The following is a 40,549-nucleotide window of genomic DNA, read 5'->3' as shown; positions in this document are numbered from 1 at the left end:
GTTGGTGGTGATGTCGACGGTGGTGTACTCGATGCCCTTCTTCTCGAGCACCCGGTAGGTCATGGTGCACTGCACGCATGACGGTTTCGATTAGACGGTGAGCATCAGTCGTCCCACCGGTCGCCGCGGTGCGGGTCGTGCTCGTCGTTGACCGGGGACCAGGCGTGCAGCTCGGCCCACTTCTCGGCGGCGTCGGTGTGTCCGGTCTGGGTAAGGATTCTCAATCAGATTTGTCAAGCCAGCGGGGGTGGTCTGGCTCGTCTGTTCTTCCTTCTCTCCCAGCGTTTTTTTGCCTGGAAGGCACGTAGTGCCGAGCAGGGTCGGAGGCGGGAGCGCAACCCGGAGGGCGGCGGCGGAGAGGTTGTCGGCGCGATGTGAGGGAGCGCAGCGACCGCGTGCTGAGAACGTCGGAGGAGCCGGCCGCGCAGCGGCTTGCGTGGACGCCGGAGGCCTGTACGTTGCCGAAGGCTTCCAGGCAAAAACTGCGCGCAGCGCACAACACCGCGCCGACTGCAGGTCGGCGTCCATGTCGGTGCCCGCGTCCGAGATCGTCTGCGCACCAGGGGCGTGCTGCTCCATCGGGCCGCACGTGCTGCCTTTGTATGCAGTGCGTACCGCTGAGAAGCCGCATATCTCCGCGGAGTAGGCCGGTTCCGCCGCGCCACGGGTGCGAGCATGACCGTAGGAGGCCTGGATGCGTGACGCGGTGATGGTCGTCGAAGACGACGTCGAGATGGGCGAGCTCATCAAGCGGGGCCTCACCGGCGACGGCTACGACGTCGACCTGTTCTCGAACGGGGTCGACGCGCTCAATTCGGCGCGCGAAGCGGACTACTCCGCGGCGATCCTCGACGTGATGCTCCCGGGGATGAGTGGCTTCGAGATCTGCCGGCACCTGCGCGCGAGCGGTGCCACGCTCCCGGTGATCATGCTCACCGCCCGCGACGCCCTGCAGGACCGCGTGTTCGGCCTCGACGCGGGCGCCGACGACTACCTCGCGAAACCGTTCCACTTCGAGGAGCTCGCCGCCCGCCTCCGAGCGATGATCCGCAGAGAGCACCTCACGAACCGGGCACCGGTCGTGCTGGGAAATCTGCGCGTCGACCCCTACGCGCACGCCGCGACGGTCGACGGCGCCGTCCTGCCTCTGAGCCCCAAGGAGTTCGGCGTCCTCCGCGCGCTCGCGGCGCGCGCCGGGGACTTCGTGCCGCGGGAGGAGATCCTGCTCGAGGTGTGGGGGTCGGCGGAGTTCGTGGACCACAACATCGCGGAGCAGTACATCAGCTACCTCCGCCGCAAGCTGGCCGCGGGCGGGGCGTCGGTCGAGATCCTCACCCGACGGGGTGCGGGCTATCGCCTCGGGGTGACGCCGTGAGCTGGCGGTCCCTGTCGATCCGGGTGCGGATCACGGTGTCGAGCCTGCTGGTCGCGATGCTGTTCTTCGGGATCGTCGCGGTCGTCGTGCGCGAGCAGCTCGATCACATCCTCGATGCCTCCACGATCGAGCTGGTCCGCTCGGGAGCGTCGCAGGCGCTGATCGAGGAGAGCCGCGACACCGCCGAGGCCGTCGTCGGCGGCGTCAGCACGACGCTCCTGATCGCCCTCGCGATCCTGTTCGTCGCGTTCGCTGTGACGTCCTGGGTCCTGGTCGGCCTCGCGCTGCGCCCCGTCGGCAGGATGCGCGCGATCGCCGACCGGCTGCGCCAGGGACGCTCCACCGAGCTGCTCCCGGTCGGGCCCGCCCGCGACGAGCTCTCCGACCTCGCCTCGACCCTGAACGCGCTGATCGCGGACCTGCGGGAGTCGGCGGACCGGGAGCGGCGGCTCGTCGCCGACGCGAGCCACGAGCTGCGCACCCCGCTCGCCGCGCTGCGCACCCGGCTCGAGCTCGCTGAGCGGGTCCGCGACGATCCGGCGGCTCTCTACGCCGATGTCGTCGACGCGCGCCGCTCGATCGACCGCCTGCAGTCCCTGACGGACGGGCTGCTGATCCTGTCGAGGATCGACGCGGGCATCGCTACCGGCGACGCCTCCTCGGCGGCTCTGCGGGAGGAGGTAGCCGACAGCGTCGACCGCGCCCGGATGCTCGCCCGCGAGCGGGACCTCGCGATCGACTTCGTCGCCCCCGCCTCGATCGTCGCCGCCCGGTACCCGATCTCCCCGACCGATTTCGGCCGGATCCTGGACAACCTGCTCGCGAACGCCGTCACTGCGACGCCCGACGGCGGCAGCGTCAGCGCGACCCTCGTCGAGCGCGCCGAAGAGATCGTCCTCTCCGTCGACGACGACGGCCCGGGCGTTCCTGACGCGTTCCTCGCGGTCGCGACCGACCGTTTCACCCGCCCGGATGCCGCCCGCTCCCGCGACGGCGGCGCCGGCCTCGGGCTCGCGATCGTCGCCGGTCTCAGCCGCGCCGCCGGCGGCGAGCTCCGACTCCGCAACCTCGCCCCCCACGGCCTCGGTGTCGACGTCCGCATCCCCGCGACGCAGCCCCACCCGACCTCTCGCAAGGAGAACCGATGATCGACCCCCAATCCCTCCTCGACGGCGCCGGCCCCTGGGCGATCGCCCTGGTCTGCCTGATCGCCTTCGTCGAGACGGGCCTGCTGATCGGGTTCTTCCTCCCCGGTGACACCCTCCTCTTCTTCACCGGTGTCTTCGTCGCGACCGGCGTGATCTCCCTGCCGGTGCCGCTGGTGATCCTGATGGTCGCCGCCGCCGCGTTCCTCGGCGACCAGCTCGGGTTCGTCATCGGCCGCGCGAGCGGGCCGCGGATCTTCGAGCGCAAGGACAGCGGGCTCTTCAGCCGCTCGAGCGTCGCCCGCACCCAGTCGTTCTTCGACCGGTTCGGCGGCTGGGCGGTCACCATCGCCCGCTTCGTGCCGGTCGTGCGCACCTTCGCCCCCGTCGCCGCCGGCGTCGGGAAGATGCACTACGGCCACTTCGTCGGCTTCAACGCCCTCGGCGCCGCCGTCTGGTCCACCGGCGTGATCCTCCTCGGCTTCTTCCTCGGGCAGATCCCCGGCGTCGCGGACTTCGTGGGGAAGTACATCGACATCGTCCTCGTCGGCATCGTCGTTCTCAGCCTCGCCGGCATCGCCCTCACCTACTGGCGGCAGAAGAACCGCGCCGGACGCGACGCCTGAGCCCAGCGCTCAGGGGGTCGCCGTGACGGCCGCGCGCGGTCGGCGGAGCGCGATCACCGCGACCAGCAGCAGGAACACCGCGAGGGCCGCGAGCGTGACCGGGCCGGTGCCCAGGCCCAGGCCCTTCCGGTCGACCGGATCCGCGAGCCAGTCGCAGACCGAGGCGCCGAGCGGTCGCGTGACGACGTAGGCGGCCCAGAACGCGAGGACCGCGTTCCGCCCCGTGAACCGGTGCGCGAGCGCCGGCACCGCGATGACCGCCGCGAACAGGACCGCGGACGGCAGGTAGCCGAACCCGAGCGTCGACGCGGTCAGATCGCCCGCGGCCGTGCCGAGCGCGAAGGTCCCGGAGACGGCGAGCCAGTAGAACGCGGCCCGGCGCGGCGTCGTGATCGAGTGGATCGACAGCGTCCGCTCCACCCGCCACCACACGACGAAGACCGCCGCGAGAGCCAGCGCGAACCCGAGAGTGGAGACGAGATACGGGACCCCGGCGACCACGTGCAGCACGTCGGCGGCCATCGTGCCGAAGACACTCACCATCAGCACGGCCAGCCAGTACACCCACGGGATGTACCGGCGGACCGCGAACTGCAGCCCGAGGGCCGCGAGGAACGCGAGCCCGGTCGCGCCGACCACGATCACCGGGTCGAACGCGGTCGCGAGGAAGTCCGACGCCGTCTCGCCCATCCCCGTCGTCAGCACCTTGAGGATCCAGAACAGCGCCGTCGCCTCGGGCACCGTCGAGGCGGCGTACCGGCCGGCGACGAGATGTGAGCGGATCCGAGGGAGCGGAGGGCGGCGCTGATCGGTGAGGTGCATCATGCCGCCATGCTCGGGCAGCCTGCGGTACCCGGGGCTGGGGGCTTCGCCGGGTCCGTTGAACAAGCGCACAGCGACCCGCTCACCGGCAGCGCTGCCCGCTGCCTTCCGCCGTCATCTGGTCGGACGGTGCCCGGAGAAGCGCCGCCAACGGAACGACGGTGATGCAGCACGTTCGGTGTGCAGCCTGACCGCGAGCGGCGCCCAGACGATCAACGCCACCCCGGCGCCCAGGAGCAGCCCGCCGACGGTGTCGGAGATCCAGTGCGCACCGAGGTAGGTGCGGCTGAGCATCATCGCCACCGTGTAAAGGGCTCCGGCGATGCGGACCCACCACAGCGGGAAGACGATCGCGAGGACCATCGCGGTCGTGGCGGCGTTCGCGCTGTGGCCGGAGGGGAACGAGCCGAAGTCGGCGTTCACGAGGATCTCCAGCGGCCGCGGACGACCGACAGCGTTCTTGAGGATCTGCACCAGCAGCCCGCTCAGCGGCGCGGCGATCGCGAAGTACGTCGCCGCCCACCGACCCCGCCAGACCAGCAGCCCCACGAACACGACGAGCGGAATCACGATCGTGCCGACGATCCCGCCGCCGAGGCTGTTCATCACCAGCGACGGCACCAACCAGAACGTCGACCGGTGCTCGATGATCTCGTTCATCCAGGCGGTGTCGAACCCGAACGGCTTGTCGTGCTCCCGGTAGAAGATCAGCGCGGCCAGAAGTCCCGTGAGCAGCACCGCGAGGCCCGCCGAGATCAGCGGCCAGCGTCGCGCCGCCCGATAGGCGATCGCACCATCGGCCAGGGGTCCGCTGTTCGGCATCAGTTCCGTCCTCCTCGCTCGGCGCGCAGCACGCCGGAGGAGTCCACGCTACGAATGCGCGGGCTCCGGGTGCGGAGGATTCCCCCGCATCCGTTGTGAAAGCACAGAACCTGAGCCCATCGGCTCGGTACCGACCTGGTCGAACCGCGGAGCTTCGGGTCGTTGTGAGCAAACACAACGCAGCACGGCGCATCCCGAGCCGCCGCCCACGTCCCGGCTGGGACTCTGCGGGCATGGACATCTCAACGACGGCAGCACCGTCCCGCAGCCGGCGGCTGCTCAGCAAGGTCCCCGAGGTCACGATCTGGTTCTGGATAATCAAGATCCTCTGCACCACGGTCGGTGAGAGCTTCGCCGACTGGATCAACATGGTCCTCGGCGTCGGCCTCATCGCGACGGCTGTGATCTTCATCATCGTCACCGCGGTCGTGCTCGCCGTGCAGATGCGGCTGCGACGCTACGTGCCCGCCGCGTACTGGCTGACTGTCGTGGTGATGAGCGTCACCGGCACCCTGCTCACCGACATCCTCACCGACCAGCTCGGAGTGCCTCTCTGGGCCAGCTCCCTCGTCTTCTCGCTGCTGCTCGTGATCGTGTTCGGCGTCTGGTATTCGAAGGAGCGCACCCTCTCGATCCACAGCATCGACACCACCCCGCGGGAGGCGTTCTATTGGGTCACCGTCCTGGTCACCTTCGCGCTCGGCACCGCCCTCGGCGACTGGACTCTCGAGCTCACCGGCTGGGGCCCTGGCGTCTCGATCCTCCTGCCCCTCACGCTGCTCGCGATCGTCACCGGCCTCTGGCGCTACGGCGCGAACCCGGTCCTCGCGTTCTGGATCGCCTACATCCTCACCCGCCCCCTCGGCGCCAATATCGGCGACTGGCTCGGCCTGTCCCCCGACGAGCAGGGCCTCGGGCTCGGCACCTTCTTCACCAGCATCATCTTCCTGCTCGCGATCCTCGCCACCGTCGTCTACCTCTCCCTCAGCAAGGCCGATGTCGACAAGGGCGCATCCGAGCACTACACCACGCCAGTCGCCCGCGAACGCCGTTCACTCGTCGCCTTCGCGGTCCTCGCCGTCGCCGTCGTCGGGCTGCTCGCCTTCACCAACAGCCAGCCGCACACCAGTCCGGCACCGGAAGGCGCAGCCCCGGCCTGCGATGCGTCGGGAACGCTGTCCGCAGCTGACGCGAAGGCATCCGTTCAGACCGACTTCCCCTCCGCCGACGTGCAGAACTTCCAGACGATCACCGCCGACACCCTCGCCCTCGTCACCAGCGGCGATCAGGCCGGCGCGAAAGCCCGCGCCACCGACCTTGAGACCGCCTGGGACGACGCGGAGCCCGCACTGAGCGCCGCGAACTGCCAGACGTGGACCTACGTCGACCAGCAGATCGACCCCGTTCTCTCCTCCGTCCGCGCCGGCAGCCCCGACCCGGTTGTCGAGAAGACGAGCATCCAGGACCTGCTGACCACTCTCGCCGAACGCTGACATGAGGCGTCAAGGTCTTCTTTTGCGACCCGAATCTGGCCTCCTCCGACCAATTGATCACTGCCGCCCTGCCCTGCCGCCGCCGCATCGGCATCAGCGCGACTCAACACATCGATCGGAACCGGTCGGTGACAAATCGGTCCGCTACTGAACCCATGCTCGAGCTCGTAGACGCACTCCGAGCACACGGGGCTGCCGACCAGGCCGGCGTCCGCGAGGTGCTCCACCCAGGGGTGCGAGCACTCACCACAGACCTCAGCGAGCAGAACCCGGAACCGGGCGCGGCGCGAACGGCGAGCGTCAGCTCGCCGGCGCCACTGCGAGAGGCCGACCATCACGTGAGCGTAGCGAGCGCGCCACCAAGCAATCGCGCGCTTCGCCTCATCCGCATCGCCTCTGGCGTCCCGTTTGGGGATTCCCATACGGACGGTAACTAAGGATCTATCCGGCGGTGATCAGCTCGCCGGGCGCACCGAGAGACGCGAGGTCGACATCGCCCTGTGACGTCAGGAGCTCTCCGCTGATCCCGTCGTAGACGGCGGTGAAGACGTCCACCCGATGGAGGTCGAAGCCATAGGGCACGTCTGTTCTCTCCGCGGGCGCGTGCACGGTCAGCGCCCAGACCGGCTCGTCCTGTGCGACCCAGTAGTGGTCCGCGAGAGCGGGGTCATAAGCGGCGAGCTCCTCGTACGTGGTTCCGACCGCGTAGATCGGGTACTGCTTCTTCTCCTCCGCACTGAGCGTCGAGAGCTGGACTCCGGTGCCGTTAGCCAGGTCGAGCGCCGGGTTCGTCAGCTGCTGGACGTCGATGATCGGCCCCTCAGAGGCGGCGGTGGCGATGGGGGTGCCCGGTGGGCCCTCCGTCGGGACGGTGGGTGTCAGGGACTCCGTCATCTCTGTTGGTTCGGCAGGCGTCTCGGTGGAGATGGGGGTCGTGCTGGCGGTGGCGTCGATGGTGACGGGGCCGGAGCGGATGCGCATCGTCGTGGAGGTCTGGGTGAGGCTGACGTCCTCGGCGCCCAGCACGTCCATGAGCCACTGCTCTCGTTCGTCGGCGGCGTCGAGGCAGCCGACGTACGTCGTCGCGGGGCCTCCGGTGACCACCCATACGGAGGTCTGCAGGCCGGCGGACTGGAGGTCGTAGGTGAGCGTGTTGCAGGGACCGTCGACGCTGAGCTGCGACCGGCCGTCGGTGCCGGTGATGCGAAGGCTGACGGGGTGATCGAGCAGCCATCCGCCTGATCCTTGATCGCCGATGACAGCGGTGGTCTCGTAGACGGGCTTGGTCGCGTCTTCGGCGCTGAGCAGTTCACCCGGCAGCTGCGCCGTCGACGGCGACCCGGGGCTGCTGGCGCTCGTCGCGCATCCACTGGCGAGGAGCGCCGCGGAGAGGCAGAGGGTACTGAGGGCGAGGGTTCTCGTGCGTCTGAAGGTCACTGGTCGACTCCGGTCCGGGTCGTGGGCGGGTTGGTGCAGTCGACTGTGGTGGTCAGTCCCGTGAAGATGTCGATTCGGCCGCCCTCCTGGCACACCTGGGTTCCTGCGAGGGAGAACAAGGCGGCGTCCGTTCCGTCTCCGTTGGTGCCCGCGAGCGCAGCGCACGCCGCGGCGAGCGACGCAGTGAAGTGTTCTGCGGGTGTCTGGATCTCGCCCGACAGGGCAACGCCCTGCCCGTCCGGTTCCCAGCAGGTGACGGGCGCTGCGACCGGAGTGCCGCGCTCGGTCGTCACCGCCGTGAGGACTGCCGCGCTGAGGACGGCGCCGGCGATGCCGGCGAGCGTCACCGCCGCGGCCTGGCGAAGACGTCGGCGGCGGCGGATGCGGTGCGCGAGGCGTGCGCTGATGCGCTCGAGCTGCTCATCGCTCAAGTCACGACTGTCCATGGTCCTCTGTCCGTTCCGTCAGGGCTCTCGTCACCGATGCCCGTGCCCGCGAGAGGCGATTGCGGACCGTCCCGCGGGACAGGCCGAGGGAACGCGCGGCATCGCTGTAGCTGAGGTCGTCCTCGATGCACGCCGTCCAGATCGCGCGGTCCGTCGCGCTCATCTGCTCGACCAGACGTCGCACGTCCAGCAGCCGGTCGCTCGCCTCCGCGTCGACGCCGCGAGAGGCGGTGTCGTCGGAAAGGGGCAGGTGGCGTCGGCGCTGCTCGCGGCGATTGGTCGAGAAGCTGAGGTTGCGTACCGTGACCAGCAGCCAGGGCAGCACCGACTCCCCCACGATGCGCACGCTCGAGCGGCGCTTCCAGAGCAGGAAGAAGCTCTCCTGCACGACGTCCTCCGCATGGCCGGCGTCCGTGAGGAAGCTTCCCGCGGCGCGGTAGACCGCGCGGCCGTGCATCCGGAAGAGAACGTCCAGCGCCGACGGGTCACCGCCGCGAAGACGATCCACCAGCGTCGCCTCAGCAGCACCGACCACCCGACATCACCCCCTCAGTAGTGAATGCCCTCAGAGCACGGTTTCGTCTCAGGCGTCATTAACGAACTTTGTCGGTTCGACAGTGCCTCTGTGACCTATCCCCTACCGGACGCCCGCCAGATCATCATCCGCGCGCGACGGTCGGCCTGGCATCGCGCCGCCGTGATCATCGCTCGGGAGTCGAGGGACGGCCTTAAGGCATGTGGGAGGCGATGGCCGCGAGGGCGAAGCCGACGAGTGCGGTCGGCAACGCCAGGATGCACCAGACGATTTCCCACCCGTGGTGAGCATGGGCCCCGCTTGTCGCGCGAATGACGGTGAGGACCCAGACGCTGATAGCGCTGGTGAGGGCGACGATGCCAGCCGCGAGGAGGAAGGCTTTCCCTGCTGCGGCCTCCTCGTCGGTGGGCATCGATCCCATGCCGATTCCTCTCTCGCTGATGGAGAGGTAGGTCAGCACGACGGGCGCGACGATCATCCCGAGGACGGCGATCGCGGCGATCACCGGACTCAGGGGTCCCTTCCGAGCGACGTCAACCACGCAGTGCACACTATCCGCGCGTCGCTAAGCCCCCGCCTGCGAGCGGGCCGCTCGTCGTCCGGCATGGAGACGCCCTGCCGGACGCCCGCTGGACCATCCCCATACGGGACGCGCACAAGGCGCTCGGGTTCGCGAGACTGAACTGATGTCGGGGTTGCTGGTCATCGATCTCGTGTCGCGCGTGATCAGAGCCCGCCGCGGCCGAGCCGCGACGCACGAGAGGTGACGCGCCCGACGTCGGGAACCAGCACGCCTCATGATCCACGGCGACGGAGGACAGGACATCAACCGGCCGATCTGCGGCGTCGGCTCAGTGCCCAGACGAGCGCGCCCGCGAGGAGCACCGCGCAGGTCAGCCCGGCGACGTGCAGGACGAGCGAGAGCGTCCCGTTCTCGGGGAGCAGGAAGCCGTAGGGCACCCACCCGTCGGTCGCTCCGCGGACGAGCACGACGACGACCCAGACGATCGGGTAGGGCAGGACCACCCACAGTCGGCGCCAGGAGAGCGGTCCGCGGTCGTTGACGACGATCCAGTCGAGGAGGACGAGGGCGGGGAGCGTCACGTGCAGGACGGCGCTGACCCAGGGCGGGGCCGTGCCGGTACCGGGGACGAGGGTGTTGTAGATCACGGCGACGACGATCGAGTAGGCCGTCGCCGCGCCGCGGACGTAGCTCAGCGACACCGGCGTCGGACGGCGGGCGAGCGCGACCGATCCGGCGACGATGAGCACCGCGCTCGCGAAGAGGCTGGTCTGGTTCGTGAAGTAGCCGAAGTAGTCGAACGGATTCGGGTCGCCGGCCACGATGCTCAGCGCGTAGGTGTGGAGGATCACCGCGACCGCGGCTGCACCGACGGCGATGCGCGCTACACCCACGAATGGGCGGGTCGGTGCCGGGGAACTCATCGGGTCAGCCTAGGAGCCGTCGGGCTTCCTGATGACCCGCAGCAGACACTCCTTTTCGGAACGGCGCTGAGTCGCTCAGGCCGAGAGGCGACCACCAGGAAAGTGGTGACGTCGCTCAGCCTGATCCGGTGGGGACGTTCTCGAAAGTGCGCAGCACGGTCGCGATCGCGGCATGCCTAGTGGTCATGACGGGATGCACGGCGCAGCCTGCACCACCGACTCCGCCACCGGCGACGAACACCGAAGACGGCTCCACCTCTCCACTGACCGGCGATCTAGGCGTGGCGACCTTCACCGGGAACGACGGGACCACCGGCGCCGTCCAGTTGAGCGCGGCGGACGGCCGACTGGCCCTGACATCCGACGAGCTCGTCATCCCCGCCGCGTCCTCCGGTCCCGACGATTCGGCATGACGGCCGACGACCTGTTCTACCTCAACCCGTTCCGGTTCCCCTCGGACGAGATCCTCCGCGTCGGTGAGGACCTGAATCTCACCGTTGCCGCCCGATGACCGCGAGCCACTCGGTCGCCCTCGACGGAGGAGCGTGATGGTCGCCGTATCGGCCGCGGCGCTCTTCCTGCCCCAGCTGCGAATGCTGCCGCGGCCCGTCATCGACCAGGAGCACCCGTGTTTCTAGCGTTCCTCGCTGGCGCCCCGGCCGTCATCGGAATCCTGTGGCTCGTCAACCTCTCAGGCGATGGGTCCCAAGAGAAGGTGCGGCGGGACACCTGCATCGGCGCTCTCGTCGTCAGCCTGCTGTTCATCGTCGGAGCCGTCGTCGACTGGTTCGTGCCGGTGGAGAAGAGCAACGATGCTCAGGGATCGTTCGGCGGTTCCGCCTTCGCCGTCGCTGCGCTGGTCGTCAGCGGCATCCTCGGCCTCCTCCTCACCTTCATCCTCTGGCTCACGATGCCAAGAGGGACAAGGTTGGAGCGCGACTGATGTCCGGCGCTGCTCGCACGACGATTTGATCGACAGGCGTTCACACCACTGACCCCGCGGAGACACTTCGACAAGGCGATGAGAATCGCGCCCTGCGTAGGCTGAGCGACAGTTCGACGGACGGAGCAGCGCACACCATGACATACACGAACGCGATCGGCCGGCTATCCGTCAAGGCCGCTGCGACCGGGCTCGTTCTGGCCCTGGCCGGGTGCACGGCACCCCTCGATGGAACCGCCGTCGCCAGCCCCTCGGCGACGTCCGCCGCTCCCAGCCTTCCTACGAACATCCCCACGGATGACTCTGATGCAACGGACGCTCCCGCCGCCCAGTCGCTTCTGGAGCAGCTGCCCATCCGCACGTCACTCGAGAGCGTGTCCAACGATGCGAGCGGCGATCTCCTGATCGAGGAGCGAGAGGACGGGACAGTGTGGCTGTCCTTCAGCGGGCTGAACCTGACCGGAGCAGTGGAACCGCGAGTCCTTCTCACGAGCGCTCCCCTCGAGGACAACGACGGCGAGTTGAGGTTCCCTGCGGACGTCGGAAGCGAGGTCGGCTCGCTGACAGCGGATGCTGATCAGGAATTGCAGATCATCGATCCCGACACGATCGGCAGCATCGAGAGCGTCCTCATCCTGGGTGTCGGTGATCCCGGCACCCGCCAGCTCGCAGCCGCTCGAGTGCCGCCCTCCAGCACGGAACAGTGACGCCGCTGCGCCGCGAACGGGCATCGCCCGGCATCGCTGCCAGCACCCGCGTCGCCCCAGGAGCATCACGAGCGCCCCGACTCGTCGTGGAACGCGCACGAGCTCTCATGGTGTTCTCCGCGTGAATCACCGGTCATCGATTCGTAAGGAACGCGATCCGCGCACTCCGGTTGCGATGCTCGCTGTGGCCGCCGTCGGCGTGCATCTAGTTCCCGGCTTCCTACTCGTCCACGCGTTCCACATCGGGCTCTTCGGAATCGACATCGGAGCAGGAGCCGCCTACCCGAGCAGTCACGACGTTCCCCGAGCCCGCTTTGAAGCAGACCTGGACCACGTTCTTCGCTGGCCGAGTGAACGCACGCGAAGCGTGGGCCGGCTCGTCGGCGCACTCCGGCAGCCTTTTCGAGAGGAACGCCTGACACGCTGAACGTCCGCACCCGGTAGACCATCCCCTACTGGGACGGCGACTCGCCGCGCGATGGCGTCCCGACGTCATCGCGGCCGACGCCGGAGTCGGGGACAGTCAGCGTGTCGGAAGCGAGTTCGATGGCTTGCTCGCGGGTGAGGTGCTGCGGGAAGTTCACATGAGCGAACCGGCCCGTGGGATCGTCCGAAGAGGACGGCATCGAGACACTGCTTCCCTGGAGGAACGTCACGATCGCGTCCTGGGTGGGGTCGGTGGTGACTCGGCCCAGCCTGTCGCGCAGTTCGAGGAGCACCTTCTGGCCTGGCACCGACACCTCGAGGACGACCTGTTTCGACCGACCGGTCTCGATCCTCCGTGCCGTGGTGAACGACGCGAAGGGCGTGACCCGCGAGCGCACGCGAACCGTCTCGGCTGACAGGTCGGCGTACGGTGCAGGTTGGCGAATCGCGTGCACGACGAGCGGCAGAACGTTCAACACGACGAGCGCACCGACGAGTACCGCCAAGCGAGCAGCAAGGTGAACGGCGTCCGGGTCCAGTGCGTCGAAGATGACGTTGCCGCCGATGATCGCAACGACAGTGACTCCGATGAGAACACGCTCCGTCGGCGCTCCTGCGCGACTGAACCAGTTCCATTGAGTGAGTCGCACCTCGTACGCCGAGCGTCCACCTCTGAACCCTGCCGCCATCGCTCACCCCTTCCGTTTCGTTCAGCCTGTCCTACGGCCTGCGGTACTGGCCACTGGACGCTCAACCCCGACCGACGATCCTCAATCGAGACGGCGTTCTCTTGCCATGAAGCTCGAAGGGCCTCGTGACTCGCACCGACGAGCAGGTGCGAGAAGGTCACTCCTGAGCACTGACGAGGAGCGGTGGAACCACACGGGGCTGATTCGAGTGTTCACCATCACCGCGTGCGCCTCTCTCGCCGCCGCCATCGCGTTCATGATCCTCGAGCTCACGACGGACCTCGACGCCGCGACGGGCGCGTTCATCTTCCTGACGCTGTTTGTCCTGAATGTCGGGCTGATTCTCGCCCGGCGACGACAGGAGGTTGCAACGGACACACCGGTCGTTCCCTTCTGAAGCGCACTGCTCCGTATGGGGATCCTTCAGCGGAACGATCAGGCGTTCGGTGCGGGTGCGAGTGTTGCGCTTCCGGAGACGACCATCCAGCGCCCGGCGATTCGTCGCCATGCGCGGACGTAGTGAAGCCGAGCCTCGATCCGTGTGCCGTGGTCGATCACAACGACGTCTACGACGGACGTGGTCTGGGCGCCGCCGGCAGAGGCCAGCGTGCTGCGACTGATTTCATCGATCGACTCGAACTTCGTTGTGCCCGACGAATGTGCTCCGAGATCTTCGTCCCGGCTGATGATCGAGCCTTCGGGTGTCGTGAAGATCAGCTCGGGTGCGAGCAGTCGACCAAGCGCATCGACGTCACTTGCGCGCATCGCGTCCAGCAATCGATCCTCGGCAGCATCGACGGTTTCGTGGAGCATGGACGGGAACGACATCCGGAAAGAGTATCTCTGCTCGTTGCGCGGCCTGCGTCCGTAGGGGGATCGGGTGCCGGGACCCTCTTCTCTCAGGCAGGCGTGTCGGAGCTCGATACTGATGTCATGGCATCACCGCTCGTCTCCGACGTCGCTCACTCCGGTCTCACCGTGGCCGACCTCGACGACGCGCTGGTGCTGTGGTGCTCCGGTCTCGGGTTCGTGCTCGAGCGCACCTTCACGCTCGACGTCGACGTCACGGCGGCGACCACCGGCGTCCGTGGAGCCGTGATCCGCGCAGCGACGGTGACCCTCGGCCCCCACCGGGTGGAGCTGCTGCAGTACGACCCGCCCCGACAGCTCGAGTCCGCCGGCTCGCCCGCACAGGTCGGCACGGTGCACATCGCGCTCACGGTCTCGGACCTCGATCGTGTCCTCGAGCTCTGCGCTGGACACGGCTGGAGACCGGTGGGGACACCTCACCGGATGACCGGTGGCGCCCGAGCCGGCACGCGCATCATCTACCTCGAAGGTGCCCTCGGTGGATTCCTCGAACTGATCGCGCCCCCGCAGCTCCCGTAGTCCGCGTCGGCCGATCGCGTCGAGGGCCCGATCTCTCAGCCCGCCAACCTCGCCATCCACTCCTCCACCGCGTCGGGCGTGCGCGGCATCGCCGCCGAGAGCAGGATCGACGACGTCTCCGTGACCACGAGGTCGTCCTCGATCCGGATGCCCAGCCCCCGCAGCTCGGCGGGGACCGTCAGGTCGCCCCGCTGGAAGTAGAGGCCCGGTTCCACGGTGAGCGTGTGGCCGGCCGCGAGCACTCCGCCGAGGTACGTCTCGTGCGGAGCGTGGTTGCAGTCGTGCACGTCCATCCCGAGCATGTGCCCGGCGCGGGAGATGCTCCACCGGCGGTGGTACGACGCGGACGGGGCCATGGCCTCGTCGACCGAGCAGCGGATCAGGCCGAGGTCGATCAGCCCCTCGGTGAGGGCTCTCCCGCACGCGTCCTGGTAGTCCTGGAAGCGCACTCCCGCGCGCAGGGAGTCGATGCCGGCCTGCTGCGCGCGCAGCACGATCGAGTACACGTCCCGCTGCAGCGGAGTGAACTCTCCGCTGACCGGGAAGGTGCGGGTGATGTCGGCGGCGTAGAGCGAGGGCAGCTCCACTCCCATGTCCATCAGGACGAGGTCGCCGTCGGCGAGGGGCCCGGTGTTCCGCGTGTAGTGCAGGGTCGTGGCGTGCGCTCCCGAGGCGACGACCGATCCGTAGGCCGGCCCCTGTCCCTCGACCAGGGCGCGGCGGGCGAAGGTGCCCTCGAGGTAGCGCTCGCCGCGGGGCATCGCGCGGGCGACCGGCCACGCCTCGAGGCAGTCGTCGAATCCCCGCGCCGTGCCGTCGACGGCGAGCTGCAGCCGTCCGATCTCCCAGTCGTTCTTGATCAGGCGCAGCTCGTCGAGCGTCGCCTTGAGCACGAGGTGCGGTCCGAGCTCCGGCCCGCAGATGCTCCGCACCAGCTCGTCGACGCTCTCGTCGAGGGTGGGCAGCACGCGGATGCGCCGGGCCCGCCGCGCGGCCCGCTCCACGTCGCGCGTGAAGTCGGCCAGCGGCCGGGTCTCGACGCCCAGCGCCGCCTGCGTCTCGGCGAGCGACGGCCGCGGCCCGACCCAGAGGTCGCCGAGGGCGTCGTTCTGCCAGAACTCGTCGCCGTCGCGGCCGGAGGGAGCCCGCAGGTACAGGATCGAGCCGGCCTCCCCTCCCGTCGTGTCGACGACGAGCACGCTCTCGGCGACTCCGTTGCCCGTCAGCCACACGTGGTCGGTACCCGGGCGGAAGCGGTGGTCGCTGTCGTTCGAGCGCACCCGCGGCAGGCCGGCGGGGATGATCAGCAGCTCGGCGGGCAGCGCCTGCGCCAGTCGCGACCGGCGCTCCGCGGTGTAGGCGAGCACCGGGTCGTCGGGGTCGATCACCGGCTCCGGATCGGCCCAGCCGGCGGTCATGAACGCGCCGTCCCCGGGGAGCGGGCTGCGGTTCACGGCCCTCGGCATGCTCCAGAGAGCGGACTCCTCGGCCCGGGCCTCCTCCACCGCGCTCACGCGCCCGTCCGCTCCAGCGCGTCGGGCAGCTCCTCGAGCCAGGCCGCCCGGTCGGAGTCGAGCGGGGCCAGCGGCAGCCGCCCCAGCCCGTCCGGCAGCGGGATCGCCGCGAGCAGCGCCCGCGTGTACGGGTGCAGCGGGCTCTGCCACACCGTCTCGGTGTCCCCCGACTCCACGACCCGGCCGCGGTACATCACGAGCACCCGGTCGGCGATGCGCCGGACCACCGAGAGGTCGTGCGAGATGAACAGCATGCCCGCGCCGGCCTCGACGCTGAGCGAGCGCATCAGCGCGGCGACGCTCGTCTGGGTCGAGGCGTCGAGGGCCGAGATCGGCTCGTCGGCCACGAGCATCCGCGGCCGCGCCGCGAGGGCCCGCGCGATGGCGATGCGCTGCTTCTGGCCGCCGGAGAACTCGTGCGGGAACCGGCTCGCCATCGCCGGGTCGAGCCCGACGCGGCGCAGCCAGTCGGCCGGATCCGAGCCCTCGGCGCCCCGGGCGAGCGCCGCCCGGACGCCGTCGCCGATCTGCTCGCCGATGCGGCGACGGGGGTTGAGCGAGGAGTTCGGGTCCTGGAAGACCATCTGCACGCCGGTCATCGCCGGACTGCGCCGACGGAGTCCGAGCGCGGGCACGTCGACGCCGTTCAGGCGAACATCGCCGCCGCGGCGCTTCTCGATGCCGACCACCGCGCGCGCGAGGCTCGACTTTCCGCAGCCGCTCTCGCCGACCAGCGCCACGACCTCGCCGGCCGCCACCCGGAAGCCGACCCCGTCGACGGCACGCAACGGCGGTCGCCGCCCGTACTCGACCACGATGCCATCGGCCTCGAGAACCACTCCCGCGCTCATCGCGCACCCCTCTCGACGTCGCCTGCCGTGGCCGCGCCCGGATCGTCCGCGGCGGCGGCCCTCTCGTGCCCCTCGACGAGCTCGGCGACCAGCTCCTCCGGGCTCTCCTCGAAGCTCGAGCCGGGCAGAGCCGCGAGCAGCGCCCGCGTGTACTCGTCCTCGGGTGCGGTGAACAGCCGCTCGCGCGGAGCCGACTCCACGACGAGCCCCCGGCGCATCACCGTCACCTCGTCGGCCACGGCGCTCATCACGCCGAGGTCGTGGGTGACGAGCAGGATGCTCAGCCCGCCGTCGTCGACCAGCTCCCGCAGCAGCTGCAGCACTCCGGCCTGCACGGTCACGTCGAGCGCGGTCGTCGGCTCGTCGGCCAGCAGCACGGAGGGCTCGCACGCGAGCGCCACCGCGATCACGATGCGCTGCCGCTGACCACCGGAGAACTGGTGGGGGTAGCGCCCGAGGGAGGCCCGGGCGTCCGGCACCCGCACCCGCTCGAGCAGGGCCTCGGCCCTGGACCGCGCGGCCTCCTTGCCGAGACCGAGGTGGTGGCGCAGGTGGTCGGTGAGCTGGCGGCCCACGGTGAGCTGCGGGTGCAGGCTCGTCGACGGGTCCTGGAAGACCATGGCGACCCGGCGTCCGCGCACCGCGCCGAGCACCTGCCGGGACGCGCCGACGAGCTCCGTCGTGCCGTCGCCGGTGTCGTCGGCGAGGCGGATGCTCCCGCTGGCCGTCATCGATCCGGGCAGCAGTCCGAGCACCGCCAGGGCGGTCATGGTCTTGCCCGAGCCGGACTCGCCGGCGAGACCGTGGATGCCGCCGCGGCGCAGCGCCAGATCGATGCCGTCCACGACGGCGTGGCTGCGGGTGCGGATGCGCAGCCCGCTGATGGTCAGTGCGTCGCTCACAGCGTGGCGCCTCCTCCGCGGATCGTCTGCGACCGCGGGTCCAGGGCGTCGCGCAGGGCGTCGCCGACGAAGTTGAACGCGATGACGACGGTGAGGATGGCCAGGCCCGGGAAGACCCCGATCCACCACGCATCGAAATTCTGGATGGCGTCCGACACCATCGAGCCCCACTCGGCGGTCGGCGGCTTCGCGCCGAGCCCGAGGAACGACAGGCCCGACAGCAGGAGGATGGCCGTGCCGATGTCGAGGCTCGCGAGGACGAGCACCGGGCCGACGATGTTGGGCGCGATGTCGCGGACGAGGGAGCGCAGCGGCGAGAAGCCGAGCAGCTGGCCGGACACGACGTAGTTCGACGAGCGGAGGCCGAGGACAAGACCGCGGGTCAGCCGGGCGTAGGACGGCCACGACACGATCAGCGCCGCGAGCACCGCGTTCAGGAGCGACGCTCCGAGCGCGGCCGCGATCACCATCGCCAGGATGACCGTGGGGAACGCCATCACGAGATCGGTGATGCGCATCGCGACCTCGTCGACCGCACGGCCGAAGAATCCGGCGACGGATCCGACGATCGCGCCGATCAGCACCGACATCACGACGAGCAGCAGGGCGAGCGGGATCGTGACCCGGGCCCCCCAGATCACCCGCGAGAACACGTCCCGGCCGAGCGCGTCGGTCCCCATCAGCGTGCCCTCGCCGGGCGCCTGGAGGAGGGGCAGGTCCTGCGCGAGCGGATCGTGCGGGGCGATGACGGGGGCGAGCACGGCGATGAGGATCCAGAGCACGCCGACGGCGGCGCCGAGGAGTCCGAGCGGCGCCGACCAGCGACCCAGGCGCAGGCGGGGGCGGCGCAGGCGGAGGCCGGGGGCGGCGACCGGGTCGAGCACTCCGGCACCGACGCCGTCGCGCGGACCGGCAGGAGCGCCGTCGCGCGGGTCGGACCGGGTGGTTCGCGGATCCGTCACGAGGCCAGCCTCACTCTCGGGTCGAGCACGCCGTACAGCAGGTCGACGATCAGGTTCACGAGCAGGTACATCACGCCGATGAGCAGGCCGACGCCCATGATGCCGCGCAGGTCGAGGTGCGACGCGGCCTGGTAGGCGTAGGAGCCGATCCCGGGCCAGCCGAAGACCGCCTCGACGAGCACGGTGCCGCTGAGCAGGCTGCCGAAGGCGAGGCCCACGACGGTGAGGATCGGGATGCTCGCCCCGCGCAGCACGTAGGAGAAGGTGACCGCGCGGTTCGGCAGCCCCTTCGCGCGGGCGGCCCGCACGTAGTCCTGGTCGAGGATCTCGAGCACCGCGGTGCGCACGAACCGGGTCAGCAGGCCCACCGTGTAGAGCGTCAGGACGAGGACGGGGAGGAAGAGGTGCGACGCCGCGTCGAGGAAGGTGTCGAGCTGGCCGGCGAGCAGGGCGTCGACCGTGTAGAGGCCCGTCACCGTCGGCGGCGTGGTGAAGTCGCTGCTCAGCCGGCCGGATCCCGGCGCGATCCGGAGCTGGAAGTAGAGGACGTAGTAGAGGACCAGCGCGAGCCAGAAGGTCGGCACGCTGAGGCCGGCCAGCGACACGACGCGCAGAACGTGGTCGGAGGCCCTGCCGCGCCGGTAGGCGGCGACGGTGCCGAACAGCACGCCGACGATCACGCTGAGCACGATGGCGCCGAAGGCGATCTCGAGGGTGGCCGGCAGCGCCTTCGCCAGGTCGGCGACCACCGGGTTGTGCGTGGTGGTGGAGACGCCGAGGTCGCCGTGCAGCAGGTTGCCGAGGTAGGTGAAGTACTGCACGACGAGGGGCTGGTCGAGACCGTACTGGGCGCGGAACTGCGCGACGATCTCCGGATCCTCCGCAGCGCGCTGGCCGAGGGCGGCCGCCACGGGGTCGCCCGGCACGAGGTTGGTCAGGATGAAGGTGACGAGGGTCACGCCCACCACCAGCAGCAGCGAGGTGAGCACGCGGCGCAGCGCGTAGCGGAGGAACGGGTGGGCCGCCCGGCCCCCGCGCTGACGCGGGGTCCGGACGGCCGTCGTGGTGGTGGACACGGGCTACTGCGCGGCGAGGGCCGCGATGTCGATGGTCCACACCGCGTTGTAGACGACACCCGAGACGTCCTTCGCCGCGGCGATGTTGTTGCCGGGCTGGAGCAGCGGGATGAAGGGGCCGTCGGCGTTCAGCGCGGTCTGCAGCTCCTCGAAGCGCGACTGGCGCTCGTCGTCGCTGCCGCCGGTGGCCGCGGCGTCGGCCAGCGCCGAGATCGCGGGGGCCGCACCGTCGGTCCAGCCGGAGCGGAGGCCCACGACGTCGCCCGGGGTGAAGACGAGGTAGTCGCTCGGGTCCGGGTAGTCCGGGCCCCAGTACCAGAGGCCCATGGTCTCGGTGCCGTTGCGGTAGGCGTCGAGCTCGGTGGCGACGGGGGCCGGGGCGAGCTCGACGGTGATGCCGGCGTCCTTCAGCTGCGACTGGATGCGCTGCGCGATGGTCGGGAAGTCGATGCCGTTCAGGCTGATGTCGCTCGGGAAGTTGAGCGTCACGGACTCGCCGGCGTAGCCGCTCTTCGCGAGGTCCGCCTTCGCGGCGTCGAGGTCCTGGGTGAGCGCGCCGCTCTCGGGCAGGGCGCCGAGCAGCATGCTCGGGATGACGCCGGACGCCTGGGCGGTGCCGTTGCCGGCGATCGAGACGAGGTCGTCGTAGTCGACGGCCTCCTTCACGGCCTTCACGAAGTCGGGGTTCGACGTGATCGCCGAGACGCTCGGGTTCTGGTTGAGCAGCAGGAAGATCACGTTCGCCGACGGGTCGCTGGTCACCGCGACCGAGTCGCCGAGCGCCTCCGCCTGAGTGCCCGAGAGGTCCAGCGCCACATCGGCGCTGCCGCCCTCGACGTTGATCTTCTGGGTCGCGCCCTCGACGTTCTGGATGACCACGCGGCCGTAGCCCGGGGCGTCGCCGTCGTAGTTCTCGTTCGCGGTCAGCACGACCTGCGAGGCGAGGTCGAGCGTGTCGAGCACGTACGGGCCGGAGCCGGCGGAGGTGGTGTTGAGGAACGTCTCGGCGGTGTCGGTCTCGTCGGTGGTGCCGCCGTTCTCCTTCACGACCTTCGAGTTCAGGATGCCGAGCGCCGGGTTCGCCAGGATCGCCGGCAGGGCGGGCGTGGGGTTCTCGGTGGTCAGCACCACCGTCGTGTCGTCCTTCTTCGTGACGGTGACGCCGTCGAGGAGGAACGAGGGGTTGCCCTTGAGGCCGATCACGCGCTGCAGCGAGAACACCACGTCGTCGGCGGTCATCGCGGTGCCGTCCGAGAAGGTGTGCTCGCCGTTCAGGGTGAGGGTGAAGGTCTTCGCGTCGTCGGACTGCTCGAGGCTCGCGAGGCCGTCGACGACCTGCGAGACGTCGCCGCCCTCGAAGGTGAGGAGGGTCTCGTAGAGCGCCTTGTCGACCATCTGGCCGGTCGGCTCGTACATGCGGCCCGGGTCGGCGGTCTTCAGGTCGAACGCCTTGTTGATGGTGAGCGTCGCGCTGCTGCCGTCGGCGGTGTCGACGCGGCCCGAGGAGCAGCCCGCCACCAGAAGGGCGAGGGAGACCGCCGCAGCGGCGATCACCACTCGCGTCGGGGCGGAGCGCGGGGTGCGGGTGGAGCGGACAACCATGGAGGCCTCCTGGCGAGGGTTCGGCTGGACGTGTTGCGAAACGATGGCACATCGCGACGCACTCCGTTTCCAGAGGGCCGCTATCGTGGACGAACTGCCGCCCGCAGCGACGAAGGAGTGGATTATGTCGATCACCGATCCGGCCGCCGGTGCGGTCGCTGGACAAAGCGCGGGCGGGCTCGACGACCTCAATCTGCGCATCCTCGCCGTCCTGCGCGAGAACGGGCGCATCTCGATGTCCGCCCTGGCCGAGCGGGTGAACGTCTCGCGGGCGAGCGTCTACAACCGGGTCGAGCAGCTGACCGCATCCGGCGTCATCACCGGATTCTCGGCCCTGGTCGATCCGGGAAAGGTGGGGCTCGACGTCTGCGCCCTGGTGTTCGTGACGGTGCATCCGCAGTCGTGGCACCGGTTCCGCGAGGGCATCCTCCAGATGCCCGACGTGGAGTACTGCTGCATCACGACCGGCGAGCACGACGCGATGCTCCTGGTCCGCTCGCTCGACATCGGCGGCGTGCACGACTTCGTCACCGGCGTGGTCGCGGCCCGGCCCGAGGTGAAGTCGGTGGTCTCGGTCGTCGTGCTCGACGAGGTGGTGCGCAAGGCCTATCTGCTGCCCTCCGACATCCCCGACCGCTCCGGATCGACGAACCGGCTCGGCATGACGCGGTTCACCACCGCGGGGAACGGCCGCGACGCGGCGCGCTGAGCGTCAGACCTCGACGCAGATGCTGACGTGGTCGTCGCCGTCGATCTCGAACTCCTCGACGAGCCGCAGCAGGCCCTCGCCGTCGAGCTCGACGCGGCTGCCGCCGGTGCCGCTGACCACGGTCCCGCCGTCGAGCAGCTGGTGCACGAACGAGACCTGCAGCGCGTCGCCGGTGCGCGTGCCCACGAACCGGCCGAAGGTCACGGTGTCGCCGACGTAGTCGCCCCAGACCACTCCGTCGCGCTCGGAGTAGTGGAATCGCGACGGCGACCCGGGGTCGACCGCGCTGTTGGTCGAGGAGGTCATCACGAACTCGCGGCCGTCGAGACTGGGGGCGGTGGTGGCGTCGTTCACGTCATGGAGTATGCCGGAGAGGTCGAGGTGTCCTGGCCGCGGGCCGATTTCGTCTCATCCTTCGGGTGGCGAACCCGTGGAACTGGACGAAAGTGTCGTCACGGCGTCCCTCCACGGTTCATTCGTCTGCGGTCGCGGACCGACCGACGTCGCTCGGATCGCGCCGAAGGCCCTCCGGCGTGGAGCGGGCGACTCCACGGACAGGACGTCGTCCGGTGTCTGCGAGGCGTCCGGACCTCCCCGGCCGCCTCGATGCTCCAGCGATTCGTCCGCGATCGGATTCTTTCCCGTACTCTCAAAACCCGTACGGGGAATGAATCGGGGCTCATTCGCATCCGATTCGAATTCAGCATCTTGGGGGCGCAATGGATCCGCAGCAATCGGTGAACAGTGATCGCGCCGTGTGCGCCAACGCGAGGAGCGACGGATGACGGGATCGAGCACGGCAGGGGCCGTCGTGAAGCGCCCCGAGTCGCGAGAGTGGATCGACTTCGCCAAGGGCGTCGCGATCAGTCTCGTCGTGCTCTACCACTCGTCGTTGTTCCTGGGATTCTTCGGCCTCGAGGGGTACGTCCCGAAGCTCCGCACTGTGCTGCTCTACTTCCCCATGCCCGTGTTCTTCTTCATCGCGGGCCTCACGGCCGCCCGGATGCTGACGTGGACGTTCGCCGAGCTGTGGCGCCGCCGGGTCCTCGCGCTGGTGTACCTCTATCTGCTGTGGTCGTTCATCCGAGTCGTCTTCTACCTCATCGTCCCGTTCTCACGGTCGGAGGCCACCTCACCGACGGACCCGCTCAACGTGCTGGTGCTCCCCATCCTGCCGTCGAGCAGCTACTGGTTCATCTGGGCTCTCGCGATCTTCAGCATCCTCGCCTGGGCGATCCGCAAGGTGCCCCGGTGGATCCAGCTCTCTGTGGCCGGGCTGCTGTCCGTCGCGTCCACGACCACGGGCCTGCTGGACACCGACAACATCGGCTGGGACCGGGTGCTCCAGAACTTCATCTTCTTCCTCGTGGCGATGTTCATCCCCCGCACGTTCTACCGCTTCGCCGCCCGCGTGAAGGTCTGGCAGGCGCTCGCGCTCGCAGTGTCCTACATCGGCATCATCGCGGTGATCGTCGCCTTCGACGCCAACCGCATTCCGGGCGTCATCCTGATCGCCAGTTCGGTCGCGATCGTCCTGGGCATCGCCGGCTCCCAGTACCTCGTCAAGGTCCGCGCACTGAAGATCTTCGTCACCATGGGGCAGCAGAGCTTCCAGATCTATCTCCTGCACCTCTTCGTGATCGCTGTCGTCGTCGCGTTCGTCCCCCTGCTCGGCGAGACGAATGTCCCGACCGGCCCGGCGACGGTCTTCCCGTTCGCCCTGACGGTGTTCTCCCTCTGGGCGTCGCTGTTCCTCTTCCAGTCGCTGCGGCGCTTCTCCTGGTTGTGGGTGAGCCCGTTCAGCACCGGCAAGTCCCAGAAGAAGCGCCTCGCCGCCAAGGAGGCGAGATCGGCCGCGGTCCAGCCCACCGCGGTCGAGTCCGCAGCTCCTGTCGCCCCGGCCGATGAGCCCGCTGACGCGGGGACTGCGGGCAGACCGGAGAAGGACTGACCGGCGAGCACCTCCCGGGCGACTCCCCGGGCGACCCTTCTGCAGGCCCGAGTCGTCTCGGGCGCTGGTGAGTCCGCCTCAGACCGGGCCGGCCCGCGCTGCTCGGTCTCGGGTGAGCCGAGGGAGCAGTCGGACGAGGACGACCATGCCGACGAGTTCCACGAGGGTCTGCGTGACGACGACGACGGGCGCGAGCGACAGCGGTGCCGGGAGCGCGAGTGCGAGGGGCAGCACGACGAGCGAGTTGCGGGTCGCGCCGCTGAACACGAGGGCGCGCGTCGCGGGCACGTCGAGTCGGAAGACGCGTCCACCACCCAGCCCCAGAGCGGTCATGACCACGAGGAATCCCGCGTAGAGCGGGACGAGAACGAGAAGCCGGCCGGCCGAGGCGCCCACGGCGCCGGACTGGGAGGCGACGACGGTGAAGAGCGTGGCCGTCATGAGCGGCACCATGAGCCCGAGCATCGTGGACTCGACGATCCGGCCGGACACGTGTCGGCGCGCCAGGGCCTGCACCAGCCCGGCCGCGGACAGCGGCACCACGATCAGCAGCAGGAACGCCCGCGCGAACGGACCGGCGTCGACCACCGCCACCCCCGCAGGACCGATGAAGAGCACCAGATACACGGGGAGGAGGAGGATCTGCGCGAGCATCAGCAGCGGTGCGGCGGCGAGCAGCCGCTCGGACGCCCCTCCGGCGAGCCCGGCGAACACGATCACGTAGTCGATGCACGGCGTCAGGAGCACCAGGAGGACCCCGAACAGCAGCACCGGAGTGTCGGCGACGAATCGGGACAGCCCGTAGGCGACGAGCGGCACGACGACGAAGTTCAGCACCCCGACCGCGGCGAGGAAGCGGCCGTCGCGCAGAGACCGTCCGATCGCGGCGAACGGGACACCGAGGAACGTGGCGAACAGCAGCAGCGCGAGCACCGGTTCGATCGCGACCTCGAGGTGGTGCGCGGCGGGCAGCAGCAGTCCGAGAGCGGCGCCGGCGGCGATCGCGGCGAGGTAGAGCGGGATCTGGCGGTGCTCGAGCCAGGCGACGAGCGCTCTCACGACAGCAGGCCGGCGAGAAGGAGGGGCACGGGTGCAACGGTAGAGGCTCGCCGCCCGGCTCACCGCCGTGGCCGAGACCACCCGCGAACTGCCGGCGCTGACCTGATCGCGCGTCGAGCGGAAGCACCGCCGCACAGTGAGTCCGCTGACGACCGCGACCTGGCGCGCCCGGGCGGATGATGGTCGGGTGAACCGCACCGATCGTCTGTACGGGCTCGTCGAGGAGCTGCGGGCGGTCTCGCCCCGGCCGCGGAGCGCGCGCCGTCTCGCCGAGCGGTTCGAGGTGTCGGTGCGGACCATCGAGCGGGACCTGTCCGCGCTGCAGCAGGCGGGTCTGCCGATCTGGGCGGAGCCCGGCCGCACGGGCGGCTACGTCATCGACGCGTCCGCGACCCTCGGGCCGGCCGGATTCACGGTGGAGGAGGCCGTCGCCGTGCTGATCGGCCTCAGCGCGCTGCAGCGCAGTCCGTTCCGGCAGGCAGCAAGGACCGCTGCCCGGAAGACGCTCGCGGTCCTGCCGGACGACGTGTCCGCCCGCGCCGGGGCGCGGTCGCCTCCCGGGTGCACTTCCTCGAGAGCGAGGAGGAGGCGGTCGTCCCGGCGGAGTTCGCGACGGCCCTCCGAGCGGATCGTGTCGTCCGGCTCCGCTACCGCGACAGCAGCGGTGCGGAGTCGGTCCGCGACGTCGAACCGCTGGGCTCGATCGGGAAGGAGGAGCACTGGTACCTGATCGCGTGGTGCCGGCTGCGCGAGGGGGTCCGGGCGTTCCGCGGCGACCGGATGCTGTCGGTCGAGGTGACCGACGAGCGGCCTCCGCAGCGCACCCTCCGAGCCGAGGACCTCGCGCTCCAGTACGGACGACTGCGGTCCGTCGTCGACGACTGACCCGCTCCGGGGACGGCCGCCGCGGACCTCGCGGAGTCCCGGACGATCTTCGGAAACACCGACAGGACGGTGTCGCGACGACCGGCGAGCCTGGTGCCATCACCTCATCCCGGCCCTGAAGGAGCCCCATGTCGTTCACCTCCCTCCGCATCGTCACCGACGACCTCGACGGCCTCGTCGCCTTCTACGAGCAGGTCGTCGGCCGACCGGCCGAGCGCCCGGCGCCGGTCTTCGCGCAGTTCACGGGAGCGGGTGCGACCCTCGCGATCGCCCGCACCTCGACGGTCGCGATGCTCGGCGGCGCCGTCATCCCCGCGTCGAACCGCTCCGCGCTGCTCGAGTTCGAGGTGCCCGACGTCGACCGCGCCTTCGCCGAGCTCGCACCCCGGAGCGAGGACGTGGTGCTCCCGCCGAGCACCATGCCGTGGGGCAACCGCTCCGCCCTCGTCCGCGACCCGGACGGGAACGTCGTCAATCTGTTCAGCAGGCCCGCCGGCTGATCGGGCGCGTTCCGTCGGCCGCGCCCGCTGGGCCCTGCCCGAGTGGCGGCCCGACGACCGGAGTGGGTCGCGACGCGTTTCAGAGAGCCGTTCCCCGCCGGGACGGCGTCATGACGCGCTGCCGGGCGCTGCGAGCTCGCCCGTGAGGTACTGCGCTCGACCGAAGCCGAAGGACCAGTCCGCCGCGGTGTTCTCGACGAAGCCGACGACGAGGTCGGCGCCGTCGACGCCGATCTCCTCCAGCGCGGCGGCGAGTGCGGCGAAGAACGTCTGCTTCTCGTCCGTGGTGCGCCCGGTCTGAGTGAAGATCTGGATGACCACGACCTGCTCGGACCTCTCGATGCCGAGACCGACGTCGAGGGCGGTGAGCCGGCCGGGCTTGTGCTCGGTGACGATCTGGAAGCGGTCGCGCTCCGGGAGGCCGTAGACCTCGACGAGGGTGCGCATCAGCGCGTCGCCGAGTGCGGTGATCTGCTGGTCGGAGCGGCCCTCGATCAGGTCGATGCGGATGAGCGGCATGGTGATTCCTTCGGGTCCGGGGAGGTCGTCGCACCGTAGCGTGCGGCCTGCGCCGACCTCTGCCCCTCCCCTGCGTCTCCTCTCAGCCGGGCGGCGTCGGAAGGATCGGGCAGCCTCTCCTTGCTGGCGCGTCAGCGGGGCTGGTGCTTGCATGGCCCTCATGTCGACCCCGTCCGCGCCTCCGCCCTCCTCGCCCCGCGCGGAACCTCACGACGGTGCGATCTCGGGGCGGCTGAACTGGTTGCGGGCGGGCGTGCTCGGCGCGAACGACGGAATCGTCTCGGTCGCCGCTCTCGTCGTGGGCGTCGCCGGCGCCACGACCGCCACGGCACCGATCCTGACGGCGGGCGTCGCAGGGGTCGTCGGCGGTGCGATCTCGATGGCACTGGGCGAGTACGTGTCGGTGAGCAGCCAGAGCGACAGTCAGCGTGCACTGATCGAGAAGGAGCGCGTCGAGCTGGCAGAGGATCCCGCCGGGGAGCTCGAGGAGCTCGCCTCTCTCTACCAGGCGCGGGGCCTGACCCCGGAGACCGCGCATCGGGTCGCCCGCGAGCTGAGCGAGAACGACGCTCTGACCGCGCATCTGGAAGTGGAACTGGGCCTGAGCGAGGAGGCGGTCGCCAGTCCGCTCGCCGCCGCCGGCGCCTCGGCACTGTCGTTCCTCCTCGGCGCCGCGCTGCCGCTGCTGGCGATCCTGCTCCCTTCGCCGGAACAGAGGGTTCCGGTGACCTTCGCTGTGGTGCTGATCGCCCTCGTCGCGACGGGGTTCATCAGCGCCCGGGTCGGCGGCAGCCGGGCTCTGCGGCCGATGATCCGCATCGTCGTCGGCGGCGCTCTGGCGCTCGCTGCCACGTTCCTGATCGGGTCGCTGCTCGGCACGTCCGGCGCGATCTGATGCCCCGGATCCTCGTCGTCGAGGACGACCCGCAGATGGGTGCCCTCGTCGAGCGGGGGCTGCAGGAGGACGGCTACGACGTGCATCTGGTCGACAACGGTGTCGATGCGCTGATCGCCTTCACGGCGGGAGACGTCGACGTCGCCGTCGTCGACGTCATGCTGCCGGGGATGACCGGGTTCGAGGTCTGCCGTCGGCTGCGCGAATCGGGCAGCGCCGTCCCGGTGGTGCTGATCACGGCGCGGGACGCCGTCGAGGACCGGATCTTCGGGCTGGACTCGGGCGCCGACGACTACGTCACGAAGCCGTTCCACTTCGGCGAATTGAGCGCGCGGATCCGCGCGCAGATCCGCCGCCGGACCAGCGGCCCACAGCCTGTGGTGCAGATCGGAGCGCTGCGCCTGGACGCCCTGGCGGTGCGGGCGACCGTCCGCGACCGCCCTTTCGCGCTGAGCGTGAAGGAGTTCACCCTGCTGCGCTTCTTCGCCCTGCGGCCGGACGAGGTGCTGACCCGGACGGGGATCCTCACCGAGGTGTGGGGGTCGTCGGAGACGTTCGAGCCGACTCTCGTGGACCAGTACGTCAGCTACCTCCGCAAGAAGCTCGCGCTCGCCGATACGGGCCTTCGGATCACGACGGTCCGCGGCGCGGGGTACCGGCTGGAGCGCGCCGAGTGAGGCTGCTGCGCTCCCTCTCGATCCGCTCCCGGATCACTCTCGGCAGCCTCCTCGTCGCGCTGATCGGGGTCGGTGCGACCACCCTCGTACTGCACGCGCAGTTCCGCAGCATCGTGGTCGCCTCCGAGGTGACCCTCGCCGAGGGCGACCTCGCCCCGTACCTCGCCGATCTGCGATCGGAGCCGACCGAGACCCCTGACCCGCCGGCCGAGGGGATCCTGATCTTCGCGCGCGCTCCCGGCGGTGCGGTCCCCGTCGACACGATGCCGCACGACGTCCACGAGGTCCTGGACCGCAGCAGCGGCAACGACGGCGCCTCGACGGTCGTCACCGACGAGGACGTGCGGTTCACCGTCGTCTCGCGGACCCTCGACACCGGCGCGGGCACGTGGGAGCTCTGGGCGGCGCGCAGCGGCGCCGGCAGCGACCTCACCGTCGCGGCCCTCGACCGGACGCTGCTCTTCAGCGCCGCAGCCCTCGTGATCCTGTCCGCTCTCGCCGCATGGCTGCTCACCGGCGTCGCCCTGCGTCCGGTCGAGCGGATGCGCCGCACCGCCGCCTCGCTCGGCGATCGTGACGGAGGCGAGCTCCCCGTCGGCTCGGCGACTGATGAGCTGTCGGACCTGGCGGAGACGCTGAACGCCTTCCTCGCCCGGACGCGGGACACGGCGGATCGGGAACGGCAGATGGTGTCCGCGGCCAGCCACGAGATCCGCACGCCACTGGCCGTCGTCATCACCCAGCTCGAACTCGCGCACCGGCACTTCGGCGACGCGGACGCCCTCGAGACGGAGATCCGCGCCGCCGAGGGGTCCCTCGCTCGCCTGTCCCGGCTGGCGACGAACCTCCTGGAGCTCTCCCGCCTGGACGCCGCCCCGCCGGTCGCGGCGCGCGCGACGGCGCGCGAGCTGGAGACCGAGTTGATGGACTCCGTCGACCGGCTGAGGACGATCGCCGGAGGCGCCGGCCCCGAGATCGAGCTCGACACCGCGATCGAGCGGGCCGATGCGCCCTACCCGCTCTCGGCGAGCGCGTTCTCGCGGATCCTCGACAATCTCGGCGCGAACGCGATCGCTGCGACGCCGCCGGGAGGACTCATCACCCTCCGTCTGCGCCAGCACGACTCCGGCCTCGAGCTGCACGTCGAGGACACCGGGCACGGCGTGCCGGAGGAGTTCGTGCCGCACGCCTTCGAGCGCTTCTCCCGGCCCGACGAGGCGCGCACCAGCCGCGACGGCGGCAGCGGGCTCGGGCTCGCCCTCGTGGCGGCGCTCGTCGACATCGCGGACGGCTCGGTCGCCCTCGAGAACCGCAGCTCCGGCGGAGTCGCGGTGACGATGGTGCTGCCCGAGCGGTGACAGCCGGGCCCTCGACGACCGATCGCAGGAGGCCACCGGCTCCGACGACTGATCGCTCCGGCGAGCGAGCGCACGCACTGACTCCGCCCGGTCGGCGCCTCGCAGCTCGGCGGTGAAGCGGGGAGTGGGCTCCGAGGACGGGCGAGCGATCGTTCGAGGGCTCACACGAACGCGTCGATCCGGCGGAGCGCGCGGGACAGGCGCGTAGCGTCACGAGGACAGCACCCCTCGACCGAAGGCGCCCCCGATGAACGACTGGCAGATCAACGGCCTCCCTCTCCACCCGCTCCTCGTGCACGCCGTCGTGGTCCTGCTCCCCCTCGCCGCACTGATGCTCGTCCTCGGCAGCGTCTGGCCCGCCGCCCGCCGCAGGTTCGGGATATTCACCCCGATCATCGCCCTGGCCGCGCTGATCGCCGTCCCGCTCACCACGCAGGCCGGCGAAGCCCTCGAACGCCGGACGGAGCCGTCCGCGATCCTCGAGCTGCACACGGAGCTCGGCGATCACCTGCTCCCCTGGGCCGCCGGCTTGTTCGTCATCGCCCTGGTGCAGTGGCTCTGGTTCCGCCGCACGCGACGGAGCGATGACCACGCCACCACCCGCCGCCCTGTCGTCGGGATCGTGCTTGCCGTCGCAGCGATCGCCGTCTCCGTCGGAGCCACCATCGACGTCGTCCGCATCGGCGACTCCGGGGCGCAGGCCGTCTGGTCCGACTCCACCACCGGCACCGACCAGGCACCCGCGCCCAGCGGCGACAGCGACGACTGAGTCCCCGACGGATCAGCGCTCATGCCCCTGCGACGGAGGACGCGCCTCCTCCAGCCCGCCCCGCCCGCTGGATGCGCGCCCGCACCAGCCGCTGCAGCAGCGCGGGGTAGAGCTGAACGGCGATCGTCGACCCGAGCAGCCAGGCCGCGCCGCCCGTCGCACCCGTGACTGTCGCGGCGAGGGCGAGCGCGACTCCGACGGCCGTGCACGCGACGTGCACCGCCTCGGAGCGGCGGGTGTGCTGATCGAGAGCGGCCAGCCCCGCGCGCGTGCCGTCGAAGCCGCGCTCGCGGGTGACGAGGCGGTTCCACCCGACGACGTCGAGCAGCCGACCGAAGACGCCGACCCCGAGCGCTCGCAGCAGCGCCGGCTCGCGGCGACCCACGTCGAACCAGGACTGCTCGAGCGGACGGGTGCGCGCACCGAAGGTCAGTGCCGCCCAGCCGGTGAGGACCATCTGCGCGACCGCGGCGAAGACCGGGCGCGAGGGTCCGATCGCGTGCCAGGCGGCGGCGAGGAGGGCTGCCGCGACGGCGGTGAGGACGAGGGTCCGGACCACTCCCGCTCCCTCCTGCCCGTGCTGCGGTGTCGGACCCGACCACCGGCGCACGCCTCCTATGATGACCGCTGCCGGGCAGTCGCCGTCAGGCCGGTACCGAGAGGGTCGCCGTGAAGACCGGCCCCCGGCGGGCCGGGTGAACGACGTCGAGACGGTGACGGTCCCGCCTGCCCGGGCGAGGATCGCCCGGGTGATCGCGAGGCCCAGACCGGCACCGCCGTCGTCACGGGCTCACGCCGGGCTGGGTCGACTCGCGCCTCACCAGGTCCGTAGGCAGGGTGATGGCAGCCGGGCGCTCCCCCTCGATCGCCTGCAGGAGGAGGCGGACCATCTCCGCGCTGATCCGCTCGAAGGGCTGCCGCATGGTCGTCAGCGGCGGGTCCGTCGTGAGGGCGACGGCCGAATCGTCGAATCCGCCGACGGCGACGTCCTCCGGCACACGCTTGCCGAGCCGGGCGAGTGCGTCGATAGCGCCTGCTGCCATGCGGTCGTTGGCGGCGAAGACGGCGTCGATGTCGGGATGCGCGGCGAGAAGCGCCTCCATCGCAGTGGCCCCACCGGCCCGGCCGTAGTCGCCGAACTCCACCGCCTCCGCACCGCCCACCTCCGCGCGGTAGCCCGCGAGCCGCGCGATCCCTCCCGTAGTGTCGGGCGGTCCGGCGATCGTGGCGATGCGCGAGCGTCCGAGGCTCCGCAGATGAGCGACCATCTCCCGCGCTCCCTCCTCGTCGTCGGCGGCGACGTAGCCCATGCGCTTCTCGTAGCCGACCGGCACGCCGCAGGCGATGGCCGGCACTGAGGATCTCTGGATGTCCGTGAGCAGCCGTGCGCCGACGTGGGCGGAGATGAGCAGGACCCCGTCGACGTGGCCCGCGTCGATGTAGGCGAGGGCTCGCCTCTGCTCGTGCTCCGTCCCCGCGAGGATGAGGACGAGGGCGACGTCGTGCTCCGCGAGTGCGGCTGAGGCGCCTCGGAGCAGAGTGGCGAAGTTCGGATCCTCGAAGAGCGAGCGCGCGTCCTCCGTGAGGAGGAAGGCCACCGTGTCGGTGCGGCTGCGGGACAGGCTCCGGGCGTGGGGATTGGCGCGGTAGCCGGTCTTCGTGATCGCCGCCTCCACTCGCGCGTGCGCTTCGGGGCTGACCCATCTTCCGCCGTTCAGCACGCGCGAGACCGTCCCGCGCGAGACACCGGCCTCGACAGCGACGTCCTGAATCGTGGGGCGTGAGGGCGTCCCGCCTCTTCCGCGCGAAGGCATCCGCGTCACTTCACCGCCCCGGCCGCCAGGTCGACCCGCCAGAACCGCTGCAGGACGAGGAACATCACGATCAGCGGCAGGATCGAGAGGAGTGCCCCGGTGATGACCAGCGTGTAGAGCGCCGGCGCGGAGGCGCCCTGGTTGAGCAGCCCGTTCAGGCCGACCGTGAGCGGGAAGAGCGAGTCGTCGCCGAGCATGATGTACGGCAGCATGAAGTTGTTCCAGATCGCGACGAACTGGAAGAGGAAGATCGTCACCAGCCCCGGCAGGAGCATCGGAACGGCGATCCGGGTGAAGATCCCCATCTCCCGGGCGCCGTCGGTCCGGGCGGCCTCGATGACCTCCGTCGGCACGGCGGCCGCGGCGTAGATCCGCGCGAGGTAGATGCCGTAGGGGCTGATGATCTGCGGCAGCAGCACTCCCCAGAACGAGTTGGTCAGCCCCACCTCGGCCAGCAGGAAGTACTGAGGGATCGCGAGGATCACGCCGGGGACGAGGACGCCCATCAGCAGGACGGCGAAGACGCCCTTCCTGCCGGGGAAGTCGAACTTCGCGAGCACGTATCCCGACAGTGCCGATACCCAGGTAGAGGCCACTGCACCGACGCCCGCGTAGAGCGCGGTGTTCAGCATCCAGCGCCAGAACAGACCTCCCCGGTACTGCGCGAGAGCGACCACGTTGTCGATCAGATGCGAGCCGGGCGCGAGCGTGAAGGTGGAGAAGAGCTCGCCGCCGCTCTTCGTGGACGCCGTCACCACCCACAGCACGGGGAAGAGGCAGTAGACGGCGCCGATCAGCAGGATCGTCGTCGCGATCCAGCCCGGACGTCCGCGATCGGGGTCGCGGCGTGCGGTCCTGGACCGTGTCCGCCCGACGGTGCGGGCGGGGGGCCGCTGAAGGATGCCGGGCACGGATCAGTCCTCCTGTCCGAAGGCTCGCTTCTGCACGACCCGGAGGAAGAGGAAGGAGACGGCGAAACTGGCGAGCGCGATCACGACGGAGGTCGCGGCGGCGGAGTGGATGTCGTCGCGGGTGAACGCGTCCCGGTAGACGAGCATCAGCGGGGACCAGGAGGTCGAGAGGCTGTTGGTCAGCGGTCGCAGCGTCGTCGGCTCTGCGAACACCTGCAGAGTTGCGACCATCGAGAAGAGCGCCGTCATCACCAGAGCGGGGGTGACGATCGGGATCTTGATGCGCAGCGCGATCTGCAGATCGCTCGCCCCGTCGATCCGTGCCGCCTCGTAGACGTCGGAGGGAATGGCCTGGAGGGCGGTGTGGATGACGATCATGTTGAATCCGACGCCGCCCCAGAGCGCGATGTTCGCGATCCCGAAGACGACGGCGCCGGAGGACAGGATGTCGGGGGCTTCCCCGCCCAGCCGCTCAATCACGTACGCGAAAGGCGAGACGGCCGGCAGGTAGAGGAATCCCCAGAGCAGCGAGGAGATGACGGCCGGTACGGCGTAAGGCAGGAAGATCGAGACCCTCGAGAACGAGACCGCACGGGCCCGCCTCGCGTCGAGGAGGAGAGCGAAGAGGAGCGCGAGACCGAGCATGCACGGGATGAGGACGAGCCCGTAGAGGAGCACCCGTCCGACGCTGGCCCCGAACTCCGGATCGCTGAGCGACACGAGGTAGTTCTCGATGCCGGCGAAGACCTGCTTCCGGCCGCCGGAACCCAGGCCGAGCCCAACGGCCTGCTTCTTCTGGAAGCTGAGCATGACGGTGTAGAGGATCGGCGCGGCCATGAAGGCGGCGAAGAGCACGATCGCCGGTGCGAGCATCGCATAGGGAGCGAGTACTCGGGCGCGGAAGCCGGTGCCGAGTCGACCTCTCCTCGGCGGCGCGGTCGGGAGAGTCAGGGGTGGGGGAGCCATGCCGAGTCCTTCGGAACGAGAGCGGTCGGGAAGCGGCGCCGGATCCTCGCCGCCGGGAGGCGCGCGGCCCGATGGTGGACGCGGGCCGCGCACCGGTCACTCCACGGAGAAGCCGCTCTTCACGAGGTCGTCGGAGGTGATCCGCTGCATCTCGGCCACGGCGTCGACGAAGGCGGACCGCGTCCTCGCGGCGGCGGCCTTCGCGAACTCGTCGTTGTACGCGCTGAAGGCGACGTTCACGTTCGGCCCGTAGGTGAACGGAGCGACCGACTCGGAGGCGGCGGCGGCGATGTCGGAGAAGTCCCCCTGGGTGCTGAAGAAGTCGGGCGGGCTGCTGAGCGCTGCTCTCGCCGCCTCGGTCGCCGCCGGGTAGACGCCCGCGACCTCGGCGAGTGCCGCGACCGCCACCGGATCCGTGTTCAGCCAGGTCGCGAACTCGGCAGCGGCCGCGGTCTTCTTCGTCTGACTGGTGACTGCCGTGGTGCTTCCTCCCCAGTTCCCGCTGGAGGGGTTCGCGGCGTCCCACTGCGGCAGAGCTGCGGCGATCCACGCGCCTTTCGTGTCGGGGGCGTTGCCGCTGAGCACGCCGGGTGCCCAGACGGCGCTGATCCAGCCGACCTGCGAACCGTCGTTCAACCCTGCGTTCCACTCCGGCGTGTACATCGGCGTGTTGCCGATCGCCCCGGATTCGACGAGCTCTCCCCAGTAGGCCGCGACCTTCTCGGTCGGTCCGGCGTCGATGTCGACGCCCCAGCTCCGGTCGTCCGTCGACCACCAGGAGGCTCCGGCCTGCTGCGCGAGGCCGGCGAACCAGCCCGCGTCGTTGGAGGAGAAGGTGCCCAGGTGTCGGGCCGGGTCGGAGGCGTGGACGGCCTCCGCGGCCGCGGCGTACTCCTCCCACGTCGTCGGGACGCCGAGGCCGAGGCTCTCGAGGATGTCCGCGCGATAGTAGGCCATCATCGGCCCCGAGTCCTGGGGGATCGCGTAGACGGCGTCACCTCCGAGCGTGACGGCCGACCAGGTGCCGTCGGAGAAGCTGCCCTCCAGATCGACGGCGCCTTCGTCGGAGATGTCGGCCAGAGCATCCGCCGCGACGAGGGTGGGGATCTTCTGGTACTCGGCCTGAACCAGATCGGGGGCTCCGCTGCCCGCCTTGACGGCGGTGAGCAGCTTGGTGATGGCGGGGTCGCCGCCGTCCTGCTTGCTGACGGTGACCTGGATCTCCGGGTGGTCCTCGTTCCAGATGTCGACGACCTGATCGAGGTTCGGCGCCCAGGCCCAATACGTCAGCTCGACAGGGCCCGAGGCTCCGTCGTCGAAGCCGGTGGAGCAACCGGTGAGCAGGAGCGCTCCGGTGACAGCGGCGGCGGCGCCGAGGGAGCGGATCCTGCGGAACGGGATGTGCATTCGTCCTCCTTGAAGAAGCTGGTTCGTCGATCCCCGGCGCCTCCGCTCGGGAGGAGGACGGCGGCGTGCCCTGTGAGCGGTTACAGTTAGCCATACGTGTATGGTCTTGTCAACAGTGGCGCAGCCACCCGCACCAGGGCACGACACTGGGACCGCGCACAGCCGAAGGAGACAGCTCGCATGACCACCGCTACCGGCGACACCCCCTCCGCCTTCCGCTACCGGCTCCCCGGAGCCGACGGGCGTCCGCTCCCCCGGGCTCCGTGGATCCCGGGGCGGCCGGGGCTGCGTTACGGAGGCGACTACAACCCCGAGCAGTGGCCGCGGGAGGTCTGGGCGGAGGACGTCGCCCTGATGCGCGAGGCGGGCGTCGACCTCGTCAGCGTCGGGATCTTCTCCTGGGCACTGCTCGAGCCGCAGGAGGGCCGGTACGACTTCGGGTTCCTCGACGAGCTGCTCGATCTGCTGCACGGCGCCGGGATCGATGTCGACCTCGCGACGCCGACGACCGTCCCGCCCGCCTGGTTCTGGAAGGCGTACCCGGACTCCCACCCTGTCACCCGGGAGGGCGTCACCCTGGGCCGGGGCTCGCGCGGCATGGTCAGCCCGAGCTCGCCCGAGTACCGGGCGGCGGCCGTCGCCGTCACGGAGCAGCTCGCGCAGCGCTACGCCGCGCATCCCGCGGTGGTCCTCTGGCACGTGCACAACGAGTACGGCGCTCCGGTCAGCGAGGACTACTCCGACTACTCTGTCGCGGCCTTCCGCGCCTGGCTGCAGGCGAAGTACGCGACGCTCGGCGCTCTGAACGCGGCGTGGGGCACGCTCTTCTGGGGCCAGGTGTACGGGGAGTGGGACGAGATCGACGCGCCACGGGTCGCGGCCACCGTCGTGAACCAGACGCAGCGGCTCGATTTCGCCCGCTTCACCTCGGACGCGCTCCTCGCCTGCTTCACGGCGGAGCGCGACGCGATCAAGCGCTACTCGGACAAGCCGGTCACCACGAACTTCATGGCCACCAACTGCCCCTCGATCGACTACTGGAGATGGAGCAGCGAGGTCGACCTGGTCTCGAACGACCACTACCTGGCCGCAGAGCGCCACGACAACCACGTGCTGCTGGCGATGGACGCCGACCTCACGCGATCTTTCGCCGGAGGGCGTCCGTGGATCCTCATGGAGCACTCGACGTCGGCGGTGAACTGGCAGCCGCGCAACATCGCGAAACGCCCCGGTGAGCTCGCACGCAACGCCGCGAGCCATCTCGCGCGCGGGGCCGACGCGGTCCTCTTCTTCCAGTTCCGGGCCTCCCGGTACGGAGCCGAGAAGTTCCACTCCGCGATGCTCCCCCACGCCGGGGCGCGGACGCGGGTCTGGAAGGAGGTCGTCGAGTTCGGCGCCGACCTCGACCGCCTCTCAGCGGTCCTCGGCTCCGTCGTCCGGACTCGCGTCGCGATCCTGTGGGACATCGAGTCCTTCTGGGCGCACGATCTGGAGTGGCGGCCCTCGGTCGAGCTCGATCACCGCGAGCGGATCGAGGCCTTCTACTCCGCGCTCTGGAAGCGCGGTGTCACGGTCGACTTCGCCCACCCCCACTCCGATCTCAGCGGCTACGGCCTCGTCCTCGCCCCCTCGCTCTACCTGATGGACCGGACGTCGTCCTCGAACGTGACCGAGTACGTCCGCGCCGGCGGCACGTTCGCCGCCTCCTACTTCTCAGGGATCGTCGACGAGAACGACGCCGTGCACGAGGGCGGCTTCCCCGGCGCCCTCCGCGAGGTCCTCGGCCTCTCGATCCCCGAGTTCCTGCCGCTCCGCGACGGCGAGGTCGTCGAGCTCGACTCCGGAGCGCGAGGAAGCGGCTGGACCGACGACATCGCCCTCGAGGGCGCGGTCGAGAGAGCGCGGTACGCCACCGGACCAGCTGCCGGAGGACCGGCGATCACCCGCAACGTGGTCGGCGACGGATCGGCCTGGTACCTCTCCACGCGGCTCCGGGGCGACGACCTCGCGGACTTCGTCGACACCCTGCTCACGGACGCCGGCATCACTCCACCCGCCGAGACAGTGGAAGGGCTCGAAGTCGTCGTCCGCCACGGTGACGTCGCGGACTTCACCTTCCTCATCAACCATGCCGAGACGGACGCGGCGGTCGCGAGCCCCGGCACGCTCGAGCTCATCACCGGCAGCACCGTGGACGGGACCGTGGTCGTTCCGGGGAAGGGCGTCCGGGTCGTGCGGCGGGACCACTGAGGATCGACCACCTGCTTCACTCCGAGGTCGAGACCTCGCGGGAACCGCGGGTGCCGCGAAGGTACTCGAAGGTGCGCAGGGATTCAAGGGGACGGCCGTCCGCAGCGAACAGGGCCTGGTTGTCCCAGGCCGATCCGCCGTGACTCCCGCCGACGTGGACCGGGTCGTAGCCCGCGGCGCGGCTCGTCGCCCATCCCGCGCCGAAGCGCTCCCAGAGCGACCGGTTCGCGGCGAGAGCCGATGGAGGACCGACGGGCAGCCAGGCCGGCTCCCAGTAGAAGACGCCGATGCCCGTCGATCCGACATCGCGCACTGCTGCGACGACATCCCGGAGAGCCGTCGCCTGGCCCTGCACACTGATCGGGTACCGGCTCGAAGAGGGAGCAGTGGCGATGACGTTCGGATGCCCGTCGCCGTCCGTCAGGGTGTACGGCCACGAGGTCTCGGCGACCATCACCTTCTTGCCGTAGGTCCGTGAGACCTGGGCCAGCACCTCGGTGAGGTTCGCGGTCGAGCCGTGCCAGTACGGATAGTAGGAGCTCGCGAAGACGTCGTAGTCGACTCCGAAGCGGTGGAGCCCCGCGGCGATCGCCGAGTACCGCCCGACGGATTCCGGGTTCGTGAAGTGCAGAGCGACAAGAGCATGCGGCAGCACTTCCCGCACGGCGGAAGCACCCGCTGCGAAGAGTGCTGCGAGGGAGGCGTCCATCGATGTGGCGTCGCGGGAGTAGCCGGCCATCCCGGTGTTCGTCTCGTTTCCGACCTGAACGACGCGCACGTCGACGCCGGCGTCCTCGAACCTCCGCAGCGCGCTGACCGTGAAGCCTCGCACGGCTGCTGCCGTCGCCTCCGGCGTCGAGCCGGCCCACGACTTCGGAGCCAGCTGACGACCGGGGTCCGCCCAGAAGTCGGAGTAGTGGAAGTCGACCAGCACTCCCAGTCCAGCAGCCGTGGCGCGTCTGCCGACCTCGACGGCTCGCCCGACGTCGACGTTCCCGCCGCCGTAGCCTCGGCCGCGGTCATCGAACGGATCGTTCCACACCCTGACCCGGACCGCCGTGACGCCCGCATCAGCGAGGACGGCGAAGAGATCCGCCGGAGAGCCGCTCCTCTCGCGGAAGACGACCCCGCTCTCCTCGAGGGAGAGGACGGAGGAGACGTCGACACCGCTGAGGAATCCCGTGGACATGCCGTCGACGCGGCTCACGACGACCGGGACACTCGTCGAGGCGGCAGGAGCGACTGGGGCCGGTGCGACCGTCCCGACGGTCAGGCAGGCGATCACAGCGGTGATCGAGAGGTGGAACGTTCTGCTTCGTCGCATGGTCAACCCTTCCGAGCGGTCCGTCACGGAGGAGGAGCCCCGCCGCCGCGGTCACGATCGCCGACCATAGGTTCGAGCGGCCGAGGGAACAACAGCCTTCTCCGTACAGGCGCGGCTTCCACCAGAACTGGCGCGGACGCGGAGCCGTGACGACCCTTCCCAAAGGGCTTCACGACGATGAGCCGCTCCCCGCTCGCGCGCCGCAGTCTCACCCGGGCGCCCCGCACCGGGCATCCGCCGCCTTCTCGACGGCGCTTCCTTGACACCGCCGCCGGCCGGTCATCATCATGCAGTCACGACCGGCGGCGGCGTGCCACCGGCGACCCGACAGGAACGGTGCACCGATGCCCACCACGATCTTCGTCAACCTGGCCGTCGCCGATCTCGCCCGGGCGAGAGCCTTCTACGAATCGCTCGGCTACTCGATCGACGAGGGCTTCAGCGACGAGAACGCCGTCAGCGTGGTGATCAGCGACACGATCACCGCGATGCTGCTCACGCGGGAGTTCTTCGCGGAGTTCACCAGCAAGCCGATCATCGACGCCACCACCTCGACCGAGGTGCAGCTCGCCCTCAGCGCCGACAGCAGGGAGGAGGTCGACACGCTCCACGGGAAGGCCCTCGCCGCGGGGGCGACCCCGGCCGGCGAGCAGGACCACGGATTCATGTACTCCAAGAGCTTCGACGACCTCGACGGCCACCACTGGGACTTCGTCTGGATGGACCCGGCGGCGGCAGCGGGCGGCGCACCGGAGCTGTCCGTCGAGGAGATCCGAGCGAACACGACGCACAGCTGAGTCACGACCCGCGGACTCCGAGCGGTCGACGTCCACGACCCGCGACGGCGCGCCCGCGCAGTCACACTCCGTCACGATCCGACGCGCACTCCCCTCGGCCTGACAGGCTCCCGGCATCCGCCTTCCGGGCGTCTGGACAGGAGCACACCGTGACGATCACTGCACCGGCGACCACCGCGACCACTGCTGCGGCGAGCGCCGCGACCTCGACCCCGGCGCCCGAAGACCGTGCCTCCGCGGCGGCCGGCTTCTCCACGCGCCAGGTGCACGCCGGTGCCGCGCCCGACGGCGCCCACGGAGCGCGCGTCACGCCCGTGCACCTCAGCGCCGGCTTCGTGTTCGACAGCTTCGAGCACGCCCGCGAGCGGTTCGCCGGCGAGGACGAGGGCTACCTCTACACCCGCAACGGGAACCCGACCACCGAGGAGGTCGAGCGTCGGCTCGCCGATCTCGAGCCGACCGAAGTTCTGCACCAGCAGCCCCCGGTTGCCCTCGTACAAGCGGCGCGACGAGAGCACCCGGTCGCCGGCCTGCAGGATCCCCAGGAGAG

General features: G+C 70.1%; 44 protein-coding genes and 2 pseudogenes. 21 read left to right on the top strand and 25 right to left on the bottom strand.

Annotated elements, in window-relative coordinates; genetic code table 11:
- A pseudogene (locus C5C74_RS11090) lies at positions 1 to 78 on the bottom strand (glutaredoxin domain-containing protein); the annotation flags it as partial.
- A gap of 616 nt (positions 79 to 694) precedes the next feature.
- Between C5C74_RS11090 and C5C74_RS11085 the strand changes: the two are divergent.
- From C5C74_RS11085 to C5C74_RS11075, 3 genes are read left to right on the top strand one after another with little or no spacing between them, the layout of a single operon-like run.
- On the top strand, positions 695 to 1,375 hold the full coding sequence (locus C5C74_RS11085) for a response regulator transcription factor (protein WP_104351548.1): 681 nt from the start codon (positions 695 to 697) through the stop codon (positions 1,373 to 1,375).
- Positions 1,372 to 2,523, top strand: a complete 1,152-nt coding sequence (locus C5C74_RS11080; protein ID WP_258059421.1) for a HAMP domain-containing sensor histidine kinase — start codon at positions 1,372 to 1,374, stop codon at positions 2,521 to 2,523. The genes C5C74_RS11085 and C5C74_RS11080 overlap by 4 nt, the downstream gene beginning before the upstream one ends.
- Positions 2,520 to 3,146, top strand: a complete 627-nt coding sequence (locus C5C74_RS11075) for a DedA family protein (protein ID WP_104226507.1) — start codon at positions 2,520 to 2,522, stop codon at positions 3,144 to 3,146. The genes C5C74_RS11080 and C5C74_RS11075 overlap by 4 nt, the downstream gene beginning before the upstream one ends.
- A 9-nt stretch (positions 3,147 to 3,155) precedes the next feature.
- On the opposite strand, the gene C5C74_RS11070 is transcribed toward C5C74_RS11075, so the two are convergent.
- Together C5C74_RS11070 and C5C74_RS11065 are read right to left on the bottom strand one after the other, a co-directional pair.
- Positions 3,156 to 3,971: a hypothetical protein gene (locus tag C5C74_RS11070; RefSeq protein ID WP_104226508.1), complete on the bottom strand. Its 816-nt coding sequence runs from the start codon at positions 3,969 to 3,971 to the stop codon at positions 3,156 to 3,158.
- Positions 3,972 to 4,082: 111 nt separating this feature from the next.
- Complete coding sequence (locus C5C74_RS11065; RefSeq protein ID WP_181127762.1) at positions 4,083 to 4,790, bottom strand: phosphatase PAP2 family protein; 708 nt, start codon at positions 4,788 to 4,790, stop codon at positions 4,083 to 4,085.
- A gap of 233 nt (positions 4,791 to 5,023) precedes the next feature.
- Between C5C74_RS11065 and C5C74_RS11060 the strand changes: the two genes are divergently transcribed.
- On the top strand, positions 5,024 to 6,283 hold the full coding sequence (locus C5C74_RS11060) for a hypothetical protein (RefSeq protein WP_104351547.1): 1,260 nt from the start codon (positions 5,024 to 5,026) through the stop codon (positions 6,281 to 6,283).
- 441 nt (positions 6,284 to 6,724) lie between these two features.
- Here the strand turns inward: C5C74_RS11060 and C5C74_RS11055 are convergent, their stop codons facing one another.
- From C5C74_RS11055 to C5C74_RS11035, 5 genes are all read right to left on the bottom strand, one after another.
- Positions 6,725 to 7,720: a hypothetical protein gene (locus C5C74_RS11055; RefSeq protein ID WP_104226510.1), complete on the bottom strand. Its 996-nt coding sequence runs from the start codon at positions 7,718 to 7,720 to the stop codon at positions 6,725 to 6,727.
- Complete coding sequence (locus tag C5C74_RS11050; RefSeq protein WP_146083062.1) at positions 7,717 to 8,151, bottom strand: hypothetical protein; 435 nt, start codon at positions 8,149 to 8,151, stop codon at positions 7,717 to 7,719. The genes C5C74_RS11055 and C5C74_RS11050 overlap by 4 nt, the downstream gene beginning before the upstream one ends.
- A gap of 1 nt (position 8,152) precedes the next feature.
- Complete coding sequence (locus tag C5C74_RS11045) at positions 8,153 to 8,674, bottom strand: RNA polymerase sigma factor (protein ID WP_146083061.1); 522 nt, start codon at positions 8,672 to 8,674, stop codon at positions 8,153 to 8,155.
- Between the two features lie 220 nt (positions 8,675 to 8,894).
- Positions 8,895 to 9,206 carry a hypothetical protein gene (locus tag C5C74_RS11040; RefSeq protein ID WP_104282726.1) on the bottom strand — a complete coding sequence of 104 codons (312 nt, stop codon included), beginning with the start codon at positions 9,204 to 9,206 and terminating at the stop codon, positions 8,895 to 8,897.
- Between the two features lie 320 nt (positions 9,207 to 9,526).
- Positions 9,527 to 10,147, bottom strand: coding sequence for a Pr6Pr family membrane protein (locus tag C5C74_RS11035; RefSeq protein WP_104351544.1), 621 nt, complete (start codon positions 10,145 to 10,147; stop codon positions 9,527 to 9,529).
- 128 nt (positions 10,148 to 10,275) lie between these two features.
- Here C5C74_RS11035 and C5C74_RS17455 point away from each other — a divergent pair, with 128 nt between their 5' ends.
- The 3 genes from C5C74_RS17455 to C5C74_RS11020 all read left to right on the top strand — a co-directional run bounded on the left by C5C74_RS17455 (position 10,276) and on the right by C5C74_RS11020 (position 11,797).
- Positions 10,276 to 10,560 (top strand): hypothetical protein, encoded by a 285-nt coding sequence (locus C5C74_RS17455; RefSeq protein ID WP_181134692.1) that lies wholly within the window; start codon positions 10,276 to 10,278, stop codon positions 10,558 to 10,560.
- Between the two features lie 215 nt (positions 10,561 to 10,775).
- On the top strand, positions 10,776 to 11,090 hold the full coding sequence (locus C5C74_RS11025) for a hypothetical protein (RefSeq protein ID WP_104351543.1): 315 nt from the start codon (positions 10,776 to 10,778) through the stop codon (positions 11,088 to 11,090).
- Positions 11,091 to 11,227: 137 nt separating this feature from the next.
- Positions 11,228 to 11,797, top strand: a complete 570-nt coding sequence (locus C5C74_RS11020) for a hypothetical protein (RefSeq protein WP_104351542.1) — start codon at positions 11,228 to 11,230, stop codon at positions 11,795 to 11,797.
- A gap of 452 nt (positions 11,798 to 12,249) precedes the next feature.
- Here the strand turns inward: C5C74_RS11020 and C5C74_RS11015 are convergent, their stop codons facing one another.
- Complete coding sequence (locus tag C5C74_RS11015) at positions 12,250 to 12,912, bottom strand: hypothetical protein (RefSeq protein WP_104351541.1); 663 nt, start codon at positions 12,910 to 12,912, stop codon at positions 12,250 to 12,252.
- A gap of 208 nt (positions 12,913 to 13,120) precedes the next feature.
- On the opposite strand from C5C74_RS11015, the gene C5C74_RS11010 reads away from it, so the two are divergent.
- Positions 13,121 to 13,309: a hypothetical protein gene (locus C5C74_RS11010; RefSeq protein ID WP_104351540.1), complete on the top strand. Its 189-nt coding sequence runs from the start codon at positions 13,121 to 13,123 to the stop codon at positions 13,307 to 13,309.
- Positions 13,310 to 13,347: 38 nt separating this feature from the next.
- On the opposite strand, the gene C5C74_RS11005 is transcribed toward C5C74_RS11010, so the two are convergent.
- A complete protein-coding gene (locus tag C5C74_RS11005; RefSeq protein WP_104233967.1) occupies positions 13,348 to 13,740 on the bottom strand; it encodes a nuclear transport factor 2 family protein in 393 nt (130 codons plus the stop codon).
- Positions 13,741 to 13,845: 105 nt separating this feature from the next.
- On the opposite strand from C5C74_RS11005, the gene C5C74_RS11000 reads away from it, so the two are divergent.
- Positions 13,846 to 14,301, top strand: a complete 456-nt coding sequence (locus C5C74_RS11000) for a VOC family protein (RefSeq protein ID WP_104351539.1) — start codon at positions 13,846 to 13,848, stop codon at positions 14,299 to 14,301.
- A gap of 35 nt (positions 14,302 to 14,336) precedes the next feature.
- Here C5C74_RS11000 and C5C74_RS10995 read toward each other — a convergent pair whose 3' ends face one another.
- Genes C5C74_RS10995 through C5C74_RS10970 form a run of 6 tightly spaced genes read right to left on the bottom strand, consistent with a single transcriptional unit; the run spans position 14,337 to position 21,208 of the window.
- Positions 14,337 to 15,815, bottom strand: coding sequence for an aminopeptidase P family protein (locus tag C5C74_RS10995; RefSeq protein WP_219813467.1), 1,479 nt, complete (start codon positions 15,813 to 15,815; stop codon positions 14,337 to 14,339).
- Entirely contained in the window at positions 15,812 to 16,666 is an 855-nt protein-coding gene (locus C5C74_RS10990; RefSeq protein WP_104351538.1) for an ATP-binding cassette domain-containing protein, read from the bottom strand. The genes C5C74_RS10995 and C5C74_RS10990 overlap by 4 nt, the downstream gene beginning before the upstream one ends.
- Positions 16,663 to 17,568, bottom strand: coding sequence for an ABC transporter ATP-binding protein (locus tag C5C74_RS10985; protein WP_104351537.1), 906 nt, complete (start codon positions 17,566 to 17,568; stop codon positions 16,663 to 16,665). The genes C5C74_RS10990 and C5C74_RS10985 overlap by 4 nt, the downstream gene beginning before the upstream one ends.
- Entirely contained in the window at positions 17,565 to 18,530 is a 966-nt protein-coding gene (locus C5C74_RS10980) for an ABC transporter permease (protein ID WP_244230527.1), read from the bottom strand. Before C5C74_RS10980 ends, C5C74_RS10985 begins: the two co-directional genes overlap by 4 nt.
- On the bottom strand, positions 18,527 to 19,606 hold the full coding sequence (locus tag C5C74_RS10975; RefSeq protein ID WP_104226525.1) for an ABC transporter permease: 1,080 nt from the start codon (positions 19,604 to 19,606) through the stop codon (positions 18,527 to 18,529). The genes C5C74_RS10980 and C5C74_RS10975 overlap by 4 nt, the downstream gene beginning before the upstream one ends.
- Positions 19,607 to 19,609: 3 nt before the next feature.
- Positions 19,610 to 21,208 (bottom strand): ABC transporter substrate-binding protein, encoded by a 1,599-nt coding sequence (locus C5C74_RS10970; protein ID WP_104291804.1) that lies wholly within the window; start codon positions 21,206 to 21,208, stop codon positions 19,610 to 19,612.
- A 124-nt stretch (positions 21,209 to 21,332) separates the two neighbouring features.
- On the opposite strand from C5C74_RS10970, the gene C5C74_RS10965 reads away from it, so the two are divergent.
- Positions 21,333 to 21,917, top strand: coding sequence for an Lrp/AsnC family transcriptional regulator (locus C5C74_RS10965; protein WP_104223259.1), 585 nt, complete (start codon positions 21,333 to 21,335; stop codon positions 21,915 to 21,917).
- A 3-nt stretch (positions 21,918 to 21,920) separates the two neighbouring features.
- Here the strand turns inward: C5C74_RS10965 and C5C74_RS10960 are convergent, their stop codons facing one another.
- A complete protein-coding gene (locus C5C74_RS10960) occupies positions 21,921 to 22,271 on the bottom strand; it encodes a hypothetical protein (protein ID WP_258064150.1) in 351 nt (116 codons plus the stop codon).
- 427 nt (positions 22,272 to 22,698) lie between these two features.
- On the opposite strand from C5C74_RS10960, the gene C5C74_RS10955 reads away from it, so the two are divergent.
- A complete protein-coding gene (locus C5C74_RS10955; protein WP_104267688.1) occupies positions 22,699 to 23,868 on the top strand; it encodes an acyltransferase family protein in 1,170 nt (389 codons plus the stop codon).
- A gap of 78 nt (positions 23,869 to 23,946) precedes the next feature.
- On the opposite strand, the gene C5C74_RS10950 is transcribed toward C5C74_RS10955, so the two are convergent.
- Positions 23,947 to 24,927 carry an arsenic resistance protein gene (locus C5C74_RS10950; protein ID WP_104351536.1) on the bottom strand — a complete coding sequence of 327 codons (981 nt, stop codon included), beginning with the start codon at positions 24,925 to 24,927 and terminating at the stop codon, positions 23,947 to 23,949.
- Positions 24,928 to 25,063: 136 nt separating this feature from the next.
- Between C5C74_RS10950 and C5C74_RS17860 the strand changes: the two are divergent.
- The 3 genes and pseudogenes from C5C74_RS17860 to C5C74_RS10940 form a co-directional block, all read left to right on the top strand.
- A pseudogene (locus C5C74_RS17860) lies at positions 25,064 to 25,240 on the top strand (HTH domain-containing protein); the annotation flags it as partial.
- A gap of 248 nt (positions 25,241 to 25,488) precedes the next feature.
- Entirely contained in the window at positions 25,489 to 25,812 is a 324-nt protein-coding gene (locus tag C5C74_RS17855; protein ID WP_258064149.1) for a YafY family protein, read from the top strand.
- Between the two features lie 128 nt (positions 25,813 to 25,940).
- A complete protein-coding gene (locus C5C74_RS10940; protein WP_104351535.1) occupies positions 25,941 to 26,312 on the top strand; it encodes a VOC family protein in 372 nt (123 codons plus the stop codon).
- Positions 26,313 to 26,420: 108 nt separating this feature from the next.
- Here the strand turns inward: C5C74_RS10940 and C5C74_RS10935 are convergent, their stop codons facing one another.
- The gene (locus C5C74_RS10935; RefSeq protein WP_104223271.1) at positions 26,421 to 26,831 is read right to left on the bottom strand and encodes a tautomerase family protein; all 411 of its coding nucleotides are present in this window, start codon (positions 26,829 to 26,831) and stop codon (positions 26,421 to 26,423) included.
- Between the two features lie 160 nt (positions 26,832 to 26,991).
- Here C5C74_RS10935 and C5C74_RS10930 point away from each other — a divergent pair, with 160 nt between their 5' ends.
- The 4 genes from C5C74_RS10930 to C5C74_RS10915 all read left to right on the top strand — a co-directional run bounded on the left by C5C74_RS10930 (position 26,992) and on the right by C5C74_RS10915 (position 30,530).
- Positions 26,992 to 27,726, top strand: coding sequence for a VIT1/CCC1 transporter family protein (locus tag C5C74_RS10930; protein ID WP_104223272.1), 735 nt, complete (start codon positions 26,992 to 26,994; stop codon positions 27,724 to 27,726).
- Complete coding sequence (locus C5C74_RS10925; RefSeq protein ID WP_104351534.1) at positions 27,726 to 28,403, top strand: response regulator transcription factor; 678 nt, start codon at positions 27,726 to 27,728, stop codon at positions 28,401 to 28,403. The genes C5C74_RS10930 and C5C74_RS10925 overlap by 1 nt, the downstream gene beginning before the upstream one ends.
- Positions 28,400 to 29,761: a cell wall metabolism sensor histidine kinase WalK gene (locus C5C74_RS10920; RefSeq protein ID WP_104351533.1), complete on the top strand. Its 1,362-nt coding sequence runs from the start codon at positions 28,400 to 28,402 to the stop codon at positions 29,759 to 29,761. The genes C5C74_RS10925 and C5C74_RS10920 overlap by 4 nt, the downstream gene beginning before the upstream one ends.
- Before the next feature lie 247 nt (positions 29,762 to 30,008).
- On the top strand, positions 30,009 to 30,530 hold the full coding sequence (locus C5C74_RS10915) for a DUF2231 domain-containing protein (protein WP_104223275.1): 522 nt from the start codon (positions 30,009 to 30,011) through the stop codon (positions 30,528 to 30,530).
- A gap of 19 nt (positions 30,531 to 30,549) precedes the next feature.
- On the opposite strand, the gene C5C74_RS10910 is transcribed toward C5C74_RS10915, so the two are convergent.
- The 5 genes from C5C74_RS10910 to C5C74_RS10890 form a co-directional block, all read right to left on the bottom strand.
- Positions 30,550 to 31,089 (bottom strand): hypothetical protein, encoded by a 540-nt coding sequence (locus tag C5C74_RS10910; protein ID WP_104351532.1) that lies wholly within the window; start codon positions 31,087 to 31,089, stop codon positions 30,550 to 30,552.
- A gap of 223 nt (positions 31,090 to 31,312) precedes the next feature.
- A complete protein-coding gene (locus tag C5C74_RS10905; RefSeq protein ID WP_104257607.1) occupies positions 31,313 to 32,344 on the bottom strand; it encodes a LacI family DNA-binding transcriptional regulator in 1,032 nt (343 codons plus the stop codon).
- Between the two features lie 5 nt (positions 32,345 to 32,349).
- Positions 32,350 to 33,159 carry a carbohydrate ABC transporter permease gene (locus C5C74_RS10900; RefSeq protein WP_258064151.1) on the bottom strand — a complete coding sequence of 270 codons (810 nt, stop codon included), beginning with the start codon at positions 33,157 to 33,159 and terminating at the stop codon, positions 32,350 to 32,352.
- Between the two features lie 99 nt (positions 33,160 to 33,258).
- Positions 33,259 to 34,221: a carbohydrate ABC transporter permease gene (locus C5C74_RS10895; RefSeq protein WP_104257608.1), complete on the bottom strand. Its 963-nt coding sequence runs from the start codon at positions 34,219 to 34,221 to the stop codon at positions 33,259 to 33,261.
- Between the two features lie 96 nt (positions 34,222 to 34,317).
- Complete coding sequence (locus tag C5C74_RS10890; protein WP_104257609.1) at positions 34,318 to 35,628, bottom strand: ABC transporter substrate-binding protein; 1,311 nt, start codon at positions 35,626 to 35,628, stop codon at positions 34,318 to 34,320.
- 180 nt (positions 35,629 to 35,808) lie between these two features.
- Here C5C74_RS10890 and C5C74_RS10885 point away from each other — a divergent pair, with 180 nt between their 5' ends.
- Positions 35,809 to 37,878, top strand: a complete 2,070-nt coding sequence (locus C5C74_RS10885; RefSeq protein WP_104257610.1) for a beta-galactosidase — start codon at positions 35,809 to 35,811, stop codon at positions 37,876 to 37,878.
- Between the two features lie 16 nt (positions 37,879 to 37,894).
- Here C5C74_RS10885 and C5C74_RS10880 read toward each other — a convergent pair whose 3' ends face one another.
- A complete protein-coding gene (locus C5C74_RS10880; protein ID WP_104223281.1) occupies positions 37,895 to 39,202 on the bottom strand; it encodes a glycosyl hydrolase 53 family protein in 1,308 nt (435 codons plus the stop codon).
- A gap of 344 nt (positions 39,203 to 39,546) precedes the next feature.
- On the opposite strand from C5C74_RS10880, the gene C5C74_RS10875 reads away from it, so the two are divergent.
- Both C5C74_RS10875 and C5C74_RS10870 read left to right on the top strand, forming a co-directional pair.
- Positions 39,547 to 39,999 (top strand): VOC family protein, encoded by a 453-nt coding sequence (locus C5C74_RS10875; RefSeq protein WP_104257611.1) that lies wholly within the window; start codon positions 39,547 to 39,549, stop codon positions 39,997 to 39,999.
- A 149-nt stretch (positions 40,000 to 40,148) separates the two neighbouring features.
- Positions 40,149 to 40,549: PLP-dependent transferase (locus C5C74_RS10870; RefSeq protein WP_258064148.1), on the top strand; the 401-nt coding region annotated here is incomplete at its 3' end.

The sequence above is a fragment of the Rathayibacter sp. AY1E8 genome, assembly GCF_002931415.1.
Classification (GTDB): Bacteria; Actinomycetota; Actinomycetes; order Actinomycetales; family Microbacteriaceae; genus Rathayibacter.
The sequence above is the reverse complement of the archived record's forward strand: the minus strand, read 5'-3'. Positions and strand labels throughout refer to the sequence as shown.

What these genes read in the sequence shown, in the direction of transcription:
- C5C74_RS11085 (WP_104351548.1), top strand. Translation starts at nt 695, where the DNA reads ATGCGTGACGCGGTGATGGTCGTCGAAGACGACGTCGAGATGGGCGAG.
- C5C74_RS11075 (WP_104226507.1), top strand. Translation starts at nt 2,520, where the DNA reads ATGATCGACCCCCAATCCCTCCTCGACGGCGCCGGCCCCTGGGCGATC.
- C5C74_RS11070 (WP_104226508.1), bottom strand. Translation starts at nt 3,971, where the DNA reads ATGATGCACCTCACCGATCAGCGCCGCCCTCCGCTCCCTCGGATCCGC.
- C5C74_RS11065 (WP_181127762.1), bottom strand. Translation starts at nt 4,790, where the DNA reads ATGCCGAACAGCGGACCCCTGGCCGATGGTGCGATCGCCTATCGGGCG.
- C5C74_RS11060 (WP_104351547.1), top strand. Translation starts at nt 5,024, where the DNA reads ATGGACATCTCAACGACGGCAGCACCGTCCCGCAGCCGGCGGCTGCTC.
- C5C74_RS11035 (WP_104351544.1), bottom strand. Translation starts at nt 10,147, where the DNA reads ATGAGTTCCCCGGCACCGACCCGCCCATTCGTGGGTGTAGCGCGCATC.
- C5C74_RS11020 (WP_104351542.1), top strand. Translation starts at nt 11,228, where the DNA reads ATGACATACACGAACGCGATCGGCCGGCTATCCGTCAAGGCCGCTGCG.
- C5C74_RS11015 (WP_104351541.1), bottom strand. Translation starts at nt 12,912, where the DNA reads ATGGCGGCAGGGTTCAGAGGTGGACGCTCGGCGTACGAGGTGCGACTC.
- C5C74_RS11005 (WP_104233967.1), bottom strand. Translation starts at nt 13,740, where the DNA reads ATGTCGTTCCCGTCCATGCTCCACGAAACCGTCGATGCTGCCGAGGAT.
- C5C74_RS11000 (WP_104351539.1), top strand. Translation starts at nt 13,846, where the DNA reads ATGGCATCACCGCTCGTCTCCGACGTCGCTCACTCCGGTCTCACCGTG.
- C5C74_RS10990 (WP_104351538.1), bottom strand. Translation starts at nt 16,666, where the DNA reads ATGAGCGCGGGAGTGGTTCTCGAGGCCGATGGCATCGTGGTCGAGTAC.
- C5C74_RS10970 (WP_104291804.1), bottom strand. Translation starts at nt 21,208, where the DNA reads ATGGTTGTCCGCTCCACCCGCACCCCGCGCTCCGCCCCGACGCGAGTG.
- C5C74_RS10965 (WP_104223259.1), top strand. Translation starts at nt 21,333, where the DNA reads ATGTCGATCACCGATCCGGCCGCCGGTGCGGTCGCTGGACAAAGCGCG.
- C5C74_RS10955 (WP_104267688.1), top strand. Translation starts at nt 22,699, where the DNA reads ATGACGGGATCGAGCACGGCAGGGGCCGTCGTGAAGCGCCCCGAGTCG.
- C5C74_RS10940 (WP_104351535.1), top strand. Translation starts at nt 25,941, where the DNA reads ATGTCGTTCACCTCCCTCCGCATCGTCACCGACGACCTCGACGGCCTC.
- C5C74_RS10935 (WP_104223271.1), bottom strand. Translation starts at nt 26,831, where the DNA reads ATGCCGCTCATCCGCATCGACCTGATCGAGGGCCGCTCCGACCAGCAG.
- C5C74_RS10930 (WP_104223272.1), top strand. Translation starts at nt 26,992, where the DNA reads ATGTCGACCCCGTCCGCGCCTCCGCCCTCCTCGCCCCGCGCGGAACCT.
- C5C74_RS10925 (WP_104351534.1), top strand. Translation starts at nt 27,726, where the DNA reads ATGCCCCGGATCCTCGTCGTCGAGGACGACCCGCAGATGGGTGCCCTC.
- C5C74_RS10915 (WP_104223275.1), top strand. Translation starts at nt 30,009, where the DNA reads ATGAACGACTGGCAGATCAACGGCCTCCCTCTCCACCCGCTCCTCGTG.
- C5C74_RS10905 (WP_104257607.1), bottom strand. Translation starts at nt 32,344, where the DNA reads ATGCCTTCGCGCGGAAGAGGCGGGACGCCCTCACGCCCCACGATTCAG.
- C5C74_RS10895 (WP_104257608.1), bottom strand. Translation starts at nt 34,221, where the DNA reads ATGGCTCCCCCACCCCTGACTCTCCCGACCGCGCCGCCGAGGAGAGGT.
- C5C74_RS10890 (WP_104257609.1), bottom strand. Translation starts at nt 35,628, where the DNA reads ATGCACATCCCGTTCCGCAGGATCCGCTCCCTCGGCGCCGCCGCCGCT.
- C5C74_RS10885 (WP_104257610.1), top strand. Translation starts at nt 35,809, where the DNA reads ATGACCACCGCTACCGGCGACACCCCCTCCGCCTTCCGCTACCGGCTC.
- C5C74_RS10880 (WP_104223281.1), bottom strand. Translation starts at nt 39,202, where the DNA reads ATGCGACGAAGCAGAACGTTCCACCTCTCGATCACCGCTGTGATCGCC.
- C5C74_RS10875 (WP_104257611.1), top strand. Translation starts at nt 39,547, where the DNA reads ATGCCCACCACGATCTTCGTCAACCTGGCCGTCGCCGATCTCGCCCGG.